This is a genomic window from Pasteurella oralis (genome assembly GCF_042681465.1).
Taxonomy (GTDB): Bacteria; Pseudomonadota; Gammaproteobacteria; order Enterobacterales; family Pasteurellaceae; genus Pasteurella; species Pasteurella oralis.
This window is the reverse complement of record NZ_JBHUFP010000004.1, coordinates 115,344-173,014: the sequence shown is the minus strand read 5'-3', so window position 1 is coordinate 173,014 and position 57,671 is coordinate 115,344. Positions and strand designations below refer to the sequence as shown.

General features: G+C 36.6%; 57 protein-coding genes, 1 pseudogene and 1 CRISPR repeat array (1 of these 59 only partly in view). Of the genes and pseudogenes, 25 read left to right on the top strand and 33 right to left on the bottom strand.

Annotated features, from left to right (window positions below):
• Positions 1–138: 138 nt before the first annotated feature.
• Positions 139–505: a CRISPR direct-repeat array (repeat unit 37 nt; unit sequence GTTGTAGTTCCCTCTCTCATTTCGCAGTGCTACAATA).
• A gap of 244 nt (positions 506–749) precedes the next feature.
• From cas2 to arsC, 6 genes are all read right to left on the bottom strand, one after another.
• Positions 750–1,076: a CRISPR-associated endonuclease Cas2 gene (gene cas2, locus ACFSAV_RS02580; protein WP_379095851.1), complete on the bottom strand. Its 327-nt coding sequence runs from the start codon at positions 1,074–1,076 to the stop codon at positions 750–752.
• Entirely contained in the window at positions 1,069–1,983 is a 915-nt protein-coding gene (cas1, locus tag ACFSAV_RS02575) for a type II CRISPR-associated endonuclease Cas1 (RefSeq protein WP_379095848.1), read from the bottom strand. The genes cas2 and cas1 overlap by 8 nt, the downstream gene beginning before the upstream one ends.
• Positions 1,984–2,039: 56 nt before the next feature.
• Positions 2,040–5,204, bottom strand: coding sequence for a type II CRISPR RNA-guided endonuclease Cas9 (cas9, locus tag ACFSAV_RS02570; protein ID WP_379095845.1), 3,165 nt, complete (start codon positions 5,202–5,204; stop codon positions 2,040–2,042).
• Between the two features lie 229 nt (positions 5,205–5,433).
• Complete coding sequence (locus ACFSAV_RS02565) at positions 5,434–5,727, bottom strand: DUF5377 family protein (RefSeq protein WP_379095842.1); 294 nt, start codon at positions 5,725–5,727, stop codon at positions 5,434–5,436.
• 18 nt (positions 5,728–5,745) lie between these two features.
• Positions 5,746–6,018: an alternative ribosome-rescue factor A gene (locus tag ACFSAV_RS02560; RefSeq protein WP_379095840.1), complete on the bottom strand. Its 273-nt coding sequence runs from the start codon at positions 6,016–6,018 to the stop codon at positions 5,746–5,748.
• A 77-nt stretch (positions 6,019–6,095) separates the two neighbouring features.
• Complete coding sequence (arsC, locus tag ACFSAV_RS02555) at positions 6,096–6,446, bottom strand: arsenate reductase (glutaredoxin) (RefSeq protein WP_379095837.1); 351 nt, start codon at positions 6,444–6,446, stop codon at positions 6,096–6,098.
• A gap of 79 nt (positions 6,447–6,525) precedes the next feature.
• Here arsC and ACFSAV_RS02550 point away from each other — a divergent pair, with 79 nt between their 5' ends.
• On the top strand, positions 6,526–7,593 hold the full coding sequence (locus ACFSAV_RS02550; protein ID WP_379095834.1) for an AI-2E family transporter: 1,068 nt from the start codon (positions 6,526–6,528) through the stop codon (positions 7,591–7,593).
• A 171-nt stretch (positions 7,594–7,764) separates the two neighbouring features.
• Here ACFSAV_RS02550 and acrB read toward each other — a convergent pair whose 3' ends face one another.
• The 6 genes from acrB to priA all read right to left on the bottom strand — a co-directional run bounded on the left by acrB (position 7,765) and on the right by priA (position 16,431).
• Positions 7,765–10,905: a multidrug efflux RND transporter permease subunit AcrB gene (gene acrB / locus ACFSAV_RS02545; RefSeq protein WP_379095831.1), complete on the bottom strand. Its 3,141-nt coding sequence runs from the start codon at positions 10,903–10,905 to the stop codon at positions 7,765–7,767.
• Positions 10,906–10,926: 21 nt separating this feature from the next.
• A complete protein-coding gene (locus ACFSAV_RS02540; protein WP_379095828.1) occupies positions 10,927–11,358 on the bottom strand; it encodes a GAF domain-containing protein in 432 nt (143 codons plus the stop codon).
• A gap of 27 nt (positions 11,359–11,385) precedes the next feature.
• Entirely contained in the window at positions 11,386–12,597 is a 1,212-nt protein-coding gene (acrA, locus tag ACFSAV_RS02535) for a multidrug efflux RND transporter periplasmic adaptor subunit AcrA (protein WP_101774513.1), read from the bottom strand.
• 31 nt (positions 12,598–12,628) lie between these two features.
• Positions 12,629–13,192 (bottom strand): TetR/AcrR family transcriptional regulator, encoded by a 564-nt coding sequence (locus ACFSAV_RS02530; protein ID WP_379095825.1) that lies wholly within the window; start codon positions 13,190–13,192, stop codon positions 12,629–12,631.
• 157 nt (positions 13,193–13,349) lie between these two features.
• On the bottom strand, positions 13,350–14,150 hold the full coding sequence (gene ftsN / locus ACFSAV_RS02525; protein WP_379095822.1) for a cell division protein FtsN: 801 nt from the start codon (positions 14,148–14,150) through the stop codon (positions 13,350–13,352).
• Positions 14,151–14,229: 79 nt separating this feature from the next.
• Positions 14,230–16,431, bottom strand: a complete 2,202-nt coding sequence (gene priA, locus ACFSAV_RS02520) for a primosomal protein N' (RefSeq protein ID WP_379095819.1) — start codon at positions 16,429–16,431, stop codon at positions 14,230–14,232.
• Between the two features lie 215 nt (positions 16,432–16,646).
• Here priA and rpmE point away from each other — a divergent pair, with 215 nt between their 5' ends.
• Entirely contained in the window at positions 16,647–16,859 is a 213-nt protein-coding gene (gene rpmE, locus ACFSAV_RS02515; protein ID WP_101774509.1) for a 50S ribosomal protein L31, read from the top strand.
• Between the two features lie 151 nt (positions 16,860–17,010).
• On the opposite strand, the gene mutM is transcribed toward rpmE, so the two are convergent.
• The 4 genes from mutM to radC form a co-directional block, all read right to left on the bottom strand.
• A complete protein-coding gene (gene mutM / locus ACFSAV_RS02510) occupies positions 17,011–17,823 on the bottom strand; it encodes a bifunctional DNA-formamidopyrimidine glycosylase/DNA-(apurinic or apyrimidinic site) lyase (RefSeq protein WP_379095816.1) in 813 nt (270 codons plus the stop codon).
• Between the two features lie 67 nt (positions 17,824–17,890).
• Positions 17,891–18,061 (bottom strand): 50S ribosomal protein L33, encoded by a 171-nt coding sequence (gene rpmG / locus ACFSAV_RS02505; RefSeq protein ID WP_049214582.1) that lies wholly within the window; start codon positions 18,059–18,061, stop codon positions 17,891–17,893.
• An 11-nt stretch (positions 18,062–18,072) separates the two neighbouring features.
• Positions 18,073–18,309: a 50S ribosomal protein L28 gene (gene rpmB / locus ACFSAV_RS02500; RefSeq protein WP_046339539.1), complete on the bottom strand. Its 237-nt coding sequence runs from the start codon at positions 18,307–18,309 to the stop codon at positions 18,073–18,075.
• A gap of 242 nt (positions 18,310–18,551) precedes the next feature.
• Positions 18,552–19,217: a RadC family protein gene (radC, locus tag ACFSAV_RS02495; protein ID WP_101774507.1), complete on the bottom strand. Its 666-nt coding sequence runs from the start codon at positions 19,215–19,217 to the stop codon at positions 18,552–18,554.
• A gap of 192 nt (positions 19,218–19,409) precedes the next feature.
• On the opposite strand from radC, the gene coaBC reads away from it, so the two are divergent.
• From coaBC to ACFSAV_RS02465, 6 genes are all read left to right on the top strand, one after another.
• Positions 19,410–20,615 carry a bifunctional phosphopantothenoylcysteine decarboxylase/phosphopantothenate--cysteine ligase CoaBC gene (gene coaBC / locus ACFSAV_RS02490; protein WP_379095813.1) on the top strand — a complete coding sequence of 402 codons (1,206 nt, stop codon included), beginning with the start codon at positions 19,410–19,412 and terminating at the stop codon, positions 20,613–20,615.
• Between the two features lie 339 nt (positions 20,616–20,954).
• Positions 20,955–21,410 carry a dUTP diphosphatase gene (gene dut / locus ACFSAV_RS02485; protein WP_379095810.1) on the top strand — a complete coding sequence of 152 codons (456 nt, stop codon included), beginning with the start codon at positions 20,955–20,957 and terminating at the stop codon, positions 21,408–21,410.
• A gap of 3 nt (positions 21,411–21,413) precedes the next feature.
• Positions 21,414–22,013 (top strand): nucleoid occlusion factor SlmA, encoded by a 600-nt coding sequence (slmA, locus tag ACFSAV_RS02480; RefSeq protein ID WP_379095807.1) that lies wholly within the window; start codon positions 21,414–21,416, stop codon positions 22,011–22,013.
• 21 nt (positions 22,014–22,034) lie between these two features.
• On the top strand, positions 22,035–22,253 hold the full coding sequence (locus ACFSAV_RS02475) for a YheU family protein (RefSeq protein ID WP_379095804.1): 219 nt from the start codon (positions 22,035–22,037) through the stop codon (positions 22,251–22,253).
• Positions 22,254–22,295: 42 nt separating this feature from the next.
• Entirely contained in the window at positions 22,296–22,937 is a 642-nt protein-coding gene (gene crp, locus ACFSAV_RS02470; protein WP_046339545.1) for a cAMP-activated global transcriptional regulator CRP, read from the top strand.
• A gap of 126 nt (positions 22,938–23,063) precedes the next feature.
• A complete protein-coding gene (locus ACFSAV_RS02465) occupies positions 23,064–23,819 on the top strand; it encodes a class I SAM-dependent methyltransferase (RefSeq protein WP_379095800.1) in 756 nt (251 codons plus the stop codon).
• Positions 23,820–23,823: 4 nt separating this feature from the next.
• Here ACFSAV_RS02465 and recF read toward each other — a convergent pair whose 3' ends face one another.
• From recF to dnaA, 3 genes are read right to left on the bottom strand one after another with little or no spacing between them, the layout of a single operon-like run.
• A complete protein-coding gene (gene recF, locus ACFSAV_RS02460; RefSeq protein ID WP_101774501.1) occupies positions 23,824–24,900 on the bottom strand; it encodes a DNA replication/repair protein RecF in 1,077 nt (358 codons plus the stop codon).
• Positions 24,901–24,918: 18 nt separating this feature from the next.
• A complete protein-coding gene (gene dnaN, locus ACFSAV_RS02455; RefSeq protein ID WP_101774500.1) occupies positions 24,919–26,019 on the bottom strand; it encodes a DNA polymerase III subunit beta in 1,101 nt (366 codons plus the stop codon).
• A 12-nt stretch (positions 26,020–26,031) separates the two neighbouring features.
• Positions 26,032–27,384 (bottom strand): chromosomal replication initiator protein DnaA, encoded by a 1,353-nt coding sequence (gene dnaA, locus ACFSAV_RS02450; protein WP_379095796.1) that lies wholly within the window; start codon positions 27,382–27,384, stop codon positions 26,032–26,034.
• A gap of 328 nt (positions 27,385–27,712) precedes the next feature.
• Between dnaA and rpmH the strand changes: the two genes are divergently transcribed.
• The 5 genes from rpmH (at position 27,713) to mnmE (ending at position 31,514) form a co-directional block, all read left to right on the top strand.
• Entirely contained in the window at positions 27,713–27,847 is a 135-nt protein-coding gene (gene rpmH, locus ACFSAV_RS02445; RefSeq protein WP_005539760.1) for a 50S ribosomal protein L34, read from the top strand.
• Between the two features lie 16 nt (positions 27,848–27,863).
• Entirely contained in the window at positions 27,864–28,223 is a 360-nt protein-coding gene (gene rnpA, locus ACFSAV_RS02440) for a ribonuclease P protein component (protein WP_101774498.1), read from the top strand.
• Positions 28,187–28,447: a membrane protein insertion efficiency factor YidD gene (gene yidD / locus ACFSAV_RS02435; RefSeq protein ID WP_379095793.1), complete on the top strand. Its 261-nt coding sequence runs from the start codon at positions 28,187–28,189 to the stop codon at positions 28,445–28,447. Before rnpA ends, yidD begins: the two co-directional genes overlap by 37 nt.
• Entirely contained in the window at positions 28,447–30,072 is a 1,626-nt protein-coding gene (gene yidC, locus ACFSAV_RS02430; protein WP_379095790.1) for a membrane protein insertase YidC, read from the top strand. Before yidD ends, yidC begins: the two co-directional genes overlap by 1 nt.
• 83 nt (positions 30,073–30,155) lie before the next feature.
• Positions 30,156–31,514 (top strand): tRNA uridine-5-carboxymethylaminomethyl(34) synthesis GTPase MnmE, encoded by a 1,359-nt coding sequence (gene mnmE, locus ACFSAV_RS02425; RefSeq protein WP_379095787.1) that lies wholly within the window; start codon positions 30,156–30,158, stop codon positions 31,512–31,514.
• 93 nt (positions 31,515–31,607) lie between these two features.
• Here the strand turns inward: mnmE and ACFSAV_RS02420 are convergent, their stop codons facing one another.
• The 3 genes from ACFSAV_RS02420 to ACFSAV_RS02410 form a co-directional block, all read right to left on the bottom strand.
• Positions 31,608–33,005 carry a DASS family sodium-coupled anion symporter gene (locus ACFSAV_RS02420; RefSeq protein ID WP_101774494.1) on the bottom strand — a complete coding sequence of 466 codons (1,398 nt, stop codon included), beginning with the start codon at positions 33,003–33,005 and terminating at the stop codon, positions 31,608–31,610.
• A 217-nt stretch (positions 33,006–33,222) separates the two neighbouring features.
• A complete protein-coding gene (gene rraA / locus ACFSAV_RS02415) occupies positions 33,223–33,723 on the bottom strand; it encodes a ribonuclease E activity regulator RraA (protein WP_101774493.1) in 501 nt (166 codons plus the stop codon).
• Positions 33,724–33,773: 50 nt separating this feature from the next.
• Positions 33,774–34,679, bottom strand: a complete 906-nt coding sequence (locus tag ACFSAV_RS02410; protein ID WP_379095783.1) for a 1,4-dihydroxy-2-naphthoate polyprenyltransferase — start codon at positions 34,677–34,679, stop codon at positions 33,774–33,776.
• Positions 34,680–34,784: 105 nt separating this feature from the next.
• On the opposite strand from ACFSAV_RS02410, the gene tsaA reads away from it, so the two are divergent.
• A complete protein-coding gene (tsaA, locus tag ACFSAV_RS02405) occupies positions 34,785–35,519 on the top strand; it encodes a tRNA (N6-threonylcarbamoyladenosine(37)-N6)-methyltransferase TrmO (RefSeq protein ID WP_379095780.1) in 735 nt (244 codons plus the stop codon).
• A gap of 46 nt (positions 35,520–35,565) precedes the next feature.
• Here the strand turns inward: tsaA and ACFSAV_RS02400 are convergent, their stop codons facing one another.
• Entirely contained in the window at positions 35,566–35,943 is a 378-nt protein-coding gene (locus tag ACFSAV_RS02400; RefSeq protein ID WP_101774490.1) for a YgiW/YdeI family stress tolerance OB fold protein, read from the bottom strand.
• 198 nt (positions 35,944–36,141) lie between these two features.
• Here ACFSAV_RS02400 and ACFSAV_RS02395 point away from each other — a divergent pair.
• Positions 36,142–36,989: pseudogene (locus ACFSAV_RS02395) on the top strand (DUF817 domain-containing protein).
• A 57-nt stretch (positions 36,990–37,046) separates the two neighbouring features.
• On the opposite strand, the gene typA reads toward ACFSAV_RS02395, so the two are convergent.
• Together typA and ACFSAV_RS02385 are read right to left on the bottom strand one after the other, a co-directional pair.
• On the bottom strand, positions 37,047–38,897 hold the full coding sequence (gene typA, locus ACFSAV_RS02390; RefSeq protein WP_379095777.1) for a translational GTPase TypA: 1,851 nt from the start codon (positions 38,895–38,897) through the stop codon (positions 37,047–37,049).
• A 122-nt stretch (positions 38,898–39,019) separates the two neighbouring features.
• The gene (locus ACFSAV_RS02385) at positions 39,020–39,931 is read right to left on the bottom strand and encodes an alpha-2,3-sialyltransferase (protein ID WP_379095774.1); all 912 of its coding nucleotides are present in this window, start codon (positions 39,929–39,931) and stop codon (positions 39,020–39,022) included.
• Positions 39,932–40,073: 142 nt separating this feature from the next.
• On the opposite strand from ACFSAV_RS02385, the gene glnA reads away from it, so the two are divergent.
• The gene (glnA, locus tag ACFSAV_RS02380) at positions 40,074–41,492 is read left to right on the top strand and encodes a type I glutamate--ammonia ligase (protein ID WP_379095771.1); all 1,419 of its coding nucleotides are present in this window, start codon (positions 40,074–40,076) and stop codon (positions 41,490–41,492) included.
• 82 nt (positions 41,493–41,574) lie between these two features.
• The gene (locus ACFSAV_RS02375; RefSeq protein ID WP_101774485.1) at positions 41,575–41,949 is read left to right on the top strand and encodes a hypothetical protein; all 375 of its coding nucleotides are present in this window, start codon (positions 41,575–41,577) and stop codon (positions 41,947–41,949) included.
• A gap of 272 nt (positions 41,950–42,221) precedes the next feature.
• On the opposite strand, the gene rplI is transcribed toward ACFSAV_RS02375, so the two are convergent.
• From rplI to lexA, 5 genes are all read right to left on the bottom strand, one after another.
• Positions 42,222–42,671, bottom strand: coding sequence for a 50S ribosomal protein L9 (rplI, locus tag ACFSAV_RS02370; protein WP_379095767.1), 450 nt, complete (start codon positions 42,669–42,671; stop codon positions 42,222–42,224).
• 19 nt (positions 42,672–42,690) lie between these two features.
• Positions 42,691–42,918 carry a 30S ribosomal protein S18 gene (gene rpsR / locus ACFSAV_RS02365; RefSeq protein WP_005717555.1) on the bottom strand — a complete coding sequence of 76 codons (228 nt, stop codon included), beginning with the start codon at positions 42,916–42,918 and terminating at the stop codon, positions 42,691–42,693.
• A gap of 12 nt (positions 42,919–42,930) precedes the next feature.
• Positions 42,931–43,257, bottom strand: a complete 327-nt coding sequence (gene priB / locus ACFSAV_RS02360) for a primosomal replication protein N (RefSeq protein ID WP_379095764.1) — start codon at positions 43,255–43,257, stop codon at positions 42,931–42,933.
• Positions 43,244–43,621 (bottom strand): 30S ribosomal protein S6, encoded by a 378-nt coding sequence (gene rpsF, locus ACFSAV_RS02355; protein WP_046339564.1) that lies wholly within the window; start codon positions 43,619–43,621, stop codon positions 43,244–43,246. Before rpsF ends, priB begins: the two co-directional genes overlap by 14 nt.
• Positions 43,622–43,854: 233 nt before the next feature.
• Positions 43,855–44,493 carry a transcriptional repressor LexA gene (gene lexA / locus ACFSAV_RS02350; RefSeq protein WP_379095761.1) on the bottom strand — a complete coding sequence of 213 codons (639 nt, stop codon included), beginning with the start codon at positions 44,491–44,493 and terminating at the stop codon, positions 43,855–43,857.
• 632 nt (positions 44,494–45,125) lie between these two features.
• On the opposite strand from lexA, the gene plsB reads away from it, so the two are divergent.
• A complete protein-coding gene (gene plsB, locus ACFSAV_RS02345; protein WP_101774481.1) occupies positions 45,126–47,555 on the top strand; it encodes a glycerol-3-phosphate 1-O-acyltransferase PlsB in 2,430 nt (809 codons plus the stop codon).
• An 82-nt stretch (positions 47,556–47,637) separates the two neighbouring features.
• On the opposite strand, the gene ffh is transcribed toward plsB, so the two are convergent.
• Positions 47,638–49,014 (bottom strand): signal recognition particle protein, encoded by a 1,377-nt coding sequence (gene ffh, locus ACFSAV_RS02340; protein WP_379095758.1) that lies wholly within the window; start codon positions 49,012–49,014, stop codon positions 47,638–47,640.
• Positions 49,015–49,153: 139 nt separating this feature from the next.
• Here ffh and ACFSAV_RS02335 point away from each other — a divergent pair, with 139 nt between their 5' ends.
• From ACFSAV_RS02335 to ACFSAV_RS02315, 5 genes are all read left to right on the top strand, one after another.
• On the top strand, positions 49,154–49,957 hold the full coding sequence (locus ACFSAV_RS02335; RefSeq protein ID WP_101774479.1) for a cytochrome C assembly family protein: 804 nt from the start codon (positions 49,154–49,156) through the stop codon (positions 49,955–49,957).
• A 99-nt stretch (positions 49,958–50,056) separates the two neighbouring features.
• Positions 50,057–51,316 (top strand): HlyC/CorC family transporter, encoded by a 1,260-nt coding sequence (locus tag ACFSAV_RS02330; RefSeq protein ID WP_101774478.1) that lies wholly within the window; start codon positions 50,057–50,059, stop codon positions 51,314–51,316.
• A gap of 217 nt (positions 51,317–51,533) precedes the next feature.
• Complete coding sequence (exbB, locus tag ACFSAV_RS02325) at positions 51,534–51,989, top strand: TonB-system energizer ExbB (protein ID WP_101774477.1); 456 nt, start codon at positions 51,534–51,536, stop codon at positions 51,987–51,989.
• An 8-nt stretch (positions 51,990–51,997) separates the two neighbouring features.
• On the top strand, positions 51,998–52,387 hold the full coding sequence (exbD, locus tag ACFSAV_RS02320; protein WP_101774476.1) for a TonB system transport protein ExbD: 390 nt from the start codon (positions 51,998–52,000) through the stop codon (positions 52,385–52,387).
• Positions 52,384–53,175, top strand: coding sequence for an energy transducer TonB family protein (locus ACFSAV_RS02315; protein WP_379095753.1), 792 nt, complete (start codon positions 52,384–52,386; stop codon positions 53,173–53,175). Before exbD ends, ACFSAV_RS02315 begins: the two co-directional genes overlap by 4 nt.
• 202 nt (positions 53,176–53,377) lie before the next feature.
• Here ACFSAV_RS02315 and ACFSAV_RS02310 read toward each other — a convergent pair whose 3' ends face one another.
• Both ACFSAV_RS02310 and ppa read right to left on the bottom strand, forming a co-directional pair.
• Positions 53,378–54,151, bottom strand: a complete 774-nt coding sequence (locus ACFSAV_RS02310; protein WP_379095750.1) for a M48 family metallopeptidase — start codon at positions 54,149–54,151, stop codon at positions 53,378–53,380.
• 70 nt (positions 54,152–54,221) lie between these two features.
• Positions 54,222–54,749, bottom strand: a complete 528-nt coding sequence (ppa, locus tag ACFSAV_RS02305) for an inorganic diphosphatase (RefSeq protein ID WP_379095747.1) — start codon at positions 54,747–54,749, stop codon at positions 54,222–54,224.
• A 230-nt stretch (positions 54,750–54,979) separates the two neighbouring features.
• Here ppa and mtr point away from each other — a divergent pair, with 230 nt between their 5' ends.
• Positions 54,980–56,236, top strand: a complete 1,257-nt coding sequence (gene mtr / locus ACFSAV_RS02300; RefSeq protein WP_379095745.1) for a tryptophan permease — start codon at positions 54,980–54,982, stop codon at positions 56,234–56,236.
• Positions 56,237–56,322: 86 nt separating this feature from the next.
• Positions 56,323–57,671, top strand: the 5' portion of a protein-coding gene (gene ushA / locus ACFSAV_RS02295) for a bifunctional UDP-sugar hydrolase/5'-nucleotidase UshA (protein ID WP_379095742.1). Its footprint extends 301 nt past the window's final position; 1,349 of the gene's 1,650 nt are visible here — the first part of the coding sequence; the start codon lies at positions 56,323–56,325; its stop codon lies beyond the right edge, outside the window.

Sequence of the window (57,671 nt, the reverse complement as noted above, 5' to 3'; positions counted from 1 at the left end):
TAGGTTGCGTTTCTATCATCACCTAACTAAGAAAAGAGTAAAAATGGTTCACAACTTATAAAAGTAATTAAGTTATTAATTCTCTATTTAGTTTCATAATGCTACAATAATGAAGCATGGCTAAAAAGGTCATAAAGAGTTGTAGCTCCCTCTCTCATTTCGCAGTGCTACAATCGTACCCAACGGGGCAAAACTGGCTCGACCGTTGTAGTTCCCTCTCTCATTTCGCAGTGCTACAATATTGCAGAAGGTACAGTTATTGGTGGTAAGGTTGTAGTTCCCTCTCTCATTTCGCAGTGCTACAATAGTCGTTCAGTACCTATAAAGCCAATCATTGTTGTAGTTCCCTCTCTCATTTCGCAGTGCTACAATACTTGCCTTAAAACAAAGCTTACAACTACTGTTGTAGTTCCCTCTCTCATTTCGCAGTGCTACAATAATTCTGGTACATTCAATTGAATAAAACGTGTTGTAGTTCCCTCTCTCATTTCGCAGTGCTACAATCTCAACGCTCTCATTCCTTATATACCAAAGAATGAGAGCGTTTTTTATGACAAAAAAGAGAGACATTTTTTACTATTTTCAAATAGTCTTTTAAATTTTTAAGCAAAAATTGCCTCAAGAATATTCTTTAATAAGATAAAAAAGAGTAAATTTTCTGCTAAGACAAGACAAGAAAAGAACAAAAAACAAGCAATCAAATATATTTTTATGTGTTATATAATAAGCAAACATCTAATACTAAATAGTCAGAAAAGTAGCATTTGATTTGCATTTACTTTTTTCTCTTGAGGCTTTAATTCGCCTAATAAAATTGTCATACTCGCAAACTGTTTTTCAGTGACTTCTAAACAACGAATTGATCCTTCTTCAGGTAAATGTTCACATAATCGCTTATTATGTTTCTGCATAGCATCTCTTCCTCTAATAATTCGTGCATAAACAGAAAGCTGTAACATTTGATAGCCATCTTTCAATAAAAAATGACGAAATTGACTTGCTGCTTTTCGTTTTTCTTTAGTTGTCACTGGCAAATCAAAAAACACAATTAAACGCATAAATTTAGCCTCACTCATAATGATGCTCCTTTAATGGCATCATTTCAGGTAGTTTTAACAATTTCGCATTTTGTGAAACTAATGCTACCTGCAAAGAACCTACTGTACGATCTATAGCTGCTAATACACTAAAAGTTTCTTCTCGAAACAGCATTTGATAATGTAATATTTTAATCAGTGCTTGCTTAGTTAAAGGAGATAATCCTTGCTGTAATTTATCTTCTGACCATAACTGCCATACCATTAAATCGACTAATGGTCTGAAAGGTTCAATAAAATCATCGGCCAAATTAAAAGGATTTAACTCGCTACGATGAAATAACCCTAATTGTGGTAGCCAACCATAAAGCACTAAAGCACGAGCTACAGCTGAACGTAAAACAGTATAGGCATAATTAAGATGTGCATTTATCTTATTTTCTTCAGTACGCCTAAATGCTTTACCAAATAACGTTTGAAAATAAATTAATGCTGCTTGCCCTTCAATATTTTCTTTATCTCCAGACTTAACTACATCAGCCATTCGATTTAAACGTTTCGCTTCGTCAATATAATCAACTTGTGCTAATACAAAAGCTTGATTACGAATTTTTTGCTGAACAATTTTTTGCCAAAGTTGATTCTTTTGTGGCTGTGTTGCCTCTAACTGCAATTTAAGGGTTTTCAATTGTCGATAATATTGCCCGAAAGGTAACCACTGTCCACAAGGTAAAAATTGTTCATCACAAGTTAACAGCGTAATTCCATTTTGGGCTAATGCGGACAGCAGAGGAATAGTAATTACAGTTTCTTTACTTTCAATGACGATGACAGCAATATCTTCTAATGGAATTGTAAACTCACTATCTGATTGCTGAATTAACATTTGTTTTTGTTGTAATGACAGCTTACCTCCATTACTAATTAAAATACTACGCCAGCTCATTCTGACTCCTTAAAAAAATCCCAATTTTCTCAAAAAGAAAATTGGGATTTAATTTGTTAACGAACAGGTTGTCTTTTACTCGGACGACACACTTGAATATTTTTGCCAAGCTCATCGACTTGATATCTATCAAAAGAAAGAGCTAATTTCACACCAACACGGTAAATACCATCTTTACCTTTTGAAATCGCAGAATCATGTTCTCTGATACTAATACTACCAGTTGCACGATCTAATCCTATATAGTAACCAAAAAAGCACTCTTTTTTGGTTTTTAATTCAACGAGATCATTTGGAAAAAGACTGAATTTAAAGACTGCACTTTCACCCATTTCTTCCCATTCATCCTCGTGTTTATTCGCAATAATCGCTTTATTAGGCAAAATACCTTTTGCTACTTGCCAAGTATAAATTGGCACTAAGAAAAATTTTCCATTTTTAACAAATACATCCGTCCTCACGATTGAGGCATTATCTGCGATCCCTTTACATTTATGCACAAGTACACCCGTTTTTTGTACCTGTTCTACTCTAACTGATTTTACCCGTTGACCTCCTTTTTTATAAAATGGCATAGCGAATGCTTTAGCGGGATCATTATTAAATTCAGTTAAACGAGTCTTTAAGGCATGATAAAGCTCACTTTCCCGCTCTCGATTAACCATATTTTCTAATAAATTTGGCTTTAACTGTGTCAATGGAACTTTTAAAACACTAACACCTTCTGATAAACGTTTGGCGGATTTAACGGTTTCCATATGGCCTTGACCACGCATTTTTCGTGTTGGTGCACGTGAAACAAATAAGGGTTGTACAAATTCATGATTTGCTTCTGGTCTATCTGGCAGCATCTTCTTCAATGTAATGTTAGGTTGGTCATCAAACACGCGTATATTCACATCTTCTCTAAAATATTGCCAAGGCTTCGGAAAATACAGAGGAATTATTTCTCCCGTTTCTTTATCAATTCTCTCTCCTGTAAACAGACTCATTTCTTCAAAACGAATAAAACGCGTAATTTTTTGTTGCATTGCCCTAGTAGTACAGGCAACAACAATCGCATCTAAAGCATGATGCCTATCGCTCTCACGTACTTTTGTGAATCCCCATTGACGACGTAATAGCGCGGTAATTTGACCATTTGAGGCAAAAACATTATGTTTCCCGTTCCCAACTAATTGCATATGAGTTGCAATATAATTTGACAAGAATTTAGCAATATAACGTGTATCATTTAAGTTTCGCTTAATAAAACTATCTTCATCTAATTTCTGAGTTAAAAGATGTTGTTTCTTAGCATGAGAAAAGCAACTTCCCATTACTAAAGCAACAAAACTTTTCCAGCGTGCTGAATTTTCCTCTCCCCTTAGCCATTCATAAGGTGTTCTATTTCCTCTTTCTTGATTTGTATTAGCCAGTACTAACACTTTATTATTAAAACTATCATCCCAAGTGCGCGAAAATGGGAGAGCATGATCAATTTCAACATAATCTTTTTCATTAAGGCGAGTAATATCTAAATCTTCACCAGAATAAAGACATTTTCTATGCTGTTGCTCATATAAACGCAACTTCAAAATATCTTTCGCTTTCGGTAGTCCGACAAAATCAGGAAAATCTTCTTGAAATTTTTTAACCGCTCTTTCTCGCTCACTACGATTTTCTTCTTGTCGTTTTTGAATTTCACGACGAGCTTTAAAGGACTTACCTAGTTCTCTACCTGTTTCAATATGTATACGCGCAGGTGAACCATATAAACGAACAATACCATTAATCACTTTACGAGCTTGAGAAAGTGTTCTTAATACAACGGGATTACGAACTTCATCAGCAGAAATCACTGGAAGGAAAATTTGTTCTTCTTTACTCTGTTTACCATAATGATCACCATAGATTTCTCTACATGCTTCATCATAGCGCTTACCTTGTTCCATCAATGGCAAAATTTTTCGTAAGCTTTGCAAAGATAGCTGAACAAACTTATCAAAATTTAACTGTTCTAATAGCGCCTGCAACACAGTATTTGGCAATTGACCATTTAGATATTTACTAATATCTTCATCTGTCTTATATAATGAAAATGCAGTCCCAATTTCATCTAATAATTCAGGTTTAGTTGCAAGTCCTTGCCATTCTGTTTTAAGCCCATTGCCTTCCAATGCTTTACGAATAGCGTGCCATGCTTTCAATTCCATGAATGTTGCTGACTCAGCATTATTTTGACTATAACGTAGATGCTTAAAAATTGTATTTTCTGGAAGTTGTAATAATTTTTTCACTTGTAGATAAGTTAACTTCGCTTTTTCATAAGGTTGATTAATCAATAATTGGCGCTCATCTTCTGTTAATCCACGTTCAATACCGTTTTCCAATATACGTAAATTATTCAGTTTAGTTAACCATACAAATCGCTCAGCGCTATAGGTATTTTTCGCCGCTTTATATTCTGTCGGTTCAAAAGTACATTTTCCTAACATTCTAAGAATAGCTTCGCCTGATAATGCAGGCTTTTGCCACATTAATAATTCCGTCATCCGCTGCTGTAAAATCTCACTTGCATCTTCATTGCCAAATTGACGCTGTTGAACAAAAAGTAAATTAAGTTCTTCTAAAAGATCTAATCGATTGAATGTATGGGTATAAGAACCACGTTGATTCCGAATGTGCCCCTCTTCCTCTGCAAATTTTTTCACCGCTAATTCAGCAGGGGTACGGTAAGATTCAGATTGTAATAACTGATGATTTTGGTTGACTCCAGACAACAAAGCGCCTAATTCTTTATTATCCGTTTTACTCTCATTTTTACGCTGAGAAAGATAACCACGATGTTTCAATAAATGTAATAAAACGGCGCTCCATTCTCTTGGTAATAATTTTCTTTCTAATCCTTCAACTCGTAAATGCCATACTTGGTTTGGCAACCCTTCGCTCAAATCGGATTGCGTAATCATCCCTTGTTGCTTAAATAAACGCTTTGCTAATAATAAACGATATGCTCGACGGCGGATTAAACGTCTCGTACTTCTTGCTAAACGGCGAGAAAGCGCTAAAGATTCACCAGTTTTAGGCACTTCTGCTCGTTCGAAAGTCCTTACTCCAACATCAATTAACCTCGTTGGGTATTCATTCTCATCAATTTCTACTACAGCCCAACCCACCGAAGCGATACCGAGATCTAATCCTAAAATATATTGAAATTTCTGATTTAATGGTTGCTGCATATTATTTTCCTTATTTTTATTGAAGAACATTCCCTCTAAATAGTTTAAAGCAAAAGCACAAAAGTGTTGATCATATTTATCTAATAATGTAGAGTGGTTCACATATTGTTGCACTGCGAAATGAGAGACGTTGCTACAATAAGGCTTCTGAAAAGAATGACCGTAACGCTCTGCCCCCTGTAATGAAAATTACAAGGGGCATCGTTTTTTTGAGGAATGATAAAAAATCTTAAGCTTGTACGCCTAAATTACCAATTTTGATACCAAGAAATCCCATACTAACAGGATCTAAATAATCACCTAAAAACTTAAAGAGTTCAGCTAAATCTGTAAAAGTGCGGTTAGTTTTAACTTGATCTTCTATTTTTCGCGTAAACTCATAGCTAATCCCATTACTATCAATATGTGCAGCTAGCGTGATGTAAATTGTTTCAAAGAAATGGCTATGTGTCCCTTCTTCACCTGGGTCACTAATTCTCACATTCCAATTATTACTAAATAATAATTTCGTTTGCATCGTCATAAATTTACCTCGCTGAGCTTAAATGAGTTGCATATTAATAAGAAAAAACGTGGCTATAAAAAACCCGATGATAAAATCTTTAACATTAAAAATTTTATCATCGGGCTTTGCAAAATATCGCCCTACATGTTTTTCTTTACGTTGATAACTCCCTTTGCCTTTACGTTTCTTTTCTACGCACTGGCGAAACAAAGGATCATGTAACAATGCTTGTAGTGCATTATCACGAATGACACCACATTGATGCTGATAAGGCAATGCGCTTTGCGGCATTTGCATTTTCTTTGCCATCGTTTTTCCTCAGTTAGTATTGTGATAAAAATGTTGCCAACTTGTAACAAACAAGCGAGCAACATTATAAAACGAAATTACAGAATCTCAAGTACACTTTCTGGTGGTCTTCCAATCTTTGCTCTTTCGCCATGTACTACGATCGGTCGTTCAAGCAGCGCTGAATACTGAGAAAGTGCCTCTAACAGCTGCGGCTCCGTAACTTCAGGCTTATCTAATCCTAAATTGCGATATAATTCATCTTGAGTACGCATCATCTCTCGTACACTACCTATACCTAATTTTTGCACTAGCGCTTGTAATTCTGGCACAGTAAATTGTTGTTCTAGATACAACTTAACTTGCGGCTGGATTTGCTTTTCTTCTAATAAGGTTAATGCCGCTCGGCTTTTTGAACAACGTGGGTTATGATAAATCGTAATCACCATAGAATTTCCTCGCTTAATGATATGATCTGCCTAGATTTTACCTTATAATCGAGCAAAATGCTTGAATTGAGGGAATATCATGTTTGAAATGTTAAAAAATTGGTATAACAACCGCTTTAGTGATCCGCAAGCAATGGGATTATTCGCTATTTTATTGTTTGGTTTTATATCAATCTATTTTTTCAGTCACTTAATTGCCCCGCTTTTAATTGCTATTGTATTAGCTTATTTACTTGAATGGCCAATTCGCATCCTCACTGAAAAGCTTAAACTACCACGTTTACTCTCTACAGCCTTAGTATTTGGTGGGTTTCTTGGTTTAATCTTAATTATTGTACTCGTTTTAATTCCAACCTTGTGGACTCAAACAATCAATTTAGTTACTGATCTTCCCCATATGTTTAATAAGCTAAATGAATGGCTGCTCTCATTACCAGAACATTATCCTGAACTTGTTGATTACCAAACTATTGATTCTGTTTTAAAAACAGTACGTGAAAAAATTCTCGCTTTCGGGGAATCTGCTTTAAAATTTTCGCTTACTTCATTACTCAGTTTAGTAACTTTAGGTATTTATGCCTTCTTAGTGCCTCTAATGGTATTTTTCTTACTAAAAGATAAAGATGAGCTAATTAAGGGAGTCAGTCGTTTTTTACCACGTAATCGTACACTAGCGTCAAATGTCTGGAAAGAAATGCAATTACAAATTGCCAATTATATTCGAGGTAAACTGGTTGAAATCATTATTGTGACAGCCGTTACTTATCTAATTTTCTTATTGTTTGGCTTGAATTATGCTTTATTATTGGCAGTTGCCGTTGGTTTATCAGTACTGGTTCCTTATATTGGTGCAGTATTAGTCACTATCCCTATTGCCTTAGTTGCTGCTGCACAATTTGGTGTTACACCAACATTTTGGTATCTATTGGCCGCCTATGTAGTTAGTCAGATTTTAGATGGTAACTTGTTAGTCCCATTTTTATTCTCCGAAGCCGTCAACTTACATCCTCTCTTTATCATTATTGCAGTACTTATTTTTGGTGGATTATGGGGTTTTTGGGGCGTATTTTTCGCAATTCCTCTAGCAACATTAGTCAAAGCCGTTGTTAACGCTTGGCCATCAAATGAATCACAAACTCATGTTTGAATAAAATAGTGTGGGTGTTCTAAAGAAACAAAATAATAATTCACTATTGATATAATCATTCTAGCTTAATACGAATACTCGAACAAAAGGGCGGATCAAAATTGATCTGCCCTTTGCAACTTTTGCATTTATCTAAGACCGCTTCAAAGTGCGGTCTGTTTTTGCAAAATTTTACTCTGAATGTACACTTTTCTCAGTTAAAGGCTTAATACTCTCATCAAATTCAGGCAAAGGTTTATGTTCTGTCGCAATGTAGCTGTAAATCACGGGTAACACAAACAAAGTAAATAATGTACCAATTGTTAGCCCAGATGCAATCACAATACCAATACTAAAACGAGATACGCCACCAGCACCAGAAGCAAACAACAATGGAATAACCCCAGCAACCATCGCTGCTGTTGTCATTAAAATTGGGCGCAAACGTACTTTAGCCGCTTCAGTAATGGCATCAATGCGATTTTTGCCATGATTTAATTGCTCCTCTTTTGCCACTTCACACATCAAAATACCATGTTTAGTGATCAATCCTACTAGAGTAATTAAGCCTACTTCAGAATAAATGTTCAATGTTGTGCCTGGGAATGAAATCACAATACCAAAAATTCGCAATATACCTGGCAGCATACTTCCTAAGAAATTCAATGTGAGTAACGCCCCGCTGACGGCTAACGGTACTGAGATCATAATCACTAATGGATCACGAATAGATTCAAACTGAATTGCTAATACTAAGAAAATAATGATAACAGCAAGTACAAAAGTAAACGCTAAAGCATTTCCTTCTTGTACTAATTGACGTGCTTCACCTGTAAAATCATAATTATATCCTTGTGGTAAATGTTCCTTCGCTGCGACTTTTAACCACTCAATAGCATCACCTGTACTTTTAGTTGGAAGAGGTACTGCACTAATTACAGCAGAATTCAATTGACTAAAACGAGGTAATGAAGTTGGCTGAGGCTCTAATGTCATCGTTAAAAAACTACTCAATGGTACCGATTGACCATTACTTGCCGTTACATAATAATTATTTAAACTCTCTGGCGATAAACGTTGATCACGTTTTACTTGCATAATAATACGGTATGCACGTCCATCAATATCTACCCGTTCAACTGTTGCTGCAGAAAGGAAACTACCTAAAGTGGCACTAATTTGTTGCATAGTGACACCATAAGTACCTGCTTTTTCCTTATCTACCGTAATGCGCATTTGTGCAGTATCAAATTTTAAATCTAACGCAGTATAAACAAAGTAACCTGATTTCTTCATTTCTTCTAATAAACTACCTGCCACATTAGCCAATTCTTGGTAGTTATTCGCAGTACTAATCACAAAGCCAATTGGAGGACCTTGCTCCCCTGTATTAATTTCAGGAAAATTAAAACCAGTAATCGAAATTTCAGGAATACTTGCTGCTTTTTTATTTAATTCATTTAATACTTCAGCCTGGCTACGACTCCGCTCATTCCAATCTTTTAATGTAATCACACTTAATGATTGATTACCACCAGGAATACCTGAAATTACCATCGAAAAATCAACTTCAGGTGTGTCTTTTAAAATCTGCTCGAACTCTTTCATTGCTCCTTGCACATAATCGACATTCACATTCGATGGCGAACGACCAATTGCCATAAACCCACCTTTGTCTTCAGCAGGTGTTAATTCACTAGAAAGTGAAGTAAATAAGAAAGGTAAAGTTACAAAAACAATTGCTGCAAACGCTAGCATACATTTACGGCTCGCCATAACAAGATTTAGTGCATAATTATAGCCGTTATTAATTTTCGTTAGCATTTGTTCAATGCACTGCTCTAAACGACTTGGATCTGTATGCGGTTTTAATAACTTACTGCTCATCATTGGAGATAACGTTAACGCTACAATACCTGAAATAAATACCGCACCCGCAAGTGTTAACGCAAATTCTTTAAATAATGCACCAGTAATTCCGTCCATTAATGCCATCGGTGAATATACTGCCATAAGTGCAATTGTCATTGAAATAACAGGTACGGCAATCTCACGTGTACCAATAATTGCAGCCCTAAAAGGGGTCTCTCCTAATTTAATATGACGGTCAACGTTTTCTAACACAACAATCGCATCATCTACGACAAGACCAATCGCTAAAATTAAAGCCAGTAAAGTCATTAAATTAATCGAGAAATCAAATGCTTGTAACAGCATAATCACCCCAATTAACGAAATCGGAATCGTAATGACAGGGATCAAAATTGCACGTAATGAGCCAATGAATAAAGTAATAACAACTAATACAATCAAGGTCGCTTCTAAAATTGTCTTAACAACTTCATCAATTGAGCTATTAATCGCAATAGTTGTATCGTATAAAATTTCCGCATCCATACTGTCTGGCAAATTGTTTTTAATTTGCTCATATAATGGACGCACATTCTCTGCAACAACAAGAGGATTAGCTGAAGATGTTGGATTAATTGCGAGTACAACAGACTCAAAACCATTCGCAACAGCACGAGTACTATCACTTGATTTATTTAACTCAACATCAGCAATATCACGCAAACGCACTAATTTATCGCCTTTAGAGCTAATAATCAGATTCCCTAGTTCCTCAACTGATTTTGTGGTAGTTTCAACTTTGTTTTTATAAGTGACATAGAAACCATTGTCATTACCTGCTGCGGTTTGTACATTATTAGAAGATAACGCACTTCTAACCGCCATTGCTGATAAATTTTGCGCCGCCATCTTAGCAGGATCAAGCCAAATCCGTAATGCATAATCAGACGCACCAAAAATTTGTACTTCTGCCACCCCTTCTATAGTAAAGAACTGTGGTTTAATCACCCGTTCAATATAATCTGTGACTTGACTTGCATCCAATTTAGTTGAATTAAATTGGATATACATCATCCCAGTTCCCCCTGTAGAAGAAGTAATAACGGGATCATCAATACCTGATGGTAATTGAGAACGAACAGAATTTACCTTCGCTAACACATCTGCTAATGCGGCATTTGGATCCGTATTTAGCTTCATCTTTACGGTAATTAACGAACTATTCGGACTACTTTTGGATGATAAATAATCGATGCTATCTGCCTGTGCAACAGCTTCTTCTAATTTCGAGGTCACAAAGGCTTGAATTAAACTAGCATCCGCACCAGGATAAACGGTAGACACATTAATTACTGTTGTAGTCATTTTTGGATATTCACGTACTGCTAGTTTTGCAATTGCTTGTAAACCTAAAATAATAATCAACAAACTAATCGAAACAGCCAATACAGGACGACGAATAAAAATATCGGTAAATCGCATTTTAAATCCCTATTCTTTTATTCAGATAAACTCAACGCATTTTTCTAAGAATTCAACATCTTCTGGACTAAATCTTGCCAAAAATGGAGAATCTACATCAAGCTCTGCAATCATCTCACCATCTCTAAAGATAGGTATCACTACCTCTGATTGTGATGCACTATCACAAGCAATGTGCCCATCAAACTGGTGAACATCATCTACAACCGTCGTTTTGCCTGTTTGCCATGTATAACCACATACACCTTTGCCAAAACTAATATCTGAACAAGCAACTTTGCCCTGAAAAGGACCTACTTTGAGTACACCATCTCGCACAATATAAAAGCCAACCCAATTCAGATTTGGCATATGCTCATATAAAAATGCTGACATATTAGCCATACGTGAAATCATATAGCTTTCAGGTGCCAACATTTCTTCTAATTGTTTTAATAATAAAGTGTAATTCATCAATTTTTCCCTATTTCTGACCGCACTTTATAAGTTTGTTTTTTCTGCAGGCTGAGCTGTACCTACGCCTACTTTATCAACAACTAACACTAAACTACCATTAGATAAATTTTGCTGACCACCTGTCACAATTCTATCGCCAAGTTTAATCTCATCTCCTTTCAACTGAGCATATACACCTTGACGATCTTTAGTAAACACAGTCACTTGTTTAACACGATAAGTCTTATCAAGATTATTACTATCGAAATCCTTACGACCCGCTAATACTTCACGTTCTTCTGCTGAAAGTGCTGTTAATACATAAGCAATTTCACCATACATGTTGTAACTCACTGCAACCTGTGGCACAACGACTTGATCATATTCTGTTGGTAAAGCAACACGTAAGCGAGTAAACATACCTGATAGCAATTTACGACCATCTTCAGGTTCAAACGTTGCCTGTACATCAATTAAGCCTGTTGCTGAACTAATCGCAGGTTCAATAGCTGTAATCTTAGCAGCGAACGTTTCTCCCGTACGTGCATCGGCAGTAGCCGTTACTTTTTGCCCAATATGCAGCTTATCTAATTGAGTTTGCGATAACGCAAAATCAATTTTCATCAAGCTCGTATCTTCGACCCTAACAATTTCCATTCCTGGATTCACGTATTGTCCTACATTGACTTTCACAATCCCTGCCTTACCATCAAAAGGAGCAACAATTTGTCGGCGTTCAATTGATGATTTCAACGCAGCAATATTAGCCACTAATGCATCATAAGCAGATTTTGCGTTATCAAGCTCTTGTTGTGATACGCTTTTTGTTTTATATAAAGATAAATAACGCTGATAAGTGGCTTTAACAGACGCAAGTTGTGCTTGTGAAGCTTGTAAATTTGCCATTTCTACCGCACTATCTAATGCAACTAACACATCACCTTTTTTCACAATCTGCCCAGATTGAACAAGAACTTTACTTACCGCACCTGAAGTTTGAGCACTCAACATCGCGCCTTGATTAGGGCGAACTAGACCCGTTGTTTCGATCACAGGTGTCCATTGCTGACTAATAACCGTCATTGCAGTAACGGGATAAGCTTTTTCTCCCATATTTGAAATAAACTTTTCAACCATTTTAGCTTGAATAATATTGAAAACGATCACACCAGCAAACACTAATACGATGATTCCAAGAATAATTTTCATCAAAAAAACGTGAGAACGTTTTGGTTGAGTTGCTTGAGTTTCACTCATACAGAGGCTCCGTAAAATATCACTATATAAATTATTTCTGTATCGCACACCAAGTACGTTGGATCACTGATTCAAGAATCTCAGTGGAAAGTAATTCTTTAAAATACACTTTCTTCCATGCAATTTGGATTGCACTGTCTAAACCTAATGTAAATAGAACATTGGTCGGCAAATTACAAAGTTCGCCAGCATTCTGCGCGCGCTCACAAAATACAGTCCAATGACTACGATCCCATTCTTTGATTACCGTATCAAAACCAGGTAAAGATTGATATTGGTGCATATTTAATAAGATGTTTGGATTTTCTTCTAAAAAGTGCCAAACATTCCACCACATTTGACGATATTGCTCAAAAAAACTCTGATTAGCATCATAATTTTTTTCGAGCGCACGCTGAAAACGTGTAAATACTTGCCGAGCAAATTGTTCGAGTAACTGCTCTTTACACTTAAAATAAATGTAAATCGTCCCCGGCGAGATCTTTGCTGCCTTTGCAATTTTATGCATTGACAAATTATGTAAGCCATCTTTTGCCATCAGCTGATCTATCGCCATAAAAATATGCTCGGTCATATCTAAATCAGATTGACGCATAATAAATATTGAATAAATGTAATTGGAAATTAAGGTAGGTCACAAACAGACAAAACATAGCTGAATGAACGTTCGTTCATTTTAAGGATTTTTTACATTTACGCAAGTCGAAAAACAAAAAACGTGGGTAATTTACCCACGTTTTTTTTAACTTACCTTACATGCCAATAACAACACAATTAGTAATAGCTTTGGTCTTTTCCTGTGCTTTCACTGCTGAAGCACGATCGCCAATAGGTCCAACAATCACTCGATTCCACTCTTCACTTGAATTCACACGAGCATGTAATCCTTTCATGGTTAAACGTGCTTGCAAATTTTCCGCCTGCGTTTTATTTTTAAAAGCACCACATTGCAAACCATATTTTCTCTCACTTGTAGTGATATTCACAACTTCTGCTTTATCAACTTTCTTAACAGGCTCTACTTTAATCGGCTCTTTGGCAAGCTCTGCTTTTTTTACCTCAACTACTGCCACAGGTTTATTGACAGGCTTGTTCGCTTCTGCTTTGGCATCAATCGCTTTCGGTGTCGAAAGTGCGGTTTCTTTTAACGTAATTTCTTCTGTTTTCTTTATTGTTTCTTGCTGCTTCAAACGTGCTTGCTCTGCGGCCTTTTGCTCTTGCTCCATTGCTAACAAAATTTTCTTTTGTTCTTCCGTCAAGCGCATATTTTTATCTAAAGATTTTGGATCATCATTTACTGGCACAGTACGTGTTTCTAATGCTTGAATGTAGCTCCACACTTCCTCTGGCCGGTTTGGCAACACGCTTTGCGGTTGAGTATTATCTACTTTGGGGACAACAACTACTTTTTCTGGTGCTTTTTCTTTCATTAAAAATAAAGCAATTGCGAAACCAGCAATTAATACACCAGCAATCAACAATAATGTAATTTTATTTGTTCCTTTTTTACTTTTCTTCTTACTGCCACGACGGGCATAATCTCGTCTTGCCACGCTAAAAACCTATTCCTAACATAATTTGTAAAAAATCTGTGCAATTTTACTGAAAAAACCCTGTTAACTCAAACCAAAGCTAAGTTAAATCAAGCGGATCAACATCTAATACACAACGTACTTGCCCAAATTTAACTGGTTGTGCTTGCTGAAATGCAGATAACGCACGTTGTAGTTGCTGCTTTGAAGGATGTTGTAATAATAACTGCCAACGATATTGCCCTGCTTTTTTACTAAAAGGAGCCACGATAGGTCCCAAGATAGACAAATCAGCTTTTTCTCTTTCATTCCAGCGCTCAAAATAACAGGCAACTTGTTGCAAAACTTGTTCAGCTTCTTGTCCATGGCGACTTTGTGCTTTAAATAAAGCCTGTGCACTGAAAGGAGGTAATCCCATATTTTGACGTAACATTAGCGACTGCTGCGCAAATTCATCATAACCTCGAGTCAACAAAGTTTGTAACAGTGGATGATCTGGATAATGCGTTTGCAGTACTACCTCACCTTGCTTTTCCATACGCCCAGCACGCCCAGCAACTTGTACATAAAGTTGTGCTAAGCGTTCTTCAGCACGAAAATCCACCGAAAATAACGCACTATCAACATTTACTAAGGCAACTAAAGTCACATCAGGGAAATGATGCCCTTTTGCTAACATTTGTGTACCAATTAAAATTTGGCTTCGTCCTTGTTGAATATCCGCTAAATATGCATCTAATTTCCCCTTACGAGCAGTGCTATCCCGATCGATTCGCGTCACTTTATATTGTGGAAAATAAGTATTTAAAGTCAATTCTAGTTGCTCAGTACCCAACCCTGTTGTTATTAAATGAGTAGAACCACAATGTTCACACTGTATTGGAATTGGTTTTTGAGAAGAACAGTGGTGACAACGCAATGCACGTTGATGTTGATGATAAGTATAAGGCTTATCACAATGTTGACATTCTGTGATCCAACCACATTCATGACATAGTAATACTGGTGCAAAACCACGCCGATTTAAAAACAGCAATACTTGATTACCTTTTTGTAAATGTCGTTCCATTTGTGTTAACAAATGTTCAGACAAACCGTTATGTAATCGCTGCTGCCTTAAATCAATCACAGAATGGCGAAGTGCGGTCGAATTTACCGCTTTTTTAGATAAAACTAAATGTCGATATTTACCATTAGTGACATTATTTAAACTTTCTAAACTTGGCGTTGCCGATCCCATTAACACAGGAATATTTAATTGCCTTGCCAAAACGACTGACAAATCACGAGCATGATAACGAAAACTGTCTTGCTGTTTAAAAGACATATCATGTTCTTCATCAATCACGATCAAGCCAAGATCACGAAATTGAGTAAATAATGCTGATCTCGTACCAATAACAATAGCACTCTGCCCTGTTCGAGCACGCTGCCACACTTGTAAACGTTGCGTATCATTTAAGTTAGAATGTAGCGTATCAATAACAACATTAAAACGTGCAGCAAAACGCTGCACTGTTTGCGGCGTTAAGCCAATCTCAGGAACAAGCACTAATACTTGCTTTCCCCTATTCAACACTTCTTCAATAAACTGCAAATAAATTTCAGTTTTGCCTGAGCCTGTTACACCATCAAGCAACCAAGCAGAAAACCCATCGTTAAACACAAGCTGACTAAAAACAAGTGCTTGTTGTTTATTTAATATTAAACGATTTTCATTATTGACTATGGGCTGTTGTCCTAAGTGCGTTTGCCACATTCGAGAAGAAGAAACCACTTCAACTTCAGTAATATACTGCTTTTGTTTTAGACTAGAAAAAATGCCTGAACTGAAAGAATTATTTCCCTTTTCTAATGGTGCCAAAGACAATGCAGTTAAAGCTTCAAACTGTTTTTTAGCACGCGTTAACTTAGCCCGCTGCAAAGCCTGTTCACCAAGTGCGGTCAATTTCCAAAAAATTTTACTTTTTTCTACCGCACTTTCCCCCTGACGCAACTTTACAGGTAACGCTTGAAATAAAACTTCACCTAATGGACTTTGATAATAATTTGCTGCCCAATGTAACAAATCCCAACTTGCTTGATTAAATAGAGAATGTTGATCTATTACCTCAAATACGGACTTAAGTTGTGCTTCTGGCACATCTGTCTGCTGAGGAAAATCCACTACAATCCCAACCCGTTTCTGTGTACCAAAAGGCACCACAACCCGCCCTCCTATCACAGCATTAAGTTCTGAAGGCAAAAAGTAATCAAAAAAACGAAATAACGGCACAGCAAGTGCAATACGGATGAGTTGCATAGTTTGGTCAATGAATGGTCAAGGTCTCCGAAATTCACAGAAATATAGCACTCCTGAATATCTTTGTCTATTTAGGTAATTTGGCTTGAATATTCGATCATTTTTTTGTAGAATTTGCCACCTTACACATAACTTGCCATTTTGGCGTAATATTAACTACACGCGGTGTCAGTCTCTGAACTCGATAGCGGCGTGGCTTCAAATCGAGGTTTTCCATGAAACAAGGTATTCACCCTAATTATGTAGAAATTACTGCAACCTGCTCTTGTGGTAATGTGATTAAAACTCGCTCAACTGTGGGTAAAGATTTAAATCTAGACGTTTGTGGCAATTGCCACCCATTCTATACTGGTAAACAACGTGTTGTTGATACTGGTGGTCGTGTAGAACGTTTCAACAAACGTTTCAACATTCCAGGTACAAAATAATAACTAGTAAAAAATTAAACCCTGCTTCAACAGGGTTTAATTTTTTACATCACTAACGTCTTAATAACCAAAGCTTATTTCTAAATACAAGTAAGCTACTAGCATTGATTAAAATAATAATTAAGATATACAATTCCACGTAATTTTTTATTTAAACTACCTGACATTTCGGACAATAAAAGCTATTTCTTTGTCCGATAACAACACTTTCAATTTTTGTAGCACATTTTGGGCAAGGTTTGCCTTTATTCCCATAAACTAATAGTTCTTGAGCAAAATATCCAGGACGCCCATCAGGTTGAAGGAAATCTTTTAGAGTCGTTCCTCCTTGTTGAATTGCTGTAGCAAGTACTTTTTTTACCATATCAACGAGTTGAATACATTGCGCTTTTGTTAAAGTACCAGCCTGTTTCTGTGGATGTAATCCACATAAAAATAAGGTCTCATTAGCATAAATATTACCTACACCAACAACAATCGCATTATCCATTAGAAAAGTCTTAAGTGCAGTCACTTTTTTACGGCTTTTTCTCCATAAATAGTCAGCATTAAACATCTCAGAAAGTGGTTCTGGTCCTAACTTTTGAAATAAATGAAAATCATCTAATGTATCTGCCCATAACCATGCACCGAAACGACGTGGATCGTTATAGCGCAGAATCTTGCCATTATTCATTACAATATCAAGATGATCATGTTTATCAATAGAATCTGACAGCTCAACGATTCGTAAAGTTCCTGACATACCTAAATGCCCAATAATGTAACCGCACTCAATATGAATGATAAGATATTTAGCACGCCGACTAAGTCCTGTGACTTTTTGCTGAACAATAGATATTAACTCATTACTCACCATCCAGCGTAATTTAGGTTGGCGTACAATAACTTTTTCTATGATAAAACCATCAAGATAAGGCGCAATACCATTTTTTGTTGTTTCAACTTCAGGTAATTCAGGCATGATGAATCCTTAAATTTTTGTTATAAAAAAACCCGAACATTGTCGGGCTTTTGATATTCCACCAAAATTATTTGATTTTAGCTTCTTTATAAATAACGTGTTTACGCACTACAGGATCATATTTTTTGATTTCCATTTTTTCAGGCATATTACGTTTATTTTTAGTAGTAGTATAAAAATGACCAGTTTCAGCAGTTGAAACTAATTTAATTTTCTCACGAGGTCCTTTAGCTGCCATTTTTTAGCTCCTTAGATTTTCTCGCCACGAGCACGGATATCAGCTAAAACTGCATCAATGCCTTTTTTATCAATAATACGCATACCTTTCGCAGTTAAGCGTAAAGTTACGAAACGTTTTTCACTCTCAACCCAGAAACGGTGAGTGTGTAAGTTTGGAAGAAAACGACGACGAGTCGCATTCATAGCGTGTGAACGGTTGTTACCAACAGTTGGACGCTTGCCTGTTACTTGACAGACTCTAGACATATTAATCTCCAATAAATCAAATATAAGCTCGAGCTTAGGGTTCGGATTACTTCAAAATTGCCTTCATTCTTAATGTTATCAATTTCGATAGCTACCTCGTCAGGTCGCTGTAACCGACCCGCATACTATATTAAAGGTGGTGAATTATACTCACTTTATGTTTTATTCTCAAGCCTAAATACTACATTTCCCCAAATAAATATGAAAATTTTATATGAGAAATCGAATCATAATTGAAAAGACTATAACAGTCCATTTTCAGCAAAAGAGTAATAATTACCTTTGCCAATCACAAAATGATCTAGGACCCGAATCTCAACTAATTCTGCTGCATTTTGAATGGTTTGAGTAATTCTTTTATCAGAAATACTAGGATCAGCTAGCCCAGAAGGATGATTATGCGCTAAAATTAATGCAGCAGCATTACAATAAAGTGCACTTTTAATAATTTCTCGTGGATAAACAGAAGCGGTATTAATTGTACCTAAAAACATTTCTTCTTGTTTAATTAAACGATGTTGATTATCTAAAAATAACACGAGAAAAATTTCTCTTTCTTTGTGCTCCAAAGCCATTTGTAAATAAAATCTCACATTTTCAGAGCTTTCAAACGCATGTGTAAGTTCTAATTCCTCTAATAAATAGCGTTTAGTCATTTCAGTACAAGCTTGTAATTGAATAAACTGAGTAATCCCAATCCCCTTTACTGCACAAAAATTTTTTTGTGTTGCTGAAATTAATCCTCGTAATGAACCAAAATATTGTAAAACTTGTTGAGATAAACTCATCACAGGGCAACCTTTGATTCCTGTTCGTAAAAAAATAGCTAAAAGCTCCTCATCAGTAAGCGTGCTTGCGCCAAATTGCAATAATTTTTCACGCGGCATTAGAGCTATTCTTTCATTCATTTTATTTGACAATGTGTTTTTCCCTTAACTCACTAGAACAAGTGAAAAAATTAACAAACTACTTTTTAAAATAACATTCACACCGCAAGGTTTTACAACACAGATCGCAAAAATACAATTCTTTCTTCAAGAAAATTACAGTAGAATAAGGAATTCATTCATTTGAATAAAAATTCAGCAGAAGGATTCACAATGCAACAGCTTCAATCAAAACGAATTGTAGTCGGGATTACAGGTGGTATTGCAGCCTATAAGTCCATTGAATTAATCCGTTTATTGCGTAAAAGCAACACGGAAGTACGAGTTGTTGTAACTCCTGCTGCTGCTGAATTTGTTACACCGTTGACGTTACAAGCTATTTCAGGTAATGCTGTATCGCAATCCTTATTAGATCCACAAGCAGAGCTTGCTATGGGGCATATCGAATTAGCCAAATGGGCAGATGCAATTGTGATTGCACCAGCAAGTGCGGATTTCCTCGCACGCTTAACCGTAGGCATGGCAAATGACTTACTTTCTACTCTCTGTTTAGCGACAACTGCCCCAATTTTGCTTGCTCCTGCGATGAATCAACAAATGTTTGCGCAATCCATAACTCAGCAAAACCTGACCGCACTTTCTGTCCGAGGAATGACTTTTATTGGACCAAATAGTGGCGAACAAGCCTGTGGTGACAAAGGTTTTGGGCGAATGTCAGAACCGCAAGAAATTTATGATGCACTCAGCAAGCTTTTTAACCAACAGCAAGATCTCTCTCACTTATCTGTTGCGATTACTGCGGGACCAACACGTGAAGCTATTGATCCTGTTCGTTATATAAGCAATCATAGTTCTGGCAAAATGGGCTTTGCTATTGCACGAGCCTTTGCTAAAAGGGGCGCAAAAGTTACTTTAATTACTGGTCCGGTTAATTTAGCTACCCCATCAAATGTTAGACGAATTGATGTAACATCCGCTCAAGAAATGTACCAACAAGCACTTCAAAGCGCGATCGAACATCAGCTTTTTATTGGTTGTGCCGCTGTAGCAGATTATCGCGTTGCTGAAATTGCCCAACAAAAAATAAAAAAATCAGACAATGAAATTAACCTAACACTCATTAAAAATCCTGACATTATTGCTGATGTAGGGCATTTAACAGTAAATCGTCCATTCACTGTTGGCTTTGCTGCAGAAACACAGCACATCGAACAATATGCCCAAGATAAGTTGCAACGTAAAAGACTTGATATGATTTGTGCTAATGATGTGTCAGGAGGACAGGTATTTGGTCAAGAGCAGAATAGCCTACATTTGTTTTGGCTACAAGGTAATAAAAAGTTGCCATTAACAAATAAGAACGAACTAGCCAAACAACTTGTTAATGAAATCATCGCTCGTTTCAAAGAAGTACAATAATGTATCTTAAAGTTACTCATCAACATCTTGGTAGAACGCTGTTTGCAAGTTTTGGTAAAAACCCTCAAAAAAGCTTGTACACAATATCCACATTGGTATTTCTGTATTATTAACAACAGCAAACTTATGTTCCTATACATTTTGTTTACGATAATGTATTAGTTAGAGATTATAACCCTACAGAATTAGTTGTTGAGGCAGGCGAACAGGTTAAGTTATTAGAACTTCACTATCAATAAGCAATAGTTAGAAAAAGTTATCAAGGTTGGTTACCTTGTGAAATATTAATATCATCATAAAATATGGTGTATCACGTTTTTTAAGAAAATAGGAAAAATAATGAAAAAAATTGATGTCAAAATTCTCGATCAACGTATTGGCTCTGAATTTCCCTTACCAACTTATGCTACAACAGGCTCAGCAGGTCTTGATTTAAGAGCATTAATTGATGAACCAATCACTGTCGCAGCAGGGCAAACATTGTTAATCCCAACAGGGTTATCTATCTATATTGCAGATCCTAATCTTGCAGCAGTGATTTTACCTCGTTCTGGACTTGGTCATAAACATGGTATTGTATTAGGTAATTTAGTAGGCTTGATTGATTCAGACTATCAAGGTCCATTAATGGTTTCGTTATGGAATCGTAGTAATGAACCTTTTAAAATTGATATTGGTGACCGTATTGCACAGTTAGTTTTTGTACCTGTTGTTCAAGCTGAATTTAATCTTGTCAACGAATTCACACAAACTGATCGTAGTGAAGGTGGTTTTGGTCATTCAGGTAAAAAATAAATCATGGAAAAGCCAGCAAAACGTAGTCTGAAGGAACGACGCCAGCAAGTTCTTACTGTCCTTACTCATATGTTACATTCTGAACGAGGAATGGAACGTATGACAACCGCTCGAATTGCTGAGGAAGTAGGTGTTTCAGAAGCAGCACTGTATCGTTACTATCCAAGTAAAACAAAGATGTTCGAAGCACTGATCGATAATTTAGAAAATCATTTATTTACTCGTATCACACAATCTGTAAAAAATGAAACTAACACGGCAGCACGCATTCATAATATTATGCAGATGATTTTAGATTTTGCCCGTAAAAATCCAGGATTAACTCGTATTTTAACTGGGCATGCATTAATGTTTGAAGAACCACAATTACAAGCACGGGTTGCACAGTTTTTTGATCGCCTTGAGCTTCAATTTGTAAATATTTTGCAAATGCGAAAGTTACGAGAAGGAAAAGGTTTTCAGTATGATGAACGAGTCATTGCCTCACATCTCGTTAGCTTGTGCGAAGGACATTTCATGCGCTATGTACGCTCTAATTTCCGCCATTCACCAAACCAGAGTTTTGAGCAACAATGGCGATTAATTGAAACGTTATTTGCATAAAATGTAAATTTAGGTAAGAATATGATTATTCCTTGGCAAGAATTAGACGAAGAAACACTCAATAATATTGTTGAAAGTTTCATTTTAAGAGAAGGAACAGATTACGGTGTACAAGAACTTCCTCTCGCACAAAAAAAACAAAATTTAATTTCTCAAATTCAACAAGGAAATATCGTGATAGTTTGGTCTGAACTGCACGAATCAATTGATATTAAAGACAAAATGGACTTGCTTAAATAATTCTACTTTGTCGGAAACAAAATTAGTTTATGGAGGTCTTCCGTGCAAGAACAAATGCAAACTACTCAATCGATAGATCCCACCTTAGAATGGTTTCTATCTCATTGCCATATTCATAAATATCCTTCCAAAAGTACATTGATTCATGCAGGTGAAAAAGCTGAAACACTTTATTATTTAATTAAAGGATCTGTTGCTGTTTTAGTCAAAGACGAAGATGGCAAAGAAATGATTTTGACCTATTTAAGCCAAGGTGATTTCTTTGGTGAAGCAGGATTATTCGAAGAAGGGCAATTACGTTCTGCTTGGATTAAAGCCAAAAGCCCTTGTGAAATTGCAGAAATTTCTTATAAAAAATTCCGTCAATTGATCCAAGTAAACCCTGATATATTAATGCATTTATCTGCGCAACTTGCACGTCGTTTACAAAATACATCAAGACAAGTGAGTAATCTCGCTTTTTTAGATGTGACAGGTCGTATTGCTCAAACATTATTAAATCTTGCTAAAATGCCAGAAGCAATGACACACCCCGATGGTATGCAAATTAAAATTACTCGCCAAGAAATTGGTCAAATGGTTGGCTGTTCACGTGAAACAGTAGGGCGAATTCTCAAAATGTTAGAAGATCAACATTTAATTTCTGCACATGGTAAAACCATCGTTGTCTACGGTACCCGTTAAGTTTTGATGATAAAAGTGCGGTCATTTTTGACCGTATTTTTTATCCATGAAATAATGCTTAATAATTCTTATTTCTATTTAAAAGTGATAATCTATCCGAAAAAATAATGAGTAAAGGAGTAAAAAATGGGAAAAGAAGAAGTTGGGCATAATTTCCTCGCACGTTTGGGTAAAACACGTTTACGTCCAGGTGGTCGCAAGGCAACAGATTGGCTAATTGCAAACGGTGACTTTGATGCGAATAAAAAAGTATTAGAAGTTGCTTGTAATATGGCAACAACAGCAATTGGTTTAGCCAAACAATATGGCTGCCATATTGAAGGTGTCGATTTAGATGAAAATGCGCTAGAAAAAGCACGTGAAAATATTACTAATGAAGGGCTACAAGATTTAATTCATGTACAACGTGCTAACGCGATGAAATTGCCTTTTGAAGACAATAGTTTCGATATCGTAATTAATGAAGCCATGCTGACAATGCTGCCTATTGAAGCCAAACAGAAAGCAATCAAAGAATATCTTCGCGTACTCAAACCAAATGGCTTTTTATTAACTCATGATGTCATGTTAGTTGGTGATAACCATCAACAAATTCTGGAAAATATGCGCAGCGCAATTAATGTCACAGTCACCCCATTAACAAAAGAAGGTTGGAAAGCGCTATTTAATGAATGTGGGTTTCGTAATGTAGATACTTATTCAGGCGAAATGACGCTCTTATCACCAACGGGTCTTATTCATGATGAAGGAGTACTTGGTACTTTTAAAATTATTAAAAATGCGCTGAAATCAGAAAATCGTGAACAGTTTAAACGTATGTTTAAAACATTCAATGATCCAAAAGATAAATTACACTTTATCGCCGTATGTAGCCAAAAATAAACACTTAAATGGGTAAAATGCAACCATCCTCTACACGAAAAGTGCAGTGCTGTTCTGGTTGCATTTGTTTTAATTGAGATTCTGTAATTGCAGTCACAAAAACTTGTGATCCACTTTTTTTCAAACGTTCCGCTAATAAAGCTCGCTTATATTCATCTAATTCAGAAGCAAAATCGTCAATCAAAAAGAGGCAATGACGTTGCTTCTGATTCATCAAATGCTCGCCTTGTGCCAAACGTAAAGCACACATAAGTAGTTTTAATTGTCCACGTGAAAGTACATCTTCTACAGGCAAACTGTTTACTTTAAAACGAAAATCTGCCTTTTGTGGACCAGAAACAGTGTAACCAATTGCACGATCACGTTCAAAGCTTTGTGCAAGTAACTCCGCATAATCACGTTCTTTTTCCCATCCTTGATGAAAGCTCACGCCGATTTCTAATTCAGGTAAAAATAACTGACAGGTTTTCTCAATTTCTGGTCGCAACGCTTCTGCGTATTCTGCTCGCCATTCACTCACTTGAGCAGCTAATTTGACTAACTCAATATCCCAAATCGCTAATTGAGGATAACTTGTCACTTGTTGTAACGCCGCATTACGTTGTTTTAATAAACGATTTAAATTTACCCAAGCAAGATGGAAATGATTATGATGATGGAATAACCCCCAATCAAGAAAAGCACGTCGGTAGCTCGGTCCACCATTTAATAAAGTTAACCCTTCGGGAGTAATAAGCTGCATCGGCAATAAATGAGCAAGATCGGAAATTTTATTCCCATCTTCCCCATTAATTTTGACGATACTATTGCCCTGCCGTGTTTTTTGTAAGCCAACTGACCATTGATGTTGCCGTTCTTGGATTTTAGCATGCAAAGTAAAATGTGGCTGTTCATACGAAATTATGCGATTACTGACCGCACTTTTAAAGGATCGACCATGCCCAAGATAGAAAATCGCTTCTAATAAACTGGTTTTCCCACTGCCGTTATTCCCTACTAAAAAGTTAAAGCCGTGATCTAATTCAAGATCCACGGCTGTTAAATTTCTAAAATTTTCAATCAGTAAGCGAGAAATAGCCATAAAGACAATAAAACTTAACTATAAACGCATAGGCATAATGACATATTCAGCGCTCGCATCTTCACAATCTTCAATTAAGCAGCTTGAAGAGGCATCTGTTAAACGCATACGCACTTGACTACATTTCAATGCGTTAAGCACATCCAAAATGTAACTAACATTAAAGCCCACTTCCATTTCCTCACCACCATAAGATACATCAATGATTTCTTCTGCAACTTCTTGTTCTGGATTAGTTGCCGTGATCTTAAGTTGGTTTTCACTCAACTGTAAACGTACGCTACGAAAACGTTCATTAGATAAAATTGCTGCACGTACAAAGGCTTGTTTTAGTAAATCCCAGTCTGCTTCAAGAATACGTGTTGCATTACGTGGTAAAACACGACGATAATCAGGAAAACGGCCATCAATCAATTTTGAAGTAAAAATAATATTCCCTAATTCAATACGCAAATTGTTGGTACCGATCTGTAAACGTGCTGGCAAATCAGCATTTTCCAGTAAGCGTGCTAATTCCAATACCCCTTTACGCGGCACAATAACAGAATGATTCTGTAAATCTTGCTCTAAAGCAATAGTACAAACTGCTAGGCGATGACCATCTGTAGCCACCGTACGTAATAAATTCCCTTCGGTTTCAAACTTCATACCATTTAAAAAATAACGCGCATCTTGGTTTGCCATAGAAAACTGAGTAGCATCAATTAAGCGGCGTAATGTGCTTTGTTCAATGGTAAAATCAACCTCAGATTGCCAATCTGTTAAATTTGGATACTCTTCTGCTGGCAATGTTGAAAGATTAAATTTACTACGCCCCGATTTTACAATTGCGCGGTCTTCTTCAAAACTGACAGAAATTTCTGAACCTTCAGGTAAACTACGACATATATCTAAAAATTTTTTCGCTGGAATCGTAAAGCTACCTTGTTGAGGTGAACTTAATAACTCAGTTTGAGTTGACAGCTCAACTTCTAAATCTGTACCAGTAATGACTAAACTATCCGCATGAATTTGCAGCAATACATTATTTAATACAGGAATATTCGGGCGACTGCTCAATACACCACAAACTTGTTGCAATGGCTTTAATAGATTTTCTCTTGAAACAATAAACTGCATATTTTCCCCTTTTTACACAGATAGTGTGCGAATTAAATTTGACCAATCTTCTTGCAAAGAATGTTCCTGCTCCCTTAATTCAGCAATTTTTCGACAAGCATGCAATACTGTTGTATGATCTTTATCACCAAAATTCTTACCAATTTCTGGCAAGCTCCGATTTGTTAATTCCTTTGATAGTGCCATCGCTAATTGCCTCGGGCGGGCAATGGAACGAGAACGGCTTTTTCCTTTCAAGTCAGAGACTTTAATCCGATAATATTCTGCGACCACTTTCTGAATATTTTCAACTGTCACAAGCTTATCTTGTAACGCCAACATATCCTTTAACGTTTCTCGCACAAAATCAATCGTAATTGGCGCGCCCATAAATTCTGCATTCGCGCTCACTCGATTTAATGCCCCTTCTAAATCACGTACATTGGTACGTAATTTTTGTCCGATGAAAAATGCCACTTCTTCAGGTAAATAAATATTCTTTTCTTCAGCTTTTTTTAGCAGAATAGCAACACGAGTTTCTAATTCTGGAGGTTCGATCGCTGTGGTTAAACCCCAACCAAAACGTGATTTTAAACGTTCTTCGAGCTTTTCAATTTCTTTTGGATAACGGTCAGAAGTCAAAATAATTTGACGCCCAGTATCAAATAAACTATTAAAAATATGGAAAAATTCTTCTTGTGTTTTCTCTTTCTCTGCGAAAAATTGAATGTCATCGACTAACAACGCATCTAAAGAACGGTAGAATTTTTTAAATTCATCCATTTTATTATCGCGCACGGCATTGACCATTTGCTGCATAAAATTATTAGCATGAATATAGAGCACGCGTGCATTGGGGTTACGTAATAAGATGCCATTACCAATTGCATGTAATAAGTGCGTTTTACCTAAACCCGTTCCACCATATAGAAATAATGGATTAGAGCTTTGTTCACCGGGATTATCCGCGACTTTTTGTGCAACAGCACGCGCTAATTGGTTAGATTTACCTTCAACAAAATTTTCAAATAGATGCTTGGGATTTAAATAAGAACGAATTACCATTTGTGGCTTTTCGTCTTTGTTAACCTTAGATTGTTTATTTTCAGCTTGGATAGGTTTTACTTCAGGTTTCACTCCCACTCTCACTTGAACCACTAATTCAGCCTGCCCACTTAACTCTTGTGCCACTTTGGTTAATTGTGCTAAATAACTTTCATCCACTTTCTGCTTAATAAATACATTTGAAGCATACAAAACAATCATATTTGGCGCACTAAAATCTGCCTGTAACGGACGTAGCCATGTACTAAAATCCGTCAGTGAAATTTGGTCTTGCAGCTGTAATAGGCATTCTTGCCAAAGGGAAGACAGGTCTGGTTTCATATTCTATTATCGTTATAGTTAAAAATTTATTGAAAGAAATTCCGCCAAAAGCGCGGTTTTAAGAAAGTCAATTCTACAATAAACTCGGCTAAAGATCTGCATTTAAGGCTTAAAAAAAACGAAAAAGGTTGCTTGAGATTTTCACTAAAAACCGTATAATTTCGACCGCACTTTTGCTTTTTACTAGGAAAACTGAGATTTATTTACTCATTTTGCCTATTCTAATTTGACGAACGTTGAATTTATGATTACAATTCCGTTCCTTAATTTTATTAATCCTTGTTTTCAAGATTACTGAACAATTTTTTGATTTAGGTAAATTATAGTTATGAAACGTACATTTCAACCATCAGTATTAAAACGTAGCCGTACACACGGTTTCCGTGCGCGTATGGCGACAAAAAACGGCCGTCAAGTTTTAGCTCGTCGTCGTGCTAAAGGTCGCAAATCGTTATCGGCATAATCCACACACTATTAGTGTGATTAAGCTGAATTTTTCGAGGGAGTTACGTTTGTTAACTCCCATTCATTTTAAATACGTCTTTGAACAGCCGTTCCGTGCTAGTACGCCTGAAATCACTATTCTTGCCCGTCCAAATAACCTTTCACACCCACGTTTAGGTCTTACTGTTGCGAAAAAACATTTAAAAAGAGCGCATGAGCGTAACCGTGTTAAACGTTTATGCCGTGAAAGTTTTCGTTTATTACAACACAAACTTCCTCATTACGATTTTGTGATTGTAGCAAAACAAGGTATAGGCAGGTTAGATAACCGTACTTTGAATCAAACACTGGATAAATTATGGCAACGACATATTCGTTTGGCTCAAAAATCTTGATTGGATTAATTCGTATTTACCAAGTTGTCATTAGTCCACTTATTGGTCCTCGCTGTCGTTTTACCCCGACTTGCTCTTGTTATGGCATTGAAGCATTAAAAACACATGGTGCAATAAAAGGGAGTTGGCTTACACTAAAACGTATATTAAAATGTCATCCTTTAACCGAGGGTGGATACGATCCAGTTCCACCAAAGATCAATAACAAAAAAGAGAAAAAATAATGGACTCAAGACGTAGCCTGTTAGTCATCGCACTACTCTTCATTTCTTTTCTTGTTTATCAGCAATGGCAGCTTGATTATCACACACCAAAGCCTATTGCAACTGAACAAGTAAAAGTTTCTTCCGACGTGCCTGCAAGTTCAGCCTCATCAACATCAGATATTTCTACTGCTACACAAATGCAGGGACGTATTATTACGTTAGAAAATGATGTTTTCCGTTTACAAGTTGATACATTAGGTGGTGATGTTATTAGTTCTGAATTATTAAAATATGATGCAGAGCTAAACTCAAATACACCATTTACTTTATTAACAAATAAACCTAATCATGTATATATCGCGCAAAGTGGTTTAGTGGGTAAAGATGGTATTGATACTAAAGCTGGGCGTGCTAACTATCAAGTTGAGAGCGATGTATTTAAACTTGCAGAAGATCAAAACGAGCTTGTTGTTCCATTTGTATTTGAAAAAGAAGGCATCACTTATCGTAAGATTTTCGTTCTAAAACGCAGTGCTTATGATGTTGCTGTTAACTTTGAAATTAATAACCAAAGTGGTAACAATATTGAAGTTGAGCCTTATGGTCAATTACGCCATACTTTAGTTGAAGATACAGGTAATGTTGCAATGCCAACCTATACTGGTGGTGCATATTCTTCTTCTGAAACTAATTATAAAAAGTATAGTTTTGATGATATGCAAAAAGCCAACCTTGCGATTTCAACAAAAGCGGGTTGGGTTGCAGTATTACAACATTACTTTGTATCCGCTTGGATCCCAAATCAAGATGCTGACAATCAACTTTACAGCTTAACAGATAAAGCCAATAATCTTGTGTCTATTGGTTATCGTGGTCCAGCGACAGTTATCCCAACGGGCGCAACAGAAACGATTAAAAGTACGCTTTGGACAGGCCCAAAACTACAAAATGAAATGGCAACAGTTGCAAATCATTTAGATTTAAGTGTTGACTATGGTTGGGCATGGTTCATTGCTAAACCATTATTCTGGTTACTTACATTCATCCAGAGCATTGTACAAAACTGGGGCCTTGCTATCATTGGTGTTACTTTAGTGGTCAAAGCATTACTATATCCATTAACCAAAGCACAATATACTTCTATGGCTAAAATGCGTATGCTTCAGCCAAAATTACAAGAAATGCGCGAGCGTTTTGGTGAAGATCGTCAACGTATGAGTCAAGAGATGATGAAATTGTACAAAGATGAGAAAGTAAACCCATTAGGTGGTTGTTTACCAATTCTACTTCAAATGCCAATTTTCATTGCATTATATTGGACATTCTTAGAAGCAGTAGAATTACGTCATGCTCCATTCTTCGGTTGGATTCAAGACCTATCTGCACAAGATCCATACTATATCTTGCCAATTTTAATGGGAGCATCAATGTTCTTATTGCAAAAAATGTCGCCAACGCCAGTAGCTGATCCAACACAGCAAAAAGTAATGAACTTTATGCCAATATTATTTACAGGATTCTTCCTATTCTTCCCATCTGGCTTAGTGCTATACTGGTTAGTATCCAACTTGATTACTATTGCCCAGCAACAGCTCATTTATCGAGGCTTAGAGAAAAAAGGTTTACATTCTCGCCATAAATAAACTGAGCTAAATGAATCTAAAAGGCATCAATTTGGTGCCTTTTGTTTTAATACTAAAGTGCGGTCATTTTTAAGAGAATTTTTATGAAAGAAACTATCGTTGCACAAGCAACTGCACCTGGTCGTGGTGGCATTGGGATTCTACGCGTATCTGGCCCTAAAGCTATCGAAGTGGCAAATGCAGTATTAGGTAAATGTCCCAAACCACGTATAGCAGATTATTTACCTTTTAAAGATCTTGATGGCACAATATTAGATCAAGGCATTGCACTTTATTTCAAATCACCTCATTCATTTACTGGTGAAGACGTACTAGAATTACAAGGCCATGGCGGTCAAATAGTCCTTGATCTCCTACTTAAACGCATTTTACAAATCGATGGATTACGTTTAGCACGTCCTGGTGAATTCTCTGAACAAGCATTCCTAAATGATAAGCTTGATTTAGCCCAAGCAGAGGCTATTGCAGACTTAATTGATGCAAGTTCTGAACAAGCTGCACGTTCAGCTTTGAAATCTTTACAAGGTGAATTTTCCAAAAAAGTAAATCAACTAGTAGATAGTGTGATTTATTTACGAACATATGTAGAAGCTGCAATTGATTTCCCAGATGAAGAAATCGATTTTTTAGCGGATGGCAAAATTGAAGCGCATCTAAATGAAATTATTGCTCAACTAGATAAAGTATGTTCTGAAGCCAAGCAAGGCTCAATTCTACGTGAAGGAATGAAAGTTGTTATTGCTGGTCGACCTAATGCAGGTAAATCAAGTTTATTAAATGCGTTAGCAGGACGTGAAGCTGCTATTGTTACTGATATTGCTGGGACAACACGTGATGTGTTACGTGAGCATATTCATATTGATGGCATGCCATTGCATATTATCGATACAGCGGGCTTACGTGAAGCAACTGATGAAGTTGAACGTATTGGTATTGTGCGCGCATGGAGTGAAATTGAACAAGCAGATCGGATTTTGCTCATGTTGGACAGTACAGAGCCTAATAACCAAGATTTAGAGAATGTACGGGCAGAATTTTTAACTAAGCTCCCAACAACAATTCCAGTGACAATTGTACGTAATAAAGCAGATTTAAGCGGTGAAACAGAAGCATTAAAAAAACAAGATGGTTACACTGTGGTAACACTCTCAGCTAAAACACAGCAAGGCATCGATTTACTGCGTGAACACTTGAAGCAATCTATGGGCTATCAAACAAGTATGGAAGGTGGTTTCCTTGCTCGTCGTCGCCATTTAGAAGCCCTCGAAAAAGCGGCAGAACATTTACAACAAGGCTATATTCAACTGACTCAATTCTACGCAGGCGAGCTATTAGCAGAAGAATTACGAATGGTACAAAATCATTTAAGTGAAATTACAGGTCAATTTACTTCGGATGATTTATTAGGCAATATATTCAGTTCATTCTGTATTGGTAAATGATCAACAACAAAGTGCGGTCAAAATTTTAAAAATTCCAACCGCACTTCGTTCTAAACACATCTAACGCGTAACAAATCTTGTTTATTCAATGACTTATCTTGCCAACCAGAAATAATAGCCAATGGTTGCAATCACAAAGACACAAATAATATTCAGTACAACACCTGCTCTTATCATTTCGCTTTGTTTAATATCACCTGTACCAAACACAATTGCATTTGGCGGTGTAGCCACTGGTAACATAAAGGCACAAGATGCTCCTAATCCAATGATTAAGGCTAAACCAAGTTCTGGCATATTCAATGATTGTGCAATTGAGATGAAAATCGGTACCAGTAACGCAGCACTTGCTGTATTGGAAGTAAATTCAGTTAAGAAAATAATAAAGGCAGCGACCACTAAACCAATTAAATAGAAGTGCCCACCATCAATCAAGAATACAATACCATCTGCAAGTACTTTACTTGCGCCAGAATCTCTTAATACTGCACTTAATGTCAAACCACCACCAAATAGCATCAAGACTCCCCAATCCGTATTTTCTTGAATTTGTTTCCAAGTTGCGACGCCTGTCGTACAAATTGCCACAGCCGCTAATAATGCAATTACACTATCAAAACTGGCAATATTCTTTTCTAAACCAAGCAAGCTAGATACTGCAGGATTAATCTTGCTACTGAATACCCAACACAACGCAATAACAACGAAAATCACTAATGTTGTAATGCGTTTACCATTCATTTCAATTGCATCAAATGTTTTTTCAAAATGGACATTTAATTTAGGTTTAAACACAATATAAAGTGTACCAATCATGATTGGCATTAAAATCAACATAATTGGTAAACCATAAGCTAACCAATCAGAAAAGGTTAGATTTAATTGAGAAGCGACAATTGCATTAGGCGGGCTACCTACTAAAGTACCCATCCCACCGATATTGGCACTATAAGCAATACCTAACAAAATAAAAACATAAGTATTATGATTCGCTTCTCTATCCATTTGGCTTAATACACCCATTGCAAGTGGTAACATCATCGCGGCGGTTGCCGTATTACTCATCCACATTGATAAAAACGCGGTAATAGAGAAAAGGTAAATGCTTGCTAGGAACAAGCGACCATTTGCTAATGCCATAATTTTATTGGCAATCATACGATCAAGGTGTTGAATATGTAATGCGGTTGCTAAGGCAAAACCACCAAAGAAAAGGAAAATTGTTGGATTCGCAAATTCAGCAAGAGCGGCTTTAGTTGTGACTAAGCCTAGGCTAATAGCAAGTAAAGGAACAAGTAGTGCTGTTACTGTGACATGTAATGCCTCTGTTAACCAGAGTACAGCAATAAAAACAAGTAATGCTAAACCTTTATTAGCTTTTGCATCAAAAGGTAGCGCATTGAGTAAAACAAAAAATATGACAATATCTAATAGAAAAATAATGGCATTACGATTCAAGCCATTTTTTACTGGGGTCTCTGCGACATTCATAATATTATCCTTCTAAAATAAACAACCAAAAGAGACAAGACTGCTCAGCTTATAAGCAGAATTCATCAGAAAGTTAGCATTATGTTAACAAAAAGCAACAAATTTCTTATGGATTTGTGAACAAACGCATAAAAATGAGCGAATAATAAAAAAGTGCGGTCAAAATTTTAACAATTTTTTAACCGCACTCTTTATTTTTACTTAAAATTAAAATACGCTATTCTTCGCTAAATTCATCAAGTTCTAAAGGTTCTTGAGAAAGGATAATGCCAGTTAAATCAGCATAGACATAATCTTCGGGAAAAAACGTCACACCACCAAAATTAACAGGCACATCAGTTTCACCACTATTATCTCTATCCGCACCAACAGGAATTGGTGCTAAGGCATGAATGCCAATATCAATATTTTCTAATTGTTGAATTTGGCGTACTGCACCATAAACAATAATACCTTCCCAACCATTATCTGCTGCTAATTGAGCTAGCTCCGCATCAATCAACGCTCGGCGTACAGCGCCACCACCATCAATCAGTAATACGCGTCCTTCACCGTTTTCTTCTAAAATTTCTGTAATCAGTCCATTATTTTCAAAGCATTTTACCGTTGTCACTTTACCATAAAAACAACTTACACCGCCAAAACTTGAAAAAATAGGCTCTACTACATCTACTTGATCAAGATAAATATCACAAAGCTCAGAAGTATCAATGTACATAACATTACCTTATTTTGCAGAAAATTAATTTTGTTAGTATATGCCTATTGCTAACTGAGAAGCAAGCCTAAACTAAACAGTCCGTTGATAAGTAACGCAATTAACGACATTTGTGCCAACATTGGGCGTAACGCAAGAGGATCTTTATGCCGATAAACAAAAACTCCATGTTTTATTAACCAAGGCAAAGCTAAAACAAATAAAAAAGCAGTCATCTTTTGCACATAAACGATATTGAAAATACAATAACATGACATCGCAACTATCAATAATAAGCAATGATAACGCCGTCCATTTTCTGTACCGAGACGAACTGCGAGCGTATTTTTTCCAACTTTACGATCTTGCTCAATATCACGCAAATTATTAATATTTAGCACTGCACTGGCCAGTAACCCTGTAGCAATAGCAGGTAACAAAATGGCAAAATTAAGTTGTTGAGCTTGTAAATAATAAGTGCCACCCACCCCTAAAATCCCAAAAAAGAGTAATACAGATAGATCGCCTAACCCCATATAGCCATAGGGTTTTGTTCCCACAGTATAAGTAATTGCCGCAACAACAGCTAATACACCCAATAAACTAAACGCTAACAAATCTGCCATATTTTGATATGCCACAACAATAAGCAAAGCGCCACAACATAAACTTGCAATCGCAACAACAATTAAGCCTATTTTTAGCTGTTCAGCATTGATCATTCCCTGCTGAATTCCTCGCAAAGGACCAATACGCTCCGCAGTATCCGAGCCTTTTTGATGATCACCATAGTCATTAGCAAAATTTGATAAGATTTGTAATAAAATTGTGGTAAGTAAACAAAGTAACGTTATTGTCCAATTGAATTTACCAGACCACGCTGCTAATGCTGCACCAGTAATAATTGAGGCAATGGCAAGCGGCAATGTTTTCGGTCTTGCTGTTTCAATCCACATTCTAACGGCATTTTTTGTCATAAAAATCACTTATAAAAAGAAAAAAGCACGATCTACAGCGCACTTTTGCGTAAAATAGTCATAATTTGCCCTTATTCTACACGAAATCATAATATTAAGGAAAATATGTCTGGCTTATCTCTTACTTTGACCCCTATTGCAATCGTACATAGCCCCTATAAAGAAAAATTTTCTGTGCCACGCCAACCTGATTTAGTACAAGATGGTACTGGAATTATCGAATTACTCCCCCCTTATAACCAACCTGAATGTGTGAGAGGATTAGCACAATTTAGCCATCTATGGATAATTTTTCAATTTAATAAAGTACCAACAGGTAAGTGGAGTCCAACCGTTCGTCCGCCTAGATTAGGAGGTAATCAACGTATTGGTGTTTTTGCCTCACGTTCCACCTATCGTCCTAATCCACTCGGCTTATCAAAAGTTGAATTACGCCATATCGAATGTCAACACGGTAAAGTACTACTGCATTTAGGTGCAATTGATTTAGTTGATGGCACACCTATTTTTGATATCAAACCCTATCTTGCTTATGCAGATAATCAGCCCAACGCCAAATCTGGTTTTGCCCAAGATAAACCTATACACCAATTACACGTCACTTTCAGTGAACAAGCACAAAATACACTACAAAAAATTGAAAAAAATCGACCGCACTTTCAACGTTTTATTACTGAAGTTATTGCACAAGATCCGCGTCCTGCTTACCAACAAAAGAAGTTGTCAGATCGCATCTATGGTATTCGATTACATGAATTTAATGTTCGTTGGAAAATGCAAGAAAATAGCTTAAATGAAGTGATAGTCTTAAATATTGAAGAAGTTACAGTATCGTTGTAAATCAAAGTGCAGTCATACTTAGCAAAAGCTGACTGCACCGAGCAAATTATTTAGAAATATTTTTCACATCGATTTCAGTTCTATTCCACTCTTTATCAACATATCCTTGAATGGTAATTTTATCTGTTGGTTGGATCGTTTGACCTCGCCAAGCACGCTTGCTTACATCAATTTGGACTTCAGTACCTGCGATATCGCGAAACACAAATTCATCATCATCAATTTGTTTGATAATGTGGCCTTCAATCGTAACAGGTGTTTTATCTGCTGAATTTAAAGCCTCTTTTGCTGTTTTTACGACAGTCGAACCATCATAAAAGCCACCTCTCCCTTGTTTACCATCATGCTTAGGTGCAAACCCACCTTGTGCAACAGCAGCGCTTGATACAGCTAATACGGAAACTAATGCGATTAATTTTTTCATAATACATTCCTATATAAATAAAAGTAAGTTGAGTGAGTATTCAAATGGCTTATTGCCTTTTGATGGTTGTATTAAACAATAGAAATATTAAGAAAAGCTTAACAATTACTCAATTGAGTGTTTTTTATTCAAAAAATCGCTACTTATGAATTTTCTCTTTTATAATATCGATAAACTCTACTTCAAATTGAGATAAGAATGTTAAATAAAATTGATCGCTGGTTAACTCAACAACTCCCCGCACCCCATCTTACAGGCATCAAACGCTTTAATATTGAATTTTTATTTTTTGGCTTAAAAGAAATACGCGCTTGCCTATTTGCAGGATTATTTTTTATCGCCATGTTTATCACACCAAAATCAGGGCTACTTGGTTTGCCACGTTATGATGTATTGCTGATTTTCGCTATTCTTGTGCAACTCATTATGTTTTATACAAAATTTGAAACAGTAGATGAAATCAAATCCATTACTTTGTTTCACTTTATCGGTTTTATACTAGAACTTTTTAAAACCTCAAGTAGCATTCAATCTTGGTCCTATCCTGATTTTGCTTACAGCAAAGTATTTGGTGTACCCTTATTTACAGGCTTTATGTATGCTGCTGTTGGTAGCTATATCATTCAAGCTTGGCGCTTATTTGATCTCAAGATAGAAAGCCATCCCCCTTACTTTTTATCTACCCTAACTGCACTTCTCATTTATCTTAACTTTTTCACACACCATTATATTGGGGATTATCGCTGGTATTTAGCCGCTTTTGCCTTAGGATTATATGCAAAAGGACAACTGTATATTTCACCCCTTATGATAAACCTCGCAAAATGCCACTCCTGCTTGCGTTTATGTTAATTGGCTTCTTTATTTGGCTTGCTGAAAATCTAGGCACTTTTATAGGTATCTGGCGCTATCCAAATCAAATCGGTGCGTGGTCAATAGTGCATGTCAGTAAATGGAGTGCTTGGGCATTGTTAGTTGTGATGACTTTTACTATTGTGGCGAACTTAAAGCACATCAAAAAGACCATTCAAGTAGCAAAAGGTTAAAATTTTACAAAAAAAGACCGCACTTAATAGTACGGTCAACGTTGGCAAAATTTTAAATTAGTAAGTACTGGTGCTCGTTGTAGTACGACTTGCACGTTTACGATCCACTTCTGTTAATAATTTTTTACGAATACGAATCGAACTTGGTGTAACTTCAACTAATTCATCATCATCAATAAACTCAATTGCTTGTTCTAAACTGAAACGGACTGGTGGCACTAATACTAAAGCTTCATCTTTACCAGAAGCACGCATATTGGTTAGTTTTTTACCTTGTAAACAGTTTACGGTTAAGTCATTTGAACGACTATGAATACCAATGATTTGTCCCTCGTACACTTCAGTACCGTGATCAATCATCAATTTACCACGCTCTTGTAAACCAAATAGCGCATAGGCAAGTGCTTTACCTGTTGCATTCGAAATAAGAACACCATTTTTACGCTGACCAATTTCGCCTGCTTTGACATCATCATAGTGACTAAAGCTTGAATATAACAAACCTGTACCTGAAGTCATGGTCATAAATTCACCACGGAACCCAATTAAACCACGACTTGGAATAACATATTCTAAACGAGTACGACCTTTACCATCTGGCACCATATCACGGACTTCACCTTTACGAATACCTAAAGCTTCCATGACTGCACCTTGATGTTGTTCTTCAATATCAATCGTTACTTGTTCAAATGGCTCTTGTTTACGACCATCTATTTCTTTATAGATCACACGTGGACGCGATACAGCAAGCTCATAGCCTTCACGGCGCATATTCTCAATTAATACTGAAAGGTGTAATTCACCGCGACCAGATACACGGAACGCATCTGGATCTGGCGTTTCTTCAACACGTAATGCTACGTTATGTACTAACTCTTTATTTAAGCGCTCAAGAATTTGGCGAGAAGTCACATATTTACCTTCTTTACCACAGAACGGTGAAGTATTTACACAGAAGAACATAGTGACCGTTGGTTCATCCACACTTAATGCAGGCAATGCTTCTACATTATTGATATCACAAATCGTATCAGAAATGTTTAATTCGCCTAATCCCGTTAATGCAATAATATCACCAGCATAAGCACGCTCAGTTTCATAACGCTGTAAGCCTAAATGACCTAATACTTGACCAATTTTTCCTGTACGTGCTTTACTTTCAGTATCAATAATTGTCACTGTTTGGTTCGGTTTCACTGAACCACGTTTAATACGCCCAATACCAATGACACCAACATAATTATTATAATCAAGCTGTGAAATTTGCATTTGGAAAGGTTGTTCAAGTTCTACTTTTGGCGGTTCTACATATTTTACGATTGCTTCAAATAATGGTGTCATATCAGATGCCAACTGATCATGCTCTAAACCAGCGACACCATTTAACGCCGAAGCATAAATAATTGGAAAATCTAGCTGCTCATCCGTTGCACCTAAGTTAACAAACAGATCAAAAACTTGATCAACTACCCAATCAGGACGCGCACCGGGACGGTCAACTTTATTAATAACCACAATTGGTTTTAAACCATGAGCAAAAGCTTTTTGCGTCACAAAACGCGTCTGTGGCATTGGACCATCAAAAGCATCTACAATTAATAGCACACAGTCTACCATTGACATTACACGTTCTACTTCACCACCAAAATCCGCATGTCCCGGTGTATCAACGATATTAATACGATAATCATTCCAGTTAATTGCTGTATTTTTGGCTAAAATCGTGATACCACGTTCTTTTTCGATGTCATTAGAATCCATGACACGCTCATCACCATCATTACGTGATGCATCTAACGTGCCTGATTGTTGTAAAAGTTTGTCAACAAGGGTGGTTTTACCATGGTCAACGTGAGCGATAATTGCGATATTACGCAATTTATTGATATCTATTTTATCTGTCATTGAGAAAAATCTTATGTATTGAAAATATGAAAAGTTCTTTTTCTGACCGCACTTCTAGCTAAAAAATGTGCGAAAGGGGCAAGATTATACAATATGCCCCTTCTCTAGTCATTAAAAAACTACTATTTTTCTCTTAAATAATGCTTAATTGCACTTGGCAACTTTATGAAATCTTTGATTATCCGAAATATAAGATTTGCATTTAATCGTTCTTTTTTAGAGTTCACAAATCCTAATTTTTCATATACAAAGTCAGGAGGCAATAATATATCATTTATATAATTTTCTTTTTTAACTGGAATTAAATTAGTTTGACTAGATATATTCTTAGTAGAGGTTGGGAAATGTTCATATAATAAGCTACCAGGTGAAATAGAATAAAAATTAACACCATAATTTTTCTGTAAAAAATATAGTGCTTCAAGATCGGCATCTTTATTATGATAATGAAATTTACTAGAAATGTTTTTAAAATCAGGTAACAAGCTAATTATGTTAGTTTTTTTAGGTTCAAAAGCATAACTTTTGCTATTACTCTCATAAAAATCAATACCTGTTAAATAAATATCAGTATAACCCATTGCTATAGCAACAGCGCACATATAAATACCCGATGTAATTCTCTGACTTTCATATAATTCTTTATAACGGAGATAAATATCAAAATCCGATAATTTAGATAAATATTCTTCATACCCGTTAATCACATCTATGAATAACTTTTTTATATTTTCACTTTTGCTTAAATCTACAGTCGGATGATTAAAAGAGGACAATACAATTTTATCAACAGAATATTCATTATTCTTTCTCAAATGATATAAAGTATAGTATTGCTCTAAAATTACTCCTGGAGTAAAAAAAGCAGCTTTAATCTTTTTACCTAAAAAGTAATGATCCTCAAAATAAAATTGATTACAACGAAAAACATCATAGTTCACAGGTAATAAACTGTAATCAACTTGAGTTAAACTAGCACCATTACCAGCAACCACAACACTCTTACATTCTCGGCTCCTTTCAACCCCGTCCATATCATTCTCCCATACTATACGTTACATATATTTTAAGAGTAACATACATGTGATAAAAACTCGAATTAAAACTAGATTTATACTATAAGTTTTATTATATTCATTAATTCCAAATACTACTCCAAATCTAAGGACTCATTATATGCCAAACACAACTGCCATCGCCAATGTATTCAAGTTAATTGAAGAATACGATATCAAATTTGTCCTACTTCGCTTCACAGATATTAAAGGCAAAGAACACGGTGTTTCCTTGCCAATAAGTCTAGTTGACGAAGATTTATTTGAAGATGGAAAAATGTTTGACGGCTCTTCAGTAGAAGGTTGGAAAGCAATTAATAAAGCCGATATGTTATTAATGCCAATACCTGAAACTGCCGTCGTTGACCCTTTCGCTCAAATTCCAACCCTTTCTCTTCGCTGTAGTATCTATGAGCCAACAACCATGCAAAGCTATGATCGTGATCCTCGTTCAATTGCTATCCGCGCAGAAAATTATATGCGCTCAACAGGAATTGCAGATGAGGCATTCGTAGGTCCTGAACCTGAATTTTTCCTATTTGACGATGTGCGTTTTGATGTTTCGATGAATAGTAATGCTTATTCAGTTGATGATATCGAAGCAAGTTGGAATAGTAATAAACGCTATGAAGATGGTAACAACGGCTACCGTCCATTAAAAAAAGGCGGATATTGTGCCGTTGCCCCTATTGACAGCTCACATGATATCCGTTCTGAAATGTGTCTTATTTTAGAAGAAATGGGATTAGTCATTGAAGCTCATCATCATGAAGTCGCTACCGCTGGTCAAAATGAGATTGCCACGAAATTTAATACCTTAACAAAGAAAGCGGATGAAACCCAAATTTATAAATATGCTGTACAAAATGTTGCCTATGAGCACGGCAAAACTGCTTGTTTCATGCCTAAACCCATTACAGGTGATAATGGTTCTGGAATGCATTGCAACATTTCATTAAGTAAAGCGGGTAAAAATGTCTTCCAAGGAGATAAATATGCAGGTTTATCAGAAACTGCACTGTATTTTATCGGTGGTATCATCAAACATGCTAAAGCATTAAATGCTTTTACTAATCCAACCACTAATTCTTATAAACGTTTAATCCCTGGTTTTGAAGCTCCTGTCTTATTAGCTTATTCTGCAAGCAACCGTACGGCTTCAATTCGTATCCCCGCAGTCACAAACCCGAAAGCGATTCGTATTGAAGCACGTTTCCCTGATGCACTAGCAAACCCATATCTTGCTTTTGCCTCGCTTCTAATGGCTGGATTAGATGGGATTACGAATAAACTTCATCCAGGCGATGCCATGGACAAAAATCTGTATGATTTACCGCCTGAGGAATTACAAAACATCCCTGCGGTTGCCACATCATTAGAAGATGCTCTCAGCGCATTAGCAAAAGATTATGAATTTTTAACGAAAGGAAATGTATTCACTAAAGAGTTCATTGACGCTTTCATCGCTATTAAACGTAAAGAAGTAGAACGTTTAAATATGACGCCCCATCCTGTGGAATTTGAAATGTATTACGCATAGATAAAAAAGACTATTCAATTTCATTATCACTGAAGCTCTCTATAAGAGAGCTAAATTTACGCTAAATTAGGAAGTTACTATTATGTATATCTTTAAAAAATCTATTTCTATCATATTAGCTTGTTCAGTAGCAGGTTGCCTTAGCCTGACTGACGTTGAAATTGGTACTTTAATAGAAGATGAACCAGGTCAATTTAGCAAATTTCGTTGTGAAAATGGCTATAAAGGCTCTATAAAATATAGAAACAATGGTCGAGTAAGCATCGCATTTAGCGATGGTAAGGATAATTATGTCACTTATATTAATAAGATTTCTACTGAATCAGGTACACTCTATGTTAATGATAAAAGAACATTAAAATGGCATGAGCAAAGTGGTACAAACATATTTACTTATCCTGCTCGTGATTATTCTACAACAGGTAAGCTATTAACTACTCGCTGTCAAAAATATTAATTGTAATAAAGTGTATTTTTAACCTTGCGTTATTGAGATTCTTTATTTACTGAGTCAGGTAGAATAAAATATATTTTTATAAATAGACATCATGAATAATTTAATCACTTTTTTACTAAAAATTTCTCCACTACATAAAATAATGGTATTAGATCATAGCCACACAGAGTTGGTATTTTATTTTCTTCATGCTAAAAATTAAATAATTTTTTATTAAACGTAAAATAAAAAAACCCAGCAAACGCTGGGTTTTTAATTTTTACTTCAGAAAATTATTCAGCAACAACGATAACGTTAACTGTTGCAAATACTTCGCCATGAAGTTGGAACTTAACGTCGTGTTCACCTAAAGTACGGAGTGGACCAGTTGATAAACGAACTTCACTTTTAGCCACTTCAACACCCGCTGCTGTTACTGCTTCAGCAACATCACGAGTAGTGATAGAACCGAATAAACGACCTTCATCACCAGCTTTAGATGCGATAGTTACAGAACCTAGTTCTGCTAATTTTGCTGCACGAGCTTTTGCTACAGCTAAAACTTCAGCTGCTTTCGCTTCTAATTCTGCGCGACGCGCTTCGAAATATTCAATGTTAGCTTTAGTTGCCATCACTGCTTTACCCTGTGGGATTAAGAAGTTACGTGCAAAACCTGATTTAACGTTTACTTGATCACCAATGTTACCAAGGTGAGCTACTTTATCTAAAAGAATTACTTGCATTACCGTATCCTCTCTTTAATTACTGATGATTGTCAGTGTACGGAAGTAACGCTAAATAACGTGCACGTTTAATAGCACGAGCTAATTGACGTTGATACTTCGCACGAGTACCGGTAATACGGCTTGGAACAATTTTGCCGCTCTCTGTGATATAGTTCTTTAATGTAGCAACATCTTTATAATCGATTTCAACTACATTTTCCGCTGTAAAACGGCAGAACTTACGACGACGGAAATAACGTGCCATTTGGCTAGTCTCCTAATCTATAAATTCGATTTGCTCGGCATGTAATACTAATTGGCTTAAACCATTTGCGGTCTTATGTGAGCTAACGAAACCCACCACCAAAAGCTGACTGCCGACCGTAATGCTTTGAGTTTTTTCTATTAATTGATTACCACTCACTTGAATTGGCATTTTACACCAAGCCTGCCGGCTTAATCCTGCCTCTTGCTGTATAGAACGGTGTTCTAACAAAAATTGGCAATGCGCAATTCCATTAGGGCTTTTTGTTCGTTTTAATTGACTGGCAACTTGACCCATCAAGGAAAAACGATTATCAATTTTTAAATTACTCTTCAGCATCCTCAAAATCGTTGTTTTCAACTTCAGCTAAAGCTTTACGATCGTCTTTTGCTTTAACCATTGGGGACGCTTCTGTTACGGCGTGCTTAGTACGAATGATTACGTTACGAAGAACTGCGTCGTTGTAACGGAAAGTTGTTTCTAGCTCGTCGATGACTTCTTGAGGCGCTTCTACATTCATTAACACATAATGTGCTTTGTGTAATTTATTGATTGGGTACGCTAATTGGCGACGACCCCAATCTTCTAAGCGATGAATTTGACCGCCAGCTTCTTTTACAGAACCTGTGTAACGTTCAATCATGCCTGGTACTTGTTCGCTTTGGTCCGGATGAACCATAAACACGATTTCGTAGTGTCGCATTACTGCTCCTTACGGGTTAATCAGCCTCTGACTGTTAGACCAGCTACCAATCTGCAGAAGCAAGGAACGAAAATTCAATGTAGCTGTAAGGTGGTGAATTATACAGATAATTAGGGGTTTTGCAAGATAAAGTGCGGTCTGTTTTTTAAAAATTTTACTCTTTTTACACTCGCTAAATCACATAAAAAAGAACCGCACTTTTGATTGCGGTTCTCTTAATAAATAGCCTAAATTTACATCCACGCATTGTTGCGAATAATGCCAACTGCAATGCCCTCAATTTCAAAATTGGGTTGTTGATTCAAATCAACAACAATGGGTTCAAATTCCTCATTTTCAGCATGAAGATAAATAACCGAACCTTTACGTTCCAAACGTTTTACTGTCACTTCATCTTCAATACGTGCGACAACTACCTGACCATTACGTACATCTTTTGTACTATGAACTGCGAGTAAATCACCATCTAAGATGCCGATATCTTTCATTGATTGTCCATAAACTTTCAATAAAAAATCAGCTTGTGGTTTAAACATATTGGCATCAACTTTGTAAGTTCCTTCAATATGTTGTTCTGCCAAAATAGGCTCCCCAGCCGCTACTCGTCCGACTAATGGCAATCCATCATTCTCATTACTGACGGCTTCATCTTCAAACAACAACCGAATACCACGTGACGTACCAGAAAGAATTTCAATTACCCCCTTCCTTGCAAGGGCTTTTAAATGCTCTTCAGCTGCATTAGGTGAACGAAAACCAAGTTCTTTCGAAATTTCCGCACGAGTCGGTGGCATACCAGTAGTTTCTAAATGACGTTTTAGAAAATCATATACTTCTTGCTGACGTGCTGTCAGTGCTTTAAATGGCTTCATAAATCACCCCTGTTTTTATATACAGAATAACTGTCATTATATACAGATATACTAATATTGCAATCTTTTCTTCTTTTTATTAAGACAATTATTCAGTGAATAATACTTAGACATGAATTAGTCACTCAGCTATATCATAAGTAAGATAATCATATAGCGTTAAAAAACCATTATCAAATGCTTGAAATTTAATTCTTCGATTATCAATTTCTATTACTTTTGTAATATATTAACCATATAAACAATACATATAGTTTCTGATTGATTAAATATCTCTCCCCATTTTATCCAAGCAAAAAAGCGGAATCATTAGACCAAATGACGATGGACTGTTATTGAATCAGCAATAAGCTGTTTATTTTATCCATATTATGTTGCCAACCGTAGCGCTATCCATCACAAATTCACTATTATGACAATAGGATACTCTCAATCTCACGACTATTATGCCATCGACTTGATTTTTGCCACTTAATGCTTCTGTCCCGACTTAGATTTGACTTCTTAAGGCTAACTATTTTTTATACAAAAAAGTATATGCAGTTCTTTTATTCAACGACTCACGCTTTTTAATTTTTATGGTAAACTAACGTAAATTTTTCTAATAAACCTATAAAAAACGGAAATTCACTATGTTTAGTTTTCTAAATATGTACCGCAAAGTATTGGAATTGCCTTTATCCTTTTTAGTAAAAAACAATCCAATTCCACACAATCCTATTGAAGAATTGAAACTTGATACAACTCAGCCAGTCGTTTATGTTTTGCCCTACACATCGCAGACTGATTTAGTTATTTTCCGCAAAAACTGCCTCAGTGTTGGCTTGCCCGATCCTTTTGAAAAAAATGAAATCGAAAATCAAACCTTACCTCGTTTTGTCTTTTTAGATGAGGGACGTCGCTTTTTTAAATCAAAAGGGGCAAAACAAGAAACGATCAATGTATTTAACAAATACTTAGAATTACACCGCACTTTGCCTACGCTTGATGTACAGCTCATTCCTGGCTCGGTGTTATGGGGACGTTCACCGGGTCATGAAAGCAAATCAGGTTTACCACAATTACGTTTATTAAGTGGTATTCAAAAAGTCATTGCTGCCATTTGGTTTGGTCGTGATACCTTTGTTCGTTTCTCTCAAGCTGTCTCTTTACGCTATATGGTTAATGAACATGGTTCTGATGAAGCGATTGCACATAAATTAGCTCGTGTTGCCAAAATGCATTTTTCTAAACAACGTATTTCAGCAACAGGACCACGCTTACCTAACCGTCAAGCAATGTTCAATAAACTACTTGAATTGCCCACTATTTTAGATGCTATAAAAGATGAAGCAAAATCAAAAAACATTAGCGAAGAAAAAGCAACAGAAGAAGCGAAAAAAATTCTGAATGAAATTGCAGCCAACGTAAATTATGAAGGTTTACGCGTAGCCGATCGCTTTTTACGCTGGTTATGGAATAAGTTGTATCAAGGTATTGATGTACAAAATGCCGATCGCGTCCGCAAACTAGCACTCGATGGACATGAGATTGTCTATGTGCCTTGTCATCGTAGCCATATTGATTATTTATTACTTTCTTACTTACTTTACCATCAAGGTTTAGTACCACCACATATTGCCGCAGGTATTAATCTCAACTTCTGGCCTGTGGGGGGCATGTTCCGCCGTGGAGGCGCATTCTTCATTCGCCGTACTTTCAAAGGTAATCGCCTATATTCCACAATTTTCCGTGAATATTTGGCAGAGCTTTTCCATCGTGGCTATCCTGTCGAATATTTTATCGAAGGTGGCCGCTCACGTACTGGTCGTTTACTTGCGCCTAAAACAGGTATGATGTCAATGACATTACAAGCTCTTCTGCAACGCCAAACTCGCCCAATTTCTGTAGTGCCAGTTTATGTAGGTTATGAACACGTATTAGAGGTTGATACGTATGCAAAAGAATTACGTGGTGCAGCAAAAGAAAAAGAAAATGCAGGATTAGTGTTACGTGTTATAAAAAAATTACGTAACTTAGGTAAAGCTTACGTGAACTTTGGTGAGCCAATCACGTTAAGTAATTTCCTAAACAGCCATTATCCTGAATGGAAAGAAAATATTAATAATGAAGAACGTCCACAGTGGTTTAACCACGCAGTAGACAGCGTATCGCATCAAGTCATGGTCAATATTAATAATGCTGCAGCAGTTAATGCAATGAACTTAACTGGAACTGCATTATTATCTTCGCGCCAACGTGCACTATCACGTGAACAGCTCTTAGAACAGTTAGAAAGTTACCAGCAATTTCTACAAAATGTGCCTTATTCACAAGATATTGTCGTACCAAGTGATTCGCCTGAAACGATGCTAGAACACATCCTCAAACTAGAGCGAGTAGGGCTGATTGTGGAAAAAGATAATTTTGGTGAAATTATCCGTTTAGAACGTAACGCGGCAGTGTTAATGACATATTACCGTAATAACATTCAACATTTGTTTGTGTTGCCATCATTAGTAGCCAGTATCGTGTTGCATTATGAAGCAATCCAAAAACCATTAGTCCACGATGCTGTTAGTAAAATTTATCCATTCTTGAGAAGCGAATTATTCTTGTCTTTCTCACAAGAAGCACTACAAGAGCGTGTTGACCAGATAATCGCTGAATTTGAACGCCAAGAGGTGATTAAATGTAATGCTAATATGCTGTCTATTAATAAATCACGAGTCAGAATGTTACAACTTTGGTCTTCTGGTGTACGTGAAATCTTACAACGTTATTACATCACGGTCAGTATTTTAGAAAAAGATCCAACTACGCCACGTGCAAGTTTAGAAAAAGATAGCCAATCAGTAGCACAACGTCTCTCTGTATTGCATGGTATTAATGCGCCAGAATTTTTTGATAAAGCAGTATTCTCCGCATTTATTGCTAGCCTCAAACAAGAAGGTTATTTCAATGATGAAGGTATTGCAAATACTGAAAAACTCAGTGAAATTATCGAAATTCTAAATCAAGTGATTTCAACAGAAGTGACGCTGACAATCAAAGGTGCAATTGCCAAAATTGAAGAAGAGTAATTAAACACTAAAACAAAAAGTGCGGTTAAAATTTCCAAAATTTTGACCGCACTTTTTTCTCTTTAATAAAACAGGATCGAACTTAACGTCTAAACATTCCGCCTAAACCACCAAGTCCCCCCATCATACCTTGCATGCCACGCATCATTTTCGCCATACCACCTTTACGCATTTTTTTCATCATACGTTGCATTTCATCAAATTGTTTCAATAGTTTATTGACATCTTGTACTTGAGTACCCGATCCCATCGCAATACGACGACGACGTGAACCTTTAATAATCTCTGGATTAGCACGCTCTTTAAATGTCATTGAATTAATGATTGCTTCCATCTTATTGAACATCTTATCATCAACTTGATTTCTAACATGATCTGGTAAATTTTTCGCACCAGGCAACTTGTCTAACATTGACATCATGCCGCCCATTTTTTTCATTTCAATGAGTTGTTCACGAAAATCTTCCAGTGTGAAATTGTCACCTTTCTTGAATTTCTGTGCCATTTTTTCAGCTTTTTCACGATCTACCGAACGTTCCAAATCTTCAATCAAAGATAACACATCACCCATACCCAAAATTCGTGAAGCAACACGTTCTGGATGGAAAGGTTCCAATGCGTCGGTTTTCTCACCAACCCCTAAAAATTTAATTGGTTTACCTGTAATCTGTCGAATAGATAACGCTGCACCACCACGCGCATCACCATCTACCTTAGTTAATACTATCCCAGTTAAAGGTAATGCTTCATTAAAGGCTTTCGCTGTATTCGCAGCATCCTGCCCAGTCATTGCATCCACAGTAAATAGCGTTTCGATTGGATTAAGTGCGGTATGGATTTGCTTAATTTCATCCATCATCTCGCTATCAACGTGTAAACGACCTGCTGTATCCACAATCAATACATCATAAAATTTGAGTTTCGCCTCAGCTAAAGCAGCTTGAGCAATCGCAACAGGATTTTGGCTTACATTCGATGGAAAAAAATCCGCACCAACTGTTTGTGCAAGCGTTTCTAATTGCTTAATCGCAGCAGGACGATAAACGTCAGCGGACACTACTAATACTTTTTTCTTGTAACGCTCTTTTAAAAATTTAGCCAGCTTACCAACACTAGTAGTTTTCCCCGCCCCTTGTAAACCTGCCATTAAAATAACAGCTGGTGGCTGTGTCGCAAGATTTAAACTTTCATTGGCTTCACCCATTGCTATTTCAAGTTCAGCCTGTACGATTTTGACAAACTCTTGACCTGGCGTGAGGCTCTTATTCACTTCAACACCAATCGCGCGTTCTTTTACTTTATTAATAAAATCACGTACTACAGGTAAGGCAACATCTGCTTCTAATAATGCCATACGCACTTCACGTAGGGTGTCTTTAATATTGTCTTCAGTTAAACGACCACGCCCACTAATATTACGTAAAGTTTTAGAAAGACGTTCTGATAAATTCTCAAACATGAATTATCCCTAGTTACACAACAAAAAATTGTGTTAATTATACTGAAATCCGATAGATTTTCACCCTTTGAAATAAATTAATAGCGATTTAACGCTGAGAAAGCTAGAATAAATCAATTATTGATATAAGGAAGTCTCTATGTGGTTTGCAATTCTTTCAATGCTTTTCTATCTTGCTAGTGTATTGCTTATTACGCCTATGCTATTAAAAATTCAAGCAGGTGAGCCAGCATCGAAACCTAATAAAATTCTCTTTTTTACGACCGCACTTTTAGCAATCATACTCCATTTTGCTAACTTAACGCCGCTTTTTACGCATTTAACTAGCGGACAAAATTTTACTGTCATGGAGATCAGCTCACTAATTAGTGTCATTACCGCATCACTCGCCACTTTTGCACTTCTTTTTCATGTACGTACATTGTGGTTTTTATTACCAATTATCTACTCTTTTACTATCATCAATCTCATTTTAAGCACATTACTCCCAACTCAATTCATGTACCATTTGAGCCAAAATATTGCACTTTTCTTCCATGTTGGCTTGTCATTATTCACTTATTCCATTTGCTTTATGAGCGCTCTTTATTCTATTCAATTACTTTGGATTGATCACAGCTTAAAAAACAAAAAACTAGCATTTTCACCAATGATTCCGCCTTTAATGACCGTTGAACGCCATTTTTTCCGCCTAATGCTGACAGGTGAAATATTGCTCACTATTGTCCTTATCTCTGGCTCTTTCCACTTAGCCAAAGACTTTGCCTTACAAGATATCCAAAAAGCAGTCTTTTCGTTTCTTGCTTGGTTAGTCTTTGCGTTTGGATTAATTGGGCACTGGCGATTGCATTGGCGTGGCAAGAAAATGGTCACTTGTGCAATTTCAGGTATGATATTACTCAGTATTGCTTATTTTGGTAGTCGTGTAATGCTTGAAATATAAACAATATTTATTTATCCTTATACACAGTAAAAGTGCGGTCTAAACAAATAAAAATGACCGCACTTTTCAATTTTTGATTAACTCACAAAAGGATGCATTTTGGACAGTATTCCCCTCAGTACCTTATTTATTGCGCTTATCATTTTATTAATCATCTCGGCTTATTTTTCAGGTTCAGAAACAGGCCTACTCTCAGCCAGTCGCTATCGTCTTCGTCATCTTGCTGAGAAAGGTCATAGCGGTGCCAAAAAAGCAGAAAAATTGTTGAAAAAAACAGATGTACTACTCAGTCTGATCTTAATTTGTAATAACTTAGTCAATATTACAGCCTCAGCAATTACAACTATCATTGGTATGCGCCTATATGGTGATGCAGGTGTGGCTATTGCAACGGGAGCGCTCACTTTTGTTATGCTGATTTTTGCTGAAATTTTACCGAAAACAATTGCTGCGCGTTATCCAGAGAGAGTCGCCTTTACTTCAAGCCATTTGCTTGCGATTTTCTTACGCCTATTTACACCATTGGTGTACTTAATGAATTTAATCATTCAAGGCATTTTGGCATTACTACGTTTAAAATCGGATAATAAATCTCCTTCATTAAGCCCAGAAGAACTACGTGCTATCGTTAATGAATCTGGTAAATTTATTCCATCTGCTCACCAAGAAATGTTGCTTTCTATCTTAGATCTCGAGCAAGTCACTGTGGATGATATCATGGTACCGCGTAATGATATTGGCGGTATCGATATTGACGATGACTGGAGAGCCATTATGCGCCAACTTAATCATGCAGCACATGGTCGTGTCGTGTTATATAAAGGCAGCATGGATGAAAATATTCTTGGTATGTTACGTGTTCGTGAGGCTTATCGTTTAATGTTAGACAAAAACGAGTTTAGCAAAGAAACATTAATTAGAGCAGCCGATGAAGTCTATTTCATTCCTGAAGGTACCGCATTAAATGCTCAACTATTAAACTTTCGCCATAATAAAGAGCGTATTGGTTTAGTCGTTGATGAGTATGGCGATATCAAAGGATTAGTTACTTTAGAAGATATTTTGGAAGAAATTGTAGGCGAATTTACAACTTCAACAGCGCCTTCTATTGAAGAAGAAGTTATCCCACAATCTGATGGCTCAATGATCATTGAAGGTTCAACGAATTTACGTGACTTAAATAAACTATTCGATTGGAATCTAGATACTGAAGAGGCTCGCACCTTTAATGGTCTAATCCTTGAACATTTAGAAGAGATCCCAGAAGAAGGCACAGTATGTGAAATTAATGGCTTACAAATCACCATTTTAGAAGTAGGTGATAATATGATAAAACAAGCACAAGTTGTTAAACTTTAATCCTCTTTTACTGGCGATGAAATCAATATCATCGCCTTTTTATGCTGTACAAATACCTTTTGATCTACCTCAATATCCTCCTTTATCTGTACAAAAATCTATCGTCTTTTTTGTTTACCTCTAGCATGCCTTTTGCTAGAATTTTGCAATTGAAATTAATTCTCAATAGCGTATAATGCAAAACTTATTTTTCGCTGCAAATTAAAGGACTCTTTTTATGCCACAGTTGTTTCAATTTTTACAAAACTATATCGACTATATCATTCTTGGTTTACTTGCTTTGATGAGTTTTATTATGGTATGGCTAGTTGTGGAACGTTTTATTTTCTTAAGCAAAGTAAATGTAGCAAATTATGATAATGTGCATGAACTGGACATTGATTTACAGCGTAACCTCACTGCGATCTCTATTATCGGTTCAAATGCACCTTATGTTGGTTTATTAGGTACTGTTATTGGTATCTTATTAACTTTCTTTGAATTAGGTCATTCTGGCGGCGAAATTGATGCAGCTTCAATCATGGTACACTTATCTTTAGCGCTCAAAGCGACGGCAGTCGGTATCTTAGTTGCGATCCCATCAATGGTTTTCTATAACGGGTTAGGTCGAAAAATCGAAGTCAACCGTTTGAAATGGTTTGCCTTAAATGAGAAAAAAGCAAAACAAGCATAGGTGATAACGTGAAAAAGTTTGATGAAATCAACATTATTCCTTTTATCGACATTATGTTGGTACTGCTGGCAATTGTATTAATTACAGCCTCATTTATTTCGCAGGGTAAAATTCAAGTCAATGTACCTAAAGCAAGTACTACTGTTGCCTTTAAATCTGATGACTTAGCTAAGCTACTCACTGTGACAGAAGCAGGCGAGATCTTTTTTAATGACAAACCAATTACTGCTGAAGCTTTAGAGCAAGAAATCAGTACTTGGCCAAAAGATCAAAAAGTGACCCTGAAAGTCGATGCTAAATCTACTTTCCAAGATTTTGTTTCCATTACTGATATGATGGCAAAAAATGAAATTCGTAATGTTGCTATTGTTACTGTGAAAGAAAAGGCAACTCAATGATACAAAAAAATCGCTCATTTGTCGGGTTTGCTTTTTCTTTGCTATTTCACGTGAGTTTTGTTGCGTTCTTATATTGGTCTGTACAAAAAGATGATGAAAGTGCAAATGGCTTTGCTGCAGACATCGTCAGTACGCATATTTCAATGGAAATGCTAGCGGCGACTATATTAAACGAACCAGAGCCAGAGCCTGAACCTACGCCAGAACCTGTAGTAGAACCTGAGCAGCCAAAAGAAGAAGTAGCAGACCCAACAGTAAAACCTGAGCCACCAAAAGAACCAGAAAAGGTGAAAGAGCCAGAAAAACCGAAGGAACCTGAAAAGCCAAAAGAAAAGCCGAAGGAAAAACCTAAGGATAAGCCCAAAAAGCCGAAGAAAGAACGAAAAGATTTACCAAAATCGGATCGTGAAATTAATTCTGATTCTTCGATCAATCAACAGGCAACGACAACCGGTAATGTAACGAGTACTAACCCTAATTTAGTTGGGAAAGGGACGAATACCAATGAAATTAATGCTTATCGTTCTGCTTTACGCCGTGAAATTGAAAAACATAAGCGTTATCCAAACCGAGCAAAAATGATGCGTAAACAAGGCGTTGTAACTGTGTCGTTCCATATCAGCAATACTGGTGCAATTAGTAACGCACACATTGCAAAATCATCAGGTGTTGAAGAACTGGACAATGCAGCCATCACTGCAGTAAATAATGCTCGTCCAATTGGGCCACTTCCAGTAGGCATGGCAAATGATGTGAGCGTTCCAGTGAGTTTCAAAATAACCAATTAATAGAAAGGAAATAAAAAAGTGCGGTAAAAATTACCGCACTTTTTATTGCAGCACGCTAATAGCCCCTTATAAGCCACATCACTTCCAACTCATTTCTTCTCTTATTGATCATCACTGAATATCCTTTGCTTTTCAACTAACGAACAAGGGGCTAAAGCGTCAAGCTTTAACCCCATTTTACAATTATTGATATTTAAGATAATTAATGTTTAGATTGCTGATAAATCGCGACAGCTTCAGGCATTAAACGTAACAAGTTTTGCTGGCGATCAGCATCGTTCGGGTGAGTAGAAGATAAAGCAGCTAATACCCCTTTTGAACCTGAAGCAGCCTTTTGCATTTTTTCCCACAGTTTTGGTGCGGCTTCTGGGTTAAAGCCTGATTTCGCCATTAACATTAAGCCAACTTCATCCGCTTCCGTTTCATTACTACGTGAATAAGGTTTATCTAATGCCCAATCTTTAGTTAAAGTGACAACTAAAGCACTACCATCAGAACCAATCACAGTTGACAAGGCAGTATGGCTGACTTGTGCTAGCACATTCGTAAACTGTCCCATGTTCACTCTTTTCTTACCATGCTCTTTTAAAGCATGTGCCATTTCATGCCCCATTACGGTTGCTATTTCATCATTAGTTAACTTTAAGTTATCCACTAGCCCCGTATAAAATGCCATTTTACCGCCAGGCATTGCCCATGCATTTAGCTCTTTTGATTTGATGACGCTAATTTGCCAATTAAAAGGCTGTCCTGTCTTATTTTCTGCATTAGCATAAGGCACCATTTTATTAAAAACAGTATGAATACGTTTCGCTGTTACCGATGTCGTATCTAATACTCCTTCACTACGTGCTTTATTTACTGCTTGTAAATAAGAAGAAGCTGATTGCTCATTAATACTGGCAGAATCAGCACAAGCATTTAGTAACAGAGCCACAGAAGAAACCAATAACATTCTTTTCATCAATTTAGTCATACATCCCTCACTCAAGATTATCACTCAGAGAAAAAATACCGCTCTTTCAAGCGGTATTAAAACAAAAATTTTATTTTTTCGCACGCTCAAATGAATCTAAAATCTCCTTACGTGCAGCTTCGACACCTTCCCAGCCTTCAACTTTCACCCATTTACCAGCTTCTAAGGCTTTATAACTTTCAAAAAAGTGCTGAATTTGTGCTTTTAGCAAGGCTGGTAGATCATTCACATCTTTAATATGATCATACTCTTTGGTTAATTTGCTATGTGGCACAGCAACAACTTTAGCATCACCGCCTGCTTCATCAGTCATTTTTAACACACCGACAGGACGGCAACGAATCACTGAACCTGGCTGTAATGGATATGGTGTTGGAACTAATACATCCACAGGGTCACCATCAGAAGAAAGCGTATGGTTTACATAGCCATAGTTTGCAGGATAAAACATTGCTGTTGCCATAAAACGGTCAACAAATAATGAACCACTTTCTTTATCGACTTCATATTTAATCGGATCTGAATTCGCCGGAATTTCAATTACAACATAGATATCATCTGGTAATTCTTTACCTGCTGGTACATTTTCTAAACCCATTTTTAATTCCTTATTTTCAAGTTAATTACAAATAAAATCGCTCAATTATAGCTTTATTTAAGCGAAGTTGTCGAGCTATTGACAGATTTGTGGCCCACAACATTCCAGAAAAATCCAATAACCAATACAAATAAAAAATACACCAATTTCAAAAAAGTTATTGCCTTTTATTTTTGCACTATTAAAATAGTACATAATTTTATTTATAACAACAATACAGTGGTACTTTTATGACAACAACAAAAATCCCTTCTTTATTGGGCGGAGCAATGATTATTGCGGGCACAGCAATTGGCGCAGGCATGTTAGCAAATCCAACAGCAACCGCAGGAGTTTGGTTCTTAGGATCCATTATTTTACTCGCTTATACTTGGTTCTGTATGACAACTTCTGGCTTAATGATTCTGGAAGCCAACCTGCATTACCCAACAGGTGCGAGCTTTGACACCATAGTTAAAGATTTACTTGGACAAGGTTGGAACATAGTAAATGGGCTCTCTATTGCTTTTGTATTGTATATTTTAACTTATGCTTATATCACATCAGGTGGTAGCATCACTCAAAACTTCCTTAACCAAGTATTAAGCAGCAGTGGAAGTGCGGTCAAGATTGGACGAATTTCGGCCTCATTACTTTTTTGTATGGTATTAGCAGCTTTTGTTTGGTTATCAACTAAAGCTGTTGATCGTTTTACTACCGTCTTAATTGGTGGAATGGTTATCGCCTTTATCTTATCAACCAGTGGACTAATCAGCTCTGTAAAAACAGAAGTATTATTTAATTATCTTGCACAACATGAAGGACATTACTTACCTTATATTCTTAGTGCTCTCCCCGTCTGTTTGGTATCTTTCGGTTTTCACGGTAACGTACCAAGCCTAGTGAAATATTACGATCGTGATGGTAAACGTGTGATGAAAGCAATATTTTTAGGTACCATCATCGCATTAATCATCTATGTTTTCTGGCAACTCGCAGTACAAGGGAACCTCCCTCGCCACGAATTTGCCCCCGTCATCGCCAAAGGTGGTGATATCGCTGAATTATTAACGGCGTTAGGCAAATACATTCAAACAGATTACATCAGCGTAGTATTAAATTTCTTTGCTTATATGGCAATTGCGAGTTCTTTCTTAGGAGTGAGTTTAGGTTTATTTGACTATATTGCCGACTTATTTAAGCTTGACAATAGCCTATTGGGTAGAAGCAAAACGACCTTAATTACGTTCTTACCACCACTCTTACTAAGTCTTCAATTTCCATATGGATTTGTGATTGCTATTGGTTATGCTGGTTTAGCGGCAACAATTTGGGCTGTCATTGTCCCTGCTTTATTAGCTAAAGCCACAAGAAAAAAATTTCCACAAAGTAGCTATACTGTCTATGGCGGTAACTTCATGATTTATTTTGTGATGCTATTTGGCATATTAAACATCGTGGCACAAGTTGCAGCACAATTTAAAATTTTACCCACATTTTTGGGCTAAACATCACAAATTTAATGCAAAATACTTGGCTTGATACAAAATTTTGGGTATATAGTTAGCGGATGTTTTATAACAAGAGGTTCACAATGAAAAAATTCATACAATTCAGTACAATCGTATTGTCATTAGGTTTAATGAGCCAAGCTTATGCTTATACCCAAGACAAAACCTACAACATTACTGTATTACACGCAAACGACACACATGGTCATTTCTGGAAAAACAGTAAAGGTGAATATGGTTTTGCGGCACACAAAACATTAATTGATAACATTCGTAAAGAGGTAGAAAGCAAGGGCGGTTCAGTTGTTTTACTCCATGCAGGCGACTTCAATACTGGTGTACCTGAATCAGATATGCTGAATGCCAAACCAGATATTGAAGGGATGAATATGATTGGTTATGACGTTGCTGTACTCGGTAACCATGAATTTGATTTCCCAATACAGTTGCTAGAAATGCAGGAAAAATGGGCAAAATTCCCATTAATTTCAGCAAATGTGATCAATAAAAAAACGGGCAAACCATTAGTTCAGCCTTATGTGATGTTGAATAAAAACGACGTAAAAATTGCTGTAATTGGTTTAACAACAGAAGATACTGCAAAATTAGGTAACCCAGATGTCGTTGACCATGTCATTTTCAAAGACCCCATCGAAACAGCCAAAGCAACACTCACTGAAATTAATAAAGTAGAGAAACCAGATATACGTATTGCATTAACCCATATGGGTTACTACTTTGACGGTAAACATGGTCAAAATGCACCTGGTGATGTCACTATGGCTCGTACACTCGATAAAGGTGCGTTTGATCTAATTATAGGTGGACACACACATGACACCGTTTGTATTGATGATAAAGGTCAATTCAAAATGCAATACACTCCAGGTGAAGCATGTAAACCAGACTTCCAAAACGGCACTTGGATTGTCCAAGCAGGCGAATGGGGTAAATACATTGGACGTGCAGATTTTGAATTCAAAAATGGTGAAACTAAATTAGTAAAATATGAGTTAATTCCTGTTAACTTAAAACAAAAAATCAAATTAGAAGATGGTAAATCTGAATATAAGCTCTATCAACCTGAAATTGCTGAAGATCCCACGGTCTTTACTCACTTGAAAACATATCAAGATGAAGGTGATCGCTTGTTAGGCGTGAAAGTCGGTGAAGTGAAAGGAAAATTTGTTGGTGATCGTAAAATTATTCGCTTCCATCAGACCAATTTAGGTCGTTTAATTGCCCAATCTCAAATGGAACGTGTTAAAGCCGATGTGGGAATTATGAACTCTGGTGGGATCCGTACCGATATCAACGAAGGCGAAACCACCTATAAAGATATTCTTACCGTTCAGCCTTTCGGTAATATGATTGCAACTGTAGATTTCACAGGTCAGGAGCTTTTAGACTACCTCAATGCTGTGGCATTAAA

What these genes read in the sequence shown, in the direction of transcription:
- cas2 (WP_379095851.1), bottom strand. Translation starts at nt 1,076, where the DNA reads ATGAGTGAGGCTAAATTTATGCGTTTAATTGTGTTTTTTGATTTGCCA.
- rpmG (WP_049214582.1), bottom strand. Translation starts at nt 18,061, where the DNA reads ATGGCAGCTAAAGGACCTCGTGAGAAAATTAAATTAGTTTCAACTGCT.
- rplI (WP_379095767.1), bottom strand. Translation starts at nt 42,671, where the DNA reads ATGCAAGTAATTCTTTTAGATAAAGTAGCTCACCTTGGTAACATTGGT.
- ACFSAV_RS02335 (WP_101774479.1), top strand. Translation starts at nt 49,154, where the DNA reads ATGTGGTTTGCAATTCTTTCAATGCTTTTCTATCTTGCTAGTGTATTG.
- lexA (WP_379095761.1), bottom strand. Translation starts at nt 44,493, where the DNA reads ATGAAGCCATTTAAAGCACTGACAGCACGTCAGCAAGAAGTATATGAT.
- ACFSAV_RS02465 (WP_379095800.1), top strand. Translation starts at nt 23,064, where the DNA reads ATGGGAAAAGAAGAAGTTGGGCATAATTTCCTCGCACGTTTGGGTAAA.
- rpmB (WP_046339539.1), bottom strand. Translation starts at nt 18,309, where the DNA reads ATGTCTAGAGTCTGTCAAGTAACAGGCAAGCGTCCAACTGTTGGTAAC.
- ACFSAV_RS02385 (WP_379095774.1), bottom strand. Translation starts at nt 39,931, where the DNA reads ATGGACGGGGTTGAAAGGAGCCGAGAATGTAAGAGTGTTGTGGTTGCT.
- ACFSAV_RS02310 (WP_379095750.1), bottom strand. Translation starts at nt 54,151, where the DNA reads ATGACTAAATTGATGAAAAGAATGTTATTGGTTTCTTCTGTGGCTCTG.
- cas1 (WP_379095848.1), bottom strand. Translation starts at nt 1,983, where the DNA reads ATGAGCTGGCGTAGTATTTTAATTAGTAATGGAGGTAAGCTGTCATTA.
- rpmH (WP_005539760.1), top strand. Translation starts at nt 27,713, where the DNA reads ATGAAACGTACATTTCAACCATCAGTATTAAAACGTAGCCGTACACAC.
- ACFSAV_RS02560 (WP_379095840.1), bottom strand. Translation starts at nt 6,018, where the DNA reads ATGGCAAAGAAAATGCAAATGCCGCAAAGCGCATTGCCTTATCAGCAT.
- acrB (WP_379095831.1), bottom strand. Translation starts at nt 10,905, where the DNA reads ATGCGATTTACCGATATTTTTATTCGTCGTCCTGTATTGGCTGTTTCG.
- coaBC (WP_379095813.1), top strand. Translation starts at nt 19,410, where the DNA reads ATGCAACAGCTTCAATCAAAACGAATTGTAGTCGGGATTACAGGTGGT.
- ACFSAV_RS02530 (WP_379095825.1), bottom strand. Translation starts at nt 13,192, where the DNA reads ATGCGTCAATCTGATTTAGATATGACCGAGCATATTTTTATGGCGATA.
- rpsF (WP_046339564.1), bottom strand. Translation starts at nt 43,621, where the DNA reads ATGCGACACTACGAAATCGTGTTTATGGTTCATCCGGACCAAAGCGAA.
- dut (WP_379095810.1), top strand. Translation starts at nt 20,955, where the DNA reads ATGAAAAAAATTGATGTCAAAATTCTCGATCAACGTATTGGCTCTGAA.
- ACFSAV_RS02315 (WP_379095753.1), top strand. Translation starts at nt 52,384, where the DNA reads ATGATACAAAAAAATCGCTCATTTGTCGGGTTTGCTTTTTCTTTGCTA.
- radC (WP_101774507.1), bottom strand. Translation starts at nt 19,217, where the DNA reads ATGAATGAAAGAATAGCTCTAATGCCGCGTGAAAAATTATTGCAATTT.
- rpmE (WP_101774509.1), top strand. Translation starts at nt 16,647, where the DNA reads ATGAAACAAGGTATTCACCCTAATTATGTAGAAATTACTGCAACCTGC.
- ACFSAV_RS02420 (WP_101774494.1), bottom strand. Translation starts at nt 33,005, where the DNA reads ATGAATGTCGCAGAGACCCCAGTAAAAAATGGCTTGAATCGTAATGCC.
- ffh (WP_379095758.1), bottom strand. Translation starts at nt 49,014, where the DNA reads ATGTTTGAGAATTTATCAGAACGTCTTTCTAAAACTTTACGTAATATT.
- plsB (WP_101774481.1), top strand. Translation starts at nt 45,126, where the DNA reads ATGTTTAGTTTTCTAAATATGTACCGCAAAGTATTGGAATTGCCTTTA.
- ACFSAV_RS02410 (WP_379095783.1), bottom strand. Translation starts at nt 34,679, where the DNA reads ATGACAAAAAATGCCGTTAGAATGTGGATTGAAACAGCAAGACCGAAA.
- tsaA (WP_379095780.1), top strand. Translation starts at nt 34,785, where the DNA reads ATGTCTGGCTTATCTCTTACTTTGACCCCTATTGCAATCGTACATAGC.
- ppa (WP_379095747.1), bottom strand. Translation starts at nt 54,749, where the DNA reads ATGGGTTTAGAAAATGTACCAGCAGGTAAAGAATTACCAGATGATATC.
- yidC (WP_379095790.1), top strand. Translation starts at nt 28,447, where the DNA reads ATGGACTCAAGACGTAGCCTGTTAGTCATCGCACTACTCTTCATTTCT.
- ACFSAV_RS02550 (WP_379095834.1), top strand. Translation starts at nt 6,526, where the DNA reads ATGTTTGAAATGTTAAAAAATTGGTATAACAACCGCTTTAGTGATCCG.
- ACFSAV_RS02400 (WP_101774490.1), bottom strand. Translation starts at nt 35,943, where the DNA reads ATGAAAAAATTAATCGCATTAGTTTCCGTATTAGCTGTATCAAGCGCT.
- mnmE (WP_379095787.1), top strand. Translation starts at nt 30,156, where the DNA reads ATGAAAGAAACTATCGTTGCACAAGCAACTGCACCTGGTCGTGGTGGC.
- acrA (WP_101774513.1), bottom strand. Translation starts at nt 12,597, where the DNA reads ATGAGTGAAACTCAAGCAACTCAACCAAAACGTTCTCACGTTTTTTTG.
- ACFSAV_RS02375 (WP_101774485.1), top strand. Translation starts at nt 41,575, where the DNA reads ATGTATATCTTTAAAAAATCTATTTCTATCATATTAGCTTGTTCAGTA.
- ACFSAV_RS02540 (WP_379095828.1), bottom strand. Translation starts at nt 11,358, where the DNA reads ATGAATTACACTTTATTATTAAAACAATTAGAAGAAATGTTGGCACCT.
- ACFSAV_RS02475 (WP_379095804.1), top strand. Translation starts at nt 22,035, where the DNA reads ATGATTATTCCTTGGCAAGAATTAGACGAAGAAACACTCAATAATATT.
- typA (WP_379095777.1), bottom strand. Translation starts at nt 38,897, where the DNA reads ATGACAGATAAAATAGATATCAATAAATTGCGTAATATCGCAATTATC.
- priA (WP_379095819.1), bottom strand. Translation starts at nt 16,431, where the DNA reads ATGCAACTCATCCGTATTGCACTTGCTGTGCCGTTATTTCGTTTTTTT.
- cas9 (WP_379095845.1), bottom strand. Translation starts at nt 5,204, where the DNA reads ATGCAGCAACCATTAAATCAGAAATTTCAATATATTTTAGGATTAGAT.
- exbB (WP_101774477.1), top strand. Translation starts at nt 51,534, where the DNA reads ATGCCACAGTTGTTTCAATTTTTACAAAACTATATCGACTATATCATT.
- mutM (WP_379095816.1), bottom strand. Translation starts at nt 17,823, where the DNA reads ATGCCTGAATTACCTGAAGTTGAAACAACAAAAAATGGTATTGCGCCT.
- priB (WP_379095764.1), bottom strand. Translation starts at nt 43,257, where the DNA reads ATGCTGAAGAGTAATTTAAAAATTGATAATCGTTTTTCCTTGATGGGT.
- arsC (WP_379095837.1), bottom strand. Translation starts at nt 6,446, where the DNA reads ATGGTGATTACGATTTATCATAACCCACGTTGTTCAAAAAGCCGAGCG.
- mtr (WP_379095745.1), top strand. Translation starts at nt 54,980, where the DNA reads ATGACAACAACAAAAATCCCTTCTTTATTGGGCGGAGCAATGATTATT.
- recF (WP_101774501.1), bottom strand. Translation starts at nt 24,900, where the DNA reads ATGGCTATTTCTCGCTTACTGATTGAAAATTTTAGAAATTTAACAGCC.
- dnaN (WP_101774500.1), bottom strand. Translation starts at nt 26,019, where the DNA reads ATGCAGTTTATTGTTTCAAGAGAAAATCTATTAAAGCCATTGCAACAA.
- glnA (WP_379095771.1), top strand. Translation starts at nt 40,074, where the DNA reads ATGCCAAACACAACTGCCATCGCCAATGTATTCAAGTTAATTGAAGAA.
- yidD (WP_379095793.1), top strand. Translation starts at nt 28,187, where the DNA reads ATGGCAACGACATATTCGTTTGGCTCAAAAATCTTGATTGGATTAATT.
- rpsR (WP_005717555.1), bottom strand. Translation starts at nt 42,918, where the DNA reads ATGGCACGTTATTTCCGTCGTCGTAAGTTCTGCCGTTTTACAGCGGAA.
- slmA (WP_379095807.1), top strand. Translation starts at nt 21,414, where the DNA reads ATGGAAAAGCCAGCAAAACGTAGTCTGAAGGAACGACGCCAGCAAGTT.
- rraA (WP_101774493.1), bottom strand. Translation starts at nt 33,723, where the DNA reads ATGTACATTGATACTTCTGAGCTTTGTGATATTTATCTTGATCAAGTA.
- dnaA (WP_379095796.1), bottom strand. Translation starts at nt 27,384, where the DNA reads ATGAAACCAGACCTGTCTTCCCTTTGGCAAGAATGCCTATTACAGCTG.
- ACFSAV_RS02565 (WP_379095842.1), bottom strand. Translation starts at nt 5,727, where the DNA reads ATGACGATGCAAACGAAATTATTATTTAGTAATAATTGGAATGTGAGA.